This window comes from Nakamurella leprariae, from assembly GCF_016918035.1.
Taxonomy (GTDB): Bacteria; Actinomycetota; Actinomycetes; order Mycobacteriales; family Nakamurellaceae; genus Nakamurella; species Nakamurella leprariae.
The window spans coordinates 1-57,488 of the sequence record NZ_JAERWK010000006.1; the positions used below are offsets into that span (position 1 = coordinate 1).

At 71.8% G+C, this 57,488-nt stretch carries 51 protein-coding genes (1 of these 51 running past the window's edge); 21 read left to right on the forward strand and 30 right to left on the reverse strand.

Going from position 1 to position 57,488, the window contains the following annotated elements:
• Positions 1 to 103: 103 nt before the first annotated feature.
• The 22 genes from JL106_RS04105 to JL106_RS04210 all read right to left on the reverse strand — a co-directional run bounded on the left by JL106_RS04105 (position 104) and on the right by JL106_RS04210 (position 23,917).
• Entirely contained in the window at positions 104 to 316 is a 213-nt protein-coding gene (locus JL106_RS04105; protein WP_205259430.1) for a hypothetical protein, read from the reverse strand.
• Between the two features lie 532 nt (positions 317 to 848).
• Positions 849 to 1,064 (reverse strand): hypothetical protein, encoded by a 216-nt coding sequence (locus tag JL106_RS04110; RefSeq protein ID WP_205259431.1) that lies wholly within the window; start codon positions 1,062 to 1,064, stop codon positions 849 to 851.
• A 450-nt stretch (positions 1,065 to 1,514) separates the two neighbouring features.
• Positions 1,515 to 2,495: a hypothetical protein gene (locus JL106_RS04115; protein WP_205259432.1), complete on the reverse strand. Its 981-nt coding sequence runs from the start codon at positions 2,493 to 2,495 to the stop codon at positions 1,515 to 1,517.
• Positions 2,496 to 3,045: 550 nt separating this feature from the next.
• Positions 3,046 to 3,870: an HpcH/HpaI aldolase/citrate lyase family protein gene (locus JL106_RS04120; RefSeq protein ID WP_205259433.1), complete on the reverse strand. Its 825-nt coding sequence runs from the start codon at positions 3,868 to 3,870 to the stop codon at positions 3,046 to 3,048.
• 7 nt (positions 3,871 to 3,877) lie between these two features.
• Positions 3,878 to 5,344 carry a dihydroorotase gene (locus JL106_RS04125; protein WP_205259434.1) on the reverse strand — a complete coding sequence of 489 codons (1,467 nt, stop codon included), beginning with the start codon at positions 5,342 to 5,344 and terminating at the stop codon, positions 3,878 to 3,880.
• Entirely contained in the window at positions 5,331 to 6,815 is a 1,485-nt protein-coding gene (locus JL106_RS21920) for an MmgE/PrpD family protein (protein ID WP_205259435.1), read from the reverse strand. Before JL106_RS21920 ends, JL106_RS04125 begins: the two co-directional genes overlap by 14 nt.
• Positions 6,808 to 7,659: a cyclase family protein gene (locus tag JL106_RS04135; protein ID WP_205259436.1), complete on the reverse strand. Its 852-nt coding sequence runs from the start codon at positions 7,657 to 7,659 to the stop codon at positions 6,808 to 6,810. The genes JL106_RS21920 and JL106_RS04135 overlap by 8 nt, the downstream gene beginning before the upstream one ends.
• A gap of 34 nt (positions 7,660 to 7,693) precedes the next feature.
• On the reverse strand, positions 7,694 to 8,890 hold the full coding sequence (locus JL106_RS04140; RefSeq protein ID WP_407940095.1) for a CaiB/BaiF CoA transferase family protein: 1,197 nt from the start codon (positions 8,888 to 8,890) through the stop codon (positions 7,694 to 7,696).
• A 146-nt stretch (positions 8,891 to 9,036) separates the two neighbouring features.
• On the reverse strand, positions 9,037 to 9,387 hold the full coding sequence (locus JL106_RS04145) for a hypothetical protein (protein WP_205259438.1): 351 nt from the start codon (positions 9,385 to 9,387) through the stop codon (positions 9,037 to 9,039).
• An 84-nt stretch (positions 9,388 to 9,471) separates the two neighbouring features.
• A complete protein-coding gene (locus JL106_RS04150; RefSeq protein ID WP_205259439.1) occupies positions 9,472 to 11,454 on the reverse strand; it encodes an oxidoreductase in 1,983 nt (660 codons plus the stop codon).
• A 5-nt stretch (positions 11,455 to 11,459) separates the two neighbouring features.
• On the reverse strand, positions 11,460 to 11,849 hold the full coding sequence (locus JL106_RS04155; protein WP_205259440.1) for a nuclear transport factor 2 family protein: 390 nt from the start codon (positions 11,847 to 11,849) through the stop codon (positions 11,460 to 11,462).
• Complete coding sequence (locus JL106_RS04160) at positions 11,846 to 12,355, reverse strand: (2Fe-2S)-binding protein (RefSeq protein WP_205259441.1); 510 nt, start codon at positions 12,353 to 12,355, stop codon at positions 11,846 to 11,848. Before JL106_RS04160 ends, JL106_RS04155 begins: the two co-directional genes overlap by 4 nt.
• Positions 12,340 to 13,215: an FAD binding domain-containing protein gene (locus JL106_RS04165; protein WP_205259442.1), complete on the reverse strand. Its 876-nt coding sequence runs from the start codon at positions 13,213 to 13,215 to the stop codon at positions 12,340 to 12,342. The genes JL106_RS04160 and JL106_RS04165 overlap by 16 nt, the downstream gene beginning before the upstream one ends.
• Positions 13,212 to 15,617 carry a xanthine dehydrogenase family protein molybdopterin-binding subunit gene (locus JL106_RS04170; protein WP_205259443.1) on the reverse strand — a complete coding sequence of 802 codons (2,406 nt, stop codon included), beginning with the start codon at positions 15,615 to 15,617 and terminating at the stop codon, positions 13,212 to 13,214. The genes JL106_RS04165 and JL106_RS04170 overlap by 4 nt, the downstream gene beginning before the upstream one ends.
• Positions 15,617 to 16,207, reverse strand: coding sequence for an ureidoglycolate lyase (locus JL106_RS20675; protein ID WP_205259444.1), 591 nt, complete (start codon positions 16,205 to 16,207; stop codon positions 15,617 to 15,619). Before JL106_RS20675 ends, JL106_RS04170 begins: the two co-directional genes overlap by 1 nt.
• 34 nt (positions 16,208 to 16,241) lie before the next feature.
• A complete protein-coding gene (locus JL106_RS21925; RefSeq protein WP_205259445.1) occupies positions 16,242 to 17,660 on the reverse strand; it encodes an MmgE/PrpD family protein in 1,419 nt (472 codons plus the stop codon).
• Positions 17,657 to 18,481 carry an ABC transporter ATP-binding protein gene (locus JL106_RS04185; protein ID WP_205259446.1) on the reverse strand — a complete coding sequence of 275 codons (825 nt, stop codon included), beginning with the start codon at positions 18,479 to 18,481 and terminating at the stop codon, positions 17,657 to 17,659. The genes JL106_RS21925 and JL106_RS04185 overlap by 4 nt, the downstream gene beginning before the upstream one ends.
• 62 nt (positions 18,482 to 18,543) lie before the next feature.
• Positions 18,544 to 19,314, reverse strand: coding sequence for a hypothetical protein (locus JL106_RS04190; RefSeq protein ID WP_205259447.1), 771 nt, complete (start codon positions 19,312 to 19,314; stop codon positions 18,544 to 18,546).
• Positions 19,314 to 20,786 carry an FAD-dependent oxidoreductase gene (locus JL106_RS04195; RefSeq protein WP_205259448.1) on the reverse strand — a complete coding sequence of 491 codons (1,473 nt, stop codon included), beginning with the start codon at positions 20,784 to 20,786 and terminating at the stop codon, positions 19,314 to 19,316. Before JL106_RS04195 ends, JL106_RS04190 begins: the two co-directional genes overlap by 1 nt.
• 61 nt (positions 20,787 to 20,847) lie before the next feature.
• Positions 20,848 to 21,924 carry an ABC transporter substrate-binding protein gene (locus JL106_RS04200; protein ID WP_205259449.1) on the reverse strand — a complete coding sequence of 359 codons (1,077 nt, stop codon included), beginning with the start codon at positions 21,922 to 21,924 and terminating at the stop codon, positions 20,848 to 20,850.
• A 109-nt stretch (positions 21,925 to 22,033) separates the two neighbouring features.
• A complete protein-coding gene (locus JL106_RS04205; RefSeq protein WP_205259450.1) occupies positions 22,034 to 22,879 on the reverse strand; it encodes an ABC transporter permease in 846 nt (281 codons plus the stop codon).
• Between the two features lie 228 nt (positions 22,880 to 23,107).
• Positions 23,108 to 23,917 carry an IclR family transcriptional regulator gene (locus JL106_RS04210; RefSeq protein ID WP_205259451.1) on the reverse strand — a complete coding sequence of 270 codons (810 nt, stop codon included), beginning with the start codon at positions 23,915 to 23,917 and terminating at the stop codon, positions 23,108 to 23,110.
• A gap of 93 nt (positions 23,918 to 24,010) precedes the next feature.
• Between JL106_RS04210 and JL106_RS04215 the strand changes: the two genes are divergently transcribed.
• Entirely contained in the window at positions 24,011 to 24,727 is a 717-nt protein-coding gene (locus JL106_RS04215; RefSeq protein WP_205259452.1) for an SDR family NAD(P)-dependent oxidoreductase, read from the forward strand.
• Positions 24,728 to 24,800: 73 nt separating this feature from the next.
• Here JL106_RS04215 and groL read toward each other — a convergent pair whose 3' ends face one another.
• A complete protein-coding gene (gene groL, locus JL106_RS04220; protein WP_205259453.1) occupies positions 24,801 to 26,423 on the reverse strand; it encodes a chaperonin GroEL in 1,623 nt (540 codons plus the stop codon).
• A gap of 239 nt (positions 26,424 to 26,662) precedes the next feature.
• Positions 26,663 to 28,357 (reverse strand): MFS transporter, encoded by a 1,695-nt coding sequence (locus tag JL106_RS04225; RefSeq protein ID WP_205259454.1) that lies wholly within the window; start codon positions 28,355 to 28,357, stop codon positions 26,663 to 26,665.
• Positions 28,358 to 28,573: 216 nt separating this feature from the next.
• On the opposite strand from JL106_RS04225, the gene JL106_RS04230 reads away from it, so the two are divergent.
• The 6 genes from JL106_RS04230 to JL106_RS04255 all read left to right on the forward strand — a co-directional run bounded on the left by JL106_RS04230 (position 28,574) and on the right by JL106_RS04255 (position 35,131).
• Positions 28,574 to 29,944, forward strand: coding sequence for a M20/M25/M40 family metallo-hydrolase (locus tag JL106_RS04230; RefSeq protein ID WP_205259455.1), 1,371 nt, complete (start codon positions 28,574 to 28,576; stop codon positions 29,942 to 29,944).
• A gap of 355 nt (positions 29,945 to 30,299) precedes the next feature.
• On the forward strand, positions 30,300 to 30,884 hold the full coding sequence (locus JL106_RS04235) for an NADPH-dependent FMN reductase (protein WP_205259456.1): 585 nt from the start codon (positions 30,300 to 30,302) through the stop codon (positions 30,882 to 30,884).
• Between the two features lie 311 nt (positions 30,885 to 31,195).
• A complete protein-coding gene (locus JL106_RS04240) occupies positions 31,196 to 32,623 on the forward strand; it encodes a hemolysin family protein (RefSeq protein WP_205259457.1) in 1,428 nt (475 codons plus the stop codon).
• Complete coding sequence (locus tag JL106_RS04245; RefSeq protein WP_205259458.1) at positions 32,620 to 33,669, forward strand: hemolysin family protein; 1,050 nt, start codon at positions 32,620 to 32,622, stop codon at positions 33,667 to 33,669. Before JL106_RS04240 ends, JL106_RS04245 begins: the two co-directional genes overlap by 4 nt.
• Before the next feature lie 33 nt (positions 33,670 to 33,702).
• Positions 33,703 to 34,626 (forward strand): SMP-30/gluconolactonase/LRE family protein, encoded by a 924-nt coding sequence (locus JL106_RS04250; protein WP_205259459.1) that lies wholly within the window; start codon positions 33,703 to 33,705, stop codon positions 34,624 to 34,626.
• A gap of 43 nt (positions 34,627 to 34,669) precedes the next feature.
• Positions 34,670 to 35,131 carry a phage tail protein gene (locus JL106_RS04255; RefSeq protein WP_205259460.1) on the forward strand — a complete coding sequence of 154 codons (462 nt, stop codon included), beginning with the start codon at positions 34,670 to 34,672 and terminating at the stop codon, positions 35,129 to 35,131.
• A gap of 15 nt (positions 35,132 to 35,146) precedes the next feature.
• Here the strand turns inward: JL106_RS04255 and moeA are convergent, their stop codons facing one another.
• Positions 35,147 to 36,400 (reverse strand): molybdopterin molybdotransferase MoeA, encoded by a 1,254-nt coding sequence (moeA, locus tag JL106_RS04260; RefSeq protein WP_205259461.1) that lies wholly within the window; start codon positions 36,398 to 36,400, stop codon positions 35,147 to 35,149.
• A 5-nt stretch (positions 36,401 to 36,405) separates the two neighbouring features.
• Complete coding sequence (locus JL106_RS04265) at positions 36,406 to 37,794, reverse strand: 8-oxoguanine deaminase (RefSeq protein WP_205259462.1); 1,389 nt, start codon at positions 37,792 to 37,794, stop codon at positions 36,406 to 36,408.
• A gap of 115 nt (positions 37,795 to 37,909) precedes the next feature.
• On the opposite strand from JL106_RS04265, the gene JL106_RS04270 reads away from it, so the two are divergent.
• From JL106_RS04270 to JL106_RS04280, 3 genes are read left to right on the forward strand one after another with little or no spacing between them, the layout of a single operon-like run.
• Entirely contained in the window at positions 37,910 to 38,158 is a 249-nt protein-coding gene (locus JL106_RS04270; protein ID WP_205259463.1) for a DUF6457 domain-containing protein, read from the forward strand.
• A complete protein-coding gene (locus JL106_RS04275; RefSeq protein ID WP_205259464.1) occupies positions 38,155 to 38,424 on the forward strand; it encodes a GlsB/YeaQ/YmgE family stress response membrane protein in 270 nt (89 codons plus the stop codon). Before JL106_RS04270 ends, JL106_RS04275 begins: the two co-directional genes overlap by 4 nt.
• Positions 38,425 to 38,476: 52 nt before the next feature.
• Positions 38,477 to 39,013, forward strand: coding sequence for a YbhB/YbcL family Raf kinase inhibitor-like protein (locus JL106_RS04280; protein ID WP_205259465.1), 537 nt, complete (start codon positions 38,477 to 38,479; stop codon positions 39,011 to 39,013).
• Here JL106_RS04280 and JL106_RS04285 read toward each other — a convergent pair.
• Positions 38,985 to 39,500: a substrate-binding domain-containing protein gene (locus tag JL106_RS04285; RefSeq protein ID WP_205259466.1), complete on the reverse strand. Its 516-nt coding sequence runs from the start codon at positions 39,498 to 39,500 to the stop codon at positions 38,985 to 38,987. The genes JL106_RS04280 and JL106_RS04285 overlap by 29 nt on opposite strands.
• 181 nt (positions 39,501 to 39,681) lie before the next feature.
• Here JL106_RS04285 and JL106_RS04290 point away from each other — a divergent pair, with 181 nt between their 5' ends.
• The 3 genes from JL106_RS04290 to pssA all read left to right on the forward strand — a co-directional run bounded on the left by JL106_RS04290 (position 39,682) and on the right by pssA (position 42,481).
• Positions 39,682 to 40,725, forward strand: coding sequence for an NADH:flavin oxidoreductase/NADH oxidase (locus JL106_RS04290; RefSeq protein WP_236006758.1), 1,044 nt, complete (start codon positions 39,682 to 39,684; stop codon positions 40,723 to 40,725).
• Positions 40,726 to 40,796: 71 nt separating this feature from the next.
• Positions 40,797 to 41,573 carry a phosphatidylserine decarboxylase gene (locus JL106_RS04295; RefSeq protein ID WP_328841291.1) on the forward strand — a complete coding sequence of 259 codons (777 nt, stop codon included), beginning with the start codon at positions 40,797 to 40,799 and terminating at the stop codon, positions 41,571 to 41,573.
• A gap of 8 nt (positions 41,574 to 41,581) precedes the next feature.
• The gene (gene pssA / locus JL106_RS04300) at positions 41,582 to 42,481 is read left to right on the forward strand and encodes a CDP-diacylglycerol--serine O-phosphatidyltransferase (RefSeq protein ID WP_205259468.1); all 900 of its coding nucleotides are present in this window, start codon (positions 41,582 to 41,584) and stop codon (positions 42,479 to 42,481) included.
• A 24-nt stretch (positions 42,482 to 42,505) separates the two neighbouring features.
• Here pssA and JL106_RS04305 read toward each other — a convergent pair whose 3' ends face one another.
• On the reverse strand, positions 42,506 to 42,838 hold the full coding sequence (locus tag JL106_RS04305; RefSeq protein WP_205259469.1) for a DUF3263 domain-containing protein: 333 nt from the start codon (positions 42,836 to 42,838) through the stop codon (positions 42,506 to 42,508).
• Positions 42,839 to 42,999: 161 nt separating this feature from the next.
• Between JL106_RS04305 and JL106_RS04310 the strand changes: the two genes are divergently transcribed.
• Positions 43,000 to 43,404: a VOC family protein gene (locus JL106_RS04310; RefSeq protein WP_205259470.1), complete on the forward strand. Its 405-nt coding sequence runs from the start codon at positions 43,000 to 43,002 to the stop codon at positions 43,402 to 43,404.
• Between the two features lie 27 nt (positions 43,405 to 43,431).
• On the opposite strand, the gene JL106_RS04315 is transcribed toward JL106_RS04310, so the two are convergent.
• Positions 43,432 to 44,739 carry an NtaA/DmoA family FMN-dependent monooxygenase gene (locus JL106_RS04315; protein WP_205259471.1) on the reverse strand — a complete coding sequence of 436 codons (1,308 nt, stop codon included), beginning with the start codon at positions 44,737 to 44,739 and terminating at the stop codon, positions 43,432 to 43,434.
• A gap of 101 nt (positions 44,740 to 44,840) precedes the next feature.
• Positions 44,841 to 46,157 (reverse strand): NtaA/DmoA family FMN-dependent monooxygenase, encoded by a 1,317-nt coding sequence (locus JL106_RS04320; protein ID WP_205259472.1) that lies wholly within the window; start codon positions 46,155 to 46,157, stop codon positions 44,841 to 44,843.
• Positions 46,158 to 46,648: 491 nt separating this feature from the next.
• On the opposite strand from JL106_RS04320, the gene JL106_RS04325 reads away from it, so the two are divergent.
• The 7 genes from JL106_RS04325 to JL106_RS04355 all read left to right on the forward strand — a co-directional run.
• A complete protein-coding gene (locus JL106_RS04325; protein WP_205259473.1) occupies positions 46,649 to 47,980 on the forward strand; it encodes an MFS transporter in 1,332 nt (443 codons plus the stop codon).
• 55 nt (positions 47,981 to 48,035) lie between these two features.
• Positions 48,036 to 50,171: a TerD family protein gene (locus tag JL106_RS04330; protein ID WP_205259474.1), complete on the forward strand. Its 2,136-nt coding sequence runs from the start codon at positions 48,036 to 48,038 to the stop codon at positions 50,169 to 50,171.
• 48 nt (positions 50,172 to 50,219) lie between these two features.
• Entirely contained in the window at positions 50,220 to 50,927 is a 708-nt protein-coding gene (locus JL106_RS04335; RefSeq protein WP_205259475.1) for a gamma-glutamyl-gamma-aminobutyrate hydrolase family protein, read from the forward strand.
• A gap of 155 nt (positions 50,928 to 51,082) precedes the next feature.
• Positions 51,083 to 52,600 (forward strand): HNH endonuclease, encoded by a 1,518-nt coding sequence (locus tag JL106_RS04340; RefSeq protein ID WP_205259476.1) that lies wholly within the window; start codon positions 51,083 to 51,085, stop codon positions 52,598 to 52,600.
• Between the two features lie 51 nt (positions 52,601 to 52,651).
• On the forward strand, positions 52,652 to 53,461 hold the full coding sequence (locus JL106_RS04345) for an FAD binding domain-containing protein (RefSeq protein WP_205259477.1): 810 nt from the start codon (positions 52,652 to 52,654) through the stop codon (positions 53,459 to 53,461).
• On the forward strand, positions 53,458 to 56,217 hold the full coding sequence (locus JL106_RS04350; RefSeq protein ID WP_205259478.1) for a molybdopterin-dependent oxidoreductase: 2,760 nt from the start codon (positions 53,458 to 53,460) through the stop codon (positions 56,215 to 56,217). Before JL106_RS04345 ends, JL106_RS04350 begins: the two co-directional genes overlap by 4 nt.
• A gap of 53 nt (positions 56,218 to 56,270) precedes the next feature.
• Positions 56,271 to 57,488 carry the 5' portion of a DUF4032 domain-containing protein gene (locus JL106_RS04355; protein WP_205259574.1) on the forward strand. 78 nt of this gene lie beyond the right edge of the window, so only the first 1,218 of its 1,296 coding nucleotides appear in the window; its start codon is at positions 56,271 to 56,273; its stop codon lies beyond the right edge, outside the window.

A 57,488-nucleotide genomic window follows, 5' to 3' on the forward strand; every position in this document is an offset into this window, starting at 1 on the left:
ACGCGCTGGTTGTTGGCGCGGTTGGCGACTGGTGCGATATGACCCCGACGACGGAGGGGTGGCCACGCGCTCGGCGTGGCCACCCCTTCGGGAACAGGTGAGATCAGACGACCTTGGCCTGCCACATCGAGATGTCCAGGACCTCGTGGTCGTTGCGACGCTGCGGGGTGGTGCCCAGCTCGAGGCGCATCGCGGACGGGGCGAACGCAGCCAGCTCGGCGGCCTGCTGCCGGCGGGCCAGCTTGGTGGCGCGACGGTCGACGCGGGCCGCGTGCGCCTGGGCCAGACGGGCGGTGTGGCTCTCGGTGCTGCGCATGGTGTTCCTCCGGTGAGTTGAGCGGCGGAGGCTGCGCCTTTGCGGTCCCGCGTCTGCGAGCAACTGGCTCGTCGCTCTCTGCCAACAATGATGCGCCGAGAACGATCAGGTTGCGAACGGGAACGGCATGATCCAGGCCACTGTGACTCACGCAATGCGTGGTGTTGCCGCCACCACAATGACCAGGTTAGAGGCCTGCGGCGAACGCCCGGTCGGTCGAGATGCTGCTCTCCGAAATGGATCTCGACTCCCCTGGTTTCCGGTGCCGGATCACTGGCTTCGATGCTCCATTCCGGCCGGGCGCGAGCGGTGCGCCATTCGGTGAATGGCGCGCGCTCCTGGCGTCCAATTGTCCAGCCGATCAGAACGCAACGGTGGGCCAGGTCACCGGCATTGCGATGCAGACCACACGCCGATGAGGGTCTGCCCCGCGTCCTCACGACCCGAAGACGACACCGGGCCGGCCCGCTGGTGCGGACCGGCCCGGTGCACGGACGGCGCTGCTGTTCGGCCGCCCGTTGGTTGCTCAGGATCAGGCAGCGCGGGAGGCCTGGCGAGCCAGGATGTCGAGGATGACCTCGTCCTGGTGACGCTCGGCGATGGTCATGATCTCCAACCGCTGCGCCGGGGTGTCGAAGCTGGCCAGCTCGGCGACCAGCTTGCGGTGGGCGACCCGGGCGGCCTTGCGGTCGGCGCGGACCGCGAACAGGCGGCCCAGCTTGGTCTGGGTGACGGTGCTCTGCTGCATGGTGGTACCTCCGATGAGTTCGTCGACGGATGCGCGCCGTTGCACTCACGTTCTTGCTTCGGTCAGCGACCGGATCGTCGCTTCCCGCTACCTATGATGCCTGACCGGACGATCGGTTGCGATCGATCCCGAGTGTTTCTGTTCGGATGTGACCTAATCGATTCAGCGGCGCTGAGCTGGGGTGGCCGCGGTCACAGCTGCTGCCTCGCGTCCCTGGCACGGGCGCGGCGCGAGACCCCTGTCAGGAGATGTTCGACTGCCGTTGGGGTTGCACCGGCTTCCCCAGCCGCGTGAAGTTCTGCGCCAGGCTGGAGAGTTCCGACCCTGTGCGGCGACCTCCTCCCCGGGTTGACCGGGGTCGGACCCACCAGCGCGGGGGCCGAGCCGTTCCGGCGGGGTCGGACGTCGGTGTCCCGCGAGCGGCCCGGCGATGACGGGGCGAACGCTCGGTCAGCGGCGGGCCAGGCTCTCGATCCGGAGCGGCGGCGTCACGTGCACGGTGCCGGTCACTGCGCCCGCCGCCAGCATCCGCCGGCCCCGCTCCCAGGCCTCCTCGACCCGGGCCAGGACGAGGTCGGGGTGGCTCAGTTCCTTCCAGACGAAGCGGACCACGGTGAACCCGGCGCTGCGGAGCGCGTCCTCACGTTCCTTCTCCCGGACCAGTACGGTGCTGTCCCATCGGTCGCCGACCCGGTACTTGCTGTGCCCGTCGAACTCGACCAGGGTCGCGACATCGACGTAGGCAAGATCGACGCGGCCGAGGAACACGCCTGCAGCGCTCCGGATCTCGGTCTGCAACTCGGGCACGGGCCAGCCCGGTGGGGAGAGCATCAGGCGGAGCCGGGACTCCCCCGGGCTCTCGCTGCGGCCGTCCACGGCGGCCAGTGCGCGCCGCGCGGACGGCGTGCCAGGACGGACCCGTCCACGGTGGAGGACGGCCAGCACCTCGGCGGGCGTCGTCAATCGGTCGCGCAGGGCGTGATCGGCCGCCATCACGACGGCCTCGCGGCGGGTGCTCCGAGCCAGGTCGACCAGCGTGCGGGCGACTGAGGTGATCCGGAGTCCATCGGTCCCGATGACGTCGCCGTCATCGAGCTGCGCGGCGTGGCGGACGAACGCCGATGTCCGCCGACCGCCCCAGTGCGGCGGAACCGTGAGGTGGACCGCCCCCAGCTCCGAACGACCCAGCGGCAGTCCGTGCAGAGCCGCGGCGGACGCGTGGGACACCACGCCGGTCGGTGCCTTGAGCGCACGTGCCACCACCCGGTCGCGGTAGTCGGCGATCGGGTCCGTCTCGGCCACCGTCCGGAAGACGCCGCCGGCGAGCCGGACCAGCTCACCGGACCGCACGCGGCGGCTGAGCTCGGCCGGAGTGTGGCCGGCGTCGAGCAGCGCGCGGCGGGTGAGCAGCGGACGGGCGGCGGTGGTCATGAGCGCGACCCTGCTCGTGCTCCCGTCGTCGGACCAGGGGTCAGCGGACGCTGTGGACAACTCGACCGGTGTGGACGGCTGTCAGCGCAGCTCCTCGGCGAGCGCCACGATGATGTCGTCCGGGCCGCGCAGACAGCAGAGCCGGTTGAACGGGCCAGGATGACCTGGCCAGCCGGGCGGTGTTCCGCTTCGCGGGTGGCGACCGGACGCCGCTCACCCTCGCCCGAGGCCAGGACATCGTCGAAGCGATCGAGCGGGTCTACTGCTCCTGACACCGTCGTCGAGGGACGCCGAACGCGCCCGCACCCGGGCCCTGCACGACGACGTCCGACCCCGGCCGACAACGCCCGACCCCGAACATCCAGGGCCGAACCCACCACCCAAGGGTCGGACCCACCACCTCAGGGCCGGAGTCGCCGGGTCAGGCGCAAGCCCCGCTCCCCCCGCCACACCGAACTCCGATCCCGCATGACCAGGTCCGACCCCGAACAACCAGGGCCGAACCCACCACCGCAGGGTCGGACCCGACCGACCCGCCCTGGGCCGGAGCTCACCGCGCCCGGGACAGCACGTCCTGCGCGCTCCGCACCACGGCGGCGTCGATGAAGGCGCCCCCGGCGGTCACGGCCACGCCGCCCGACGCCGCTTCCCAGGCCTGCAGCACGGCGGTGGCGTCGGCCACCTCGGCGTCGGACGGGGTGAACGTCTCGTTGATCACCGGCAGCTGCCGCGGGGTGAGGGCGGTGCGGGCCCGGAAGCCCTGCCGGGCCAGGGCCCGGGTGCTGGCCACCAGGAGGTCCGGGTCACCGAGGTCGGTGAGCACCGGGCCGATCGGTCGGGTCAGCCCGACCACCGCGGACGCCAGCACGATCTGGCCGCGGGCCCAGGCCATCTCGGTGCGCTCGCGGTCCGGGATGAGACCCAGCTCGGCGGCCAGGTCGGCTTCACCGACGCCGAGACGGATCACCCGTGGCGCGCTCGCCACCTGCGTGGCCAGGGCCAGTCCACGGGCCGATTCGATGATCGCGATGACCCGGGCGCCCGACCCGGCCGCGCCCAGCCACCGGTCGACCTGGGCCAGCAGTTCGGGCTCGGCCTTGGGCACCACCACCCCGGTCAGCGCCGGCATCACCACCGCCGGGAGGTCATCGGTGACACTGTCGGCGTTGATCCGCACCCACCGCTCGACATCATCACTGTCGGAGACAGTGTCGAGCGAGGCCCTGACCGCGTCGCGGGCGAGCGGTTTGCCCGCCCGCGACACGGCGTCCTCCAAGTCCAGGATCAGCGCATCCGCCCCCGACCGCGCAGCCTTGGCCAGCTTGTCCGGCTGGTCGCCCGGGACGTACAGGTAGCTGCGCGGGATCCTGCTCATCGGCCGCTCAGCGCCCGGTCGGCCGCGACAGGTACTTGCCGGTCGGCTCGCCGGTGACCTTGCCGGAGTCCAGCACCCGGGTGCCGCGCAGGAAGGTGTCGGTCACCTTGGCCGACAGCTCGATGCCCTCGAACGGCGTGTACTCCTGCGTCGACTCGGAGTCGGCCGCGTGGATGGTCCAGGTCGCGTCCGGGTCGACCAGGGCGATGTCTGCGTCGTATCCGACGTCCAGCAGGCCCTTGGTGCGCAGGCCGAACCGCTGCGCCGGCGCCCAGGCCAGCATCCGCGCCACCGCACCGACGTCGAGCCCGCGGCGGCTGCCCTCGCTGACGAGCGCGGGCAGCAGGTACTCGGCTCCGCCGAAGCCGGACTTGGCCACGAACACGTTGTCCCGCGGCTCGCCGAACTTCTGCTCGTCGCGGCAGCAGGCGTGGTCACTGACCACCCAGTCGACCTCGCCGGCCATCACGTGCTCCCACAGTGCCTCGACGTCGTCCCGGGGACGGATCGGCGGGTTGACCTTGCCGCCGATGCCCGAGGCGGTGTCGATGTCGGTCACCAGGTGCCCGATGGTCACTTCGCGCCGGAAGTCGACGTGCGGGAACGCCGTCTTCATCCGCAGCGCGGCGTCCATGGCCTTGGCCGACGACAGGTGCAGCAGGTTGATGGTGGGCAGCTCGGTCTCGTGGGCCAGGTACGAGGCGATCGAGACGGCCAGGCCCTCCGAGTGCGGCGGCCGGGAGGCGCTGTAGGCGGCCAGCCCGGACAGCTCGCCGGCCTCCTCCACCATCTTGGTGTAGGCGGTCATGATCTCGGCGGTCTCGCAGTGCAGCGACAGCGAGATCTCGTCGGCCAGCTCGGGGAACTGCTGGCGGGCGTCCTGGATGCCGCGCATGACGAACTCGAAGTGCGCCAGGTCGTACCGCTCGTCGGCCGGGATCATCAGGAACGAGTTCTGGTCGGCCGAGCGGCCGTGCAGGCCGTGCGAGCCGTAGAACATGAAGATCTTGAAGCTGGTGACGCCGTGCTCGCTGATCAGCGACGGGATCTCGCGGATGTGCTCCTTGGACATCGGCGCCAGGTGGAACGCGTAGTCCACGTAGGCCTTGTCGGCCGAGGCGGCCAGCACCTCGGGGAACACCTCGGCGTACGGGCCGCCCTTGTTCAGGTAGTACTGACCGGTCCGCATGTAGGTGATCGCCGTGGTGACGCCGCCCTGGGCGCAGGCCCGGCTCTCGGTGCTGGTGTCGACGTCCAGCGGGTTGTAGATGCCCCAGTGCTGGTGGGCGTCGACCACTCCCGGGAACGCCAGCTTGCCGCCGCCGTCGACGACCTGCGTGCCCTCCTCGACCGGCAGATCGGCACCGATGGCCGAGATCCGGCCGTCCGTCACGGCGATGTCGGCGGTCTCGGCCTCGGTCCGGTCGTGACGGACGATCCGGACGTTCTTGATGATGAGATCAGCGTGCGGCATGGAGCTCTCCCTCGTGGATGGGTGCCGGGGCCGGTCCGGTCCCGATGGCGGCCAGCGGCCGCAGGATCGCCCGGACATCCGGGAGCTGATCCATTCGCAGTGCAGCGGACCGGATCTCACCGGCCACCTCGGGCGCCAACATCGCGCCCACGTTCATGTCGAACTTGATGCCCAGCTCCTCGTCATTGAGCGGGCGTTCCGGACCGCCGCGGTTGGCCAGCACCTCGGCGTGCCACTCGCGGCCGGCGGTGTCGACCGCGTCGACCACGGCCGGGAACTGGAACGGATAGATGGCGTCGCACTGCTCGCTCGGCTCGATGTCCACCTTGGCCATGAGCTCACGCCGCCAGGGATCCTGGGCCAGCTCGTCGGTGAAGTCGCCGAGGCCGAGCCCCAGTCCCCCACCGCCGCCGATCAGACCGGCGATCACCGCGAACGGGCCGCTGAACTGGGCCTGGTAGCCGGTCACCGGCGCCCGCTTGATCTCGATCGGCTGACCGATGGTGCGGATCACCGAACTCGGCACCCGGACGGTGATGTGGTCGAGATCCTCTGCCCGCAGGCCCTGCTCGCGCAGGTCCATTCCGGCGTCGATGGCGGCGTGCAGGAAGTGGTTGGCCGGGTACGGCTTGAAGAAGATGCCCGGCACGGCCCAGGTCTCGCCGAGGCCCTCCAGCAACGGCGCCAGGTCGGCCTCCTCGCGCAGGAACGCCCGCAGGAACCCGAATCGGCCCTCGATGGCCGTGGGCGGCCCGGTGAAGCCCCGGCGCACCAGCTGTGCCGCGGTGACGGCCGAGTGCGCGGCCCATCCGCAGTGCAGTCGCTTCACGGTGCCTCCGGTGCGGTTGGCCTCGATGATGCCGGCGGCCATCGACGCGGCCACGCCGATCGCGTGCTGCACGCCGTCGGCGCCGAGCCCGAGCAACAGCGCGGCGGACGCCGCCGCCCCGACCGCCCCGCAGATCGAGGTGGCGTGCTGGCCGTGCTCGAAGAACACCGAATTGGCCAGATCGGTGTTGTAGCCGGCCATCCCGAGCCGGACCGCGACCTCCAGGCCGACGGCGATGGCAGCCACCGTGTCGGCCCCGGATGCACCGGCGGCCTCGGCCGCGGCCAGGGCGGCCGGGACCACCGAGGCGCTGGGGTGCAGCACGGAGGGCAGGTGGGTGTCGTCGAAGTCCAGCGAATGGGCCAGCACGCCGTTCAAGAACGCGGCCTGCGCGGCCGGGACCCGCTCGGCCAGGCCGATCGCGGTGGCCTCGGGCCGGCCACCGGCGTCAGACACGAACTCCGCGGCCGCCACGCTGGTCGGCAGCTCGAGCGCCCCGACACACAGGCCGAGCACGTCGACCACCCGGCGCCGCACGCTCGCGGCCACGTCCTCCGGGATGCCGCCCGCCAGCGCGTCCGCCGCGAAGACCCCGAAGCGCACGGCCACGGCATCCGGGGCCGAGCCGTCCACATCAGCCACGGCCGACCACCGCCAGCGGCCGGACCGGAGAGCCGGTGGCCCCGAAGATCGGCAGCGGCGAGAGCACGAACAGGAACTCGCGGACGTCGGCCGCGGCGAGACCCTCGAGGTCCATCGCCTCGATGATGTAGACGCCGCGCTCCACCAGCAGCACCCGGTGCGCCGGCAACGTGGCATGCCCCTGACCGGGGCGCAGGCACTCGAAGGCGATGGTGTCGGCACCGGCGGCGTGCACGCCACGGTCGGCGAGCCAGTGCGCTCCGGCCTCGGACACGCCGGGCACACCCGTCTGCGCTCCGACGTACGGTGCGCCGCTGTCGAAGTGGACGCCCCAGCCGCTGCGGACGAGTATCACGTCACCGGACCGGATCGGCGCGGGCAACCGGCGTTCGGCCTCGTCCAGGTGCTCCGGCGTGAACTCGAACCCGCCCTCGGCCGGCCCGTCCAGGCCCAGCACGGCGGGCAGATCCAGCAGCACCCCGCGCCGCACCATCGGCTGGATGGTGTGCACGCCCAACTCGGTGTACCGGCCGCCGACGCCGGCCTGGATCGCGTCGCTGCCGTCGAGCAGATGACAGTCCTGGGAGACGTGGGCGAACGCGTCGATGTGGGTCCCCACGTGAGTACCCATGGAGATGATGTCGTTGGCGGCCGAACCGCCGTCGTGGCGGACCATGTCGCCGTGTCGCCGGGGCAGCGCATGCCAGAAGGCCGGATGGTTCGGTGACTGCGGCATCCCGATCCGCAGCTGCCGGCCGAGGTCGTGGATGGTCACGTCCTCGGCGGCGAACCGCAGCAGATCCGCGGTGGTCGGCGGAGCGCCGACCTGGTCGGTGACGGGCATCGATCCTCTTCCTCGTTCAGGCGGCTCAGGCGGCTCAAGCGACGATGCGCCGGGCTCGCAGCTCGGCGACCGTTTCGGCCGAGCACCGCAGTTCGTCGATCAGGATCCGGTCGGTGTCCGCACCCAGCGGGCGCCCCGGGAACCGGATCGAGCCGGGATGGTGCTGGGCACGCCACAGCACGTTGTGCTGCAGCAGCTCGCCGAAGTCCTCGTCGGGCACCGGCACCAGCATCTCGGTCGACCGGACGTGCTCGTCCTCGACGAGGTCCTGGGCCGTGTAGATCGGGGCGACCGCAGCGCCGACCCGTTCGAACTCGGCCAGCACCTCGGCCCGGTCCCGCTCCGCGATCCAGGACCCGACCATGTCGTCCAGCAGGTCGGCGTGCGCCGCGCGCTCCCGGCCGCTGCGGAACCACGGCTCGGTGATGACCTCCGGATGGCCGACCAACTCCAGCACACGCTCGGCGATGGACTGGGCGCTGGTCGAGACCGCCACCCAGTGACCGTCCTTGGTCCGGTAGGTGTTGCGCGGCGCATTGTTGGTCGACCGGTTGCCGTGCCGCATGCCGATCTCGCCGGTCTGCGCGTACGCCATCGGGCCGGGACCCACCGCGGTGGCGATCGGCTCGAGCAGGTTCACGTCGATGATGTCGCCCCGACCGGTGGTCGTCCGGGCCAGCAGCGCGGCGAGCGTGGCGGTGGCCGCGGTCATCCCGGCGATGCTGTCGGCCAGGCCGAACGCGGGCAGCGTCGGCGGCCCGTCCGCCTCCCCGGTCAGGTGCGCGAAGCCGCTCATCGCCTCGGCCAGCGTGCCGAAACCGGCCCGGGCCGCGTACGGACCCCGCTGCCCGAACCCGGTGACGCGCACCAGGATCAGCCGTGGGTTGACCTCGTGCAGTCGTTCGGGCGCCAGACCCCAGCGCTCGAACGTGCCGGGGCGGAAGTTCTCCACGACGACGTCCGCGGTGGCGGCCAGGCGCAGGAACAGCTCTGCACCCTCGGGCTTGCCGAGATCCAGCGCCAGCGTCCGCTTGTTGCGCGAGACCTCCTTCCACCACAGCGCGATGCCGTCCGCGACCGGGCCGTGGCCGCGCATGCCGTCACCCTTGACCGGGTGCTCGATCTTGATGACGTCGGCGCCCTGGTCACCGAGGATCTGACAGGCCAGGGGGCCGGCGAGGATCGTCGATGCGTCGAGGACCCGCAGGCCCGTCAACGGTCCGTCCTGCACTGACTCCACCCCGTTCCGCTCAGCAATTCATCGTTCCGCTCAGAGATTACCCGTCCCGGTCACCGGAATCCATGCCCCGACGGGCATCGAGACCGGTGCCGGTGCGCACGGTTCCGCGCCATCCGATCCGACCGATCGACCGGTCGTCAGATTTCTTCGGCGTAATTGATGTTGACGTCGGTGCGCCAGCCGGTGGCTGGGTCCTGACCCCACTTCTCCCGCCACCGAGCGGCGTGGTCGAGGATCAACTGGTCGCCGAAGTGCAGCTTGCCGCCGGCATCGAACGCATCCAGGTCGTTCACGAACATCAGGTCGAAATGCTTGAACCACTCGCCGCCGCCACGGCCCTGGCGCTTGATGACGAAGTTCGAGTACTGCTCGATGTTCGGATTCTGGTGGAACACCGGGTAGTCGACCTCGCGGGTGTACTCGACGTACTCCTCCAGCGGGACGCCGGGCTTGATGTTGTAGGTCAGCAGGACCAACTTGCGACTCATCGTTCAGCCTCTCTGCAGTGACTCCGGACACGGGTCATCGCGCCGGGACGGATCTCGGGCGCTCATCGGCCCGCAGTGCTCGACCTACAGGGCGCGACCGACGCGGTGTCCCTCGTAGACCGCTTCCAACAGGGATCTGGGGGCGAGCGCGTCACCGATCAGGTGCACCGGGACGCCCGCGTCCTGCAGCTCGACCGCGAGACGGTCGGCGGCGTCCGGCACGTCGACGACGACGACCACGTCCGGCACCGGCAGCCGCACGGTCCCAGAGACCAGCGACCGGGTCACCACCGCTGCGGTGTCGTCGAGATCGACCCGGGAGCTGGTCCACAGGTCGACGCCGAGCTCCCGCAGCCGCTGCACCGCGGTCATCCGGCTGTACTCCGAGACACCTGGGAACGCGGTCGGCGTCGCGGTCACGACGGTGACCGTCGCGCCCGCACGGGCCATGGTCTCGGCCACCGACGCGCCCGCCCAGCTGCCCTCGTCGTCCAGGACCAGGGCCGTCAAGCCCCTCCATTCCGGCTCACCCAACGCCTGGGCCACCGACAGGGTCCGGCGGGCCCCGGGAACGGCCCGGGCCGGCCGGGCCGCGCCGGCCGCGATCACCACCACATCGGCCCCGTGCTCCCGGACCGACGACACGTCGGCGGCCCGGTCGGTGTCGACCACGGCGTTCGCCGCCGCGAGCCGCCGCTCGGCCGACTCGCGGAGGAGATCCAGGTCACCGCGCCCACTGCCGCGCCGACCGGTGCGCAGCTGACCACCGAGCTCGTCGGCCGCCTCCCACAGCTCCACCCGATGACCGCGTTCCGCGCTGATCGCCGCAGCCTCCAGGCCGGCCGGGCCACCGCCCACGACCAGGACCGAGCGCGGCTCGGCCACGGCCTCCACCGCCTCCGGCCACTCCTGCTCCCGGCCGACGCGGGGATTCATCATGCAGGTGATCGGGCGGTGGCCGGCGATCTCGCCGATGCAGAAGTTGCACGACACGCACGGCCGGACGGTGTTCTCCGCACCGGCCTGCACCTTGCGCACCAGGTGCGGATCGGCGATGTGCGCGCGGGTCATGGCCAGGGCCGCGAAGGTGCCCTCGGCCAGCACCTTGTCGGCGGTCGCGATGTCGGTGAACCGACAGGCGGCCAGTACCGGGACCGCACCTGCGACCGCCGCGGCGACCGCCTGCTCCTGGGGCAGGTACGGCGCGGGTCCCTCGCTCATGTCCGCCACGTGGTGCCCGACCGACGGCACCGTGTACGAGCTCACCGACACGTTCAGGAAGGCGATCGGGCGGGTGCTGGTCACCGCGGCGGCGATCCGGCAGCCCGAGGCCAGGTCCTGGCCGCCGGGCAGCAGCTCGTCGGCGCTCATCCGGACCCCGACCGGTACGGCGGCGCCGACGGCGTCCAGCACCGCGTCGAGGACCTCGAGCGGGTAGCGCAGCCGACCGTCCTCGTCACCGCCGTAGGCATCGGTGCGGGCGTTCGACGCCGGCGAGATGAACTGGTGCAGCAGGTGCCCGTGCCCGAAGTGGATCTCCAGCCCCTGGAAGCCAGCCCGGACCGCCACTCGCGCGGCGGCGACGTAGGCGTCCCGGACCGCGGTCATGTCGGCGCGGGTCATCGCATGCGGAGTCTGCCCACCCGCGGTGAACCGCCGCGGGCTCGGTCCCCAGGACGCGGTGCGCAGGAACGGGTTCTCGCTGTGCCGGCCGGCGTGGGTGAGCTGGCTGAACACCGCAGCGCCCTCGTCCCGCACCGCGGTGACGATGCGTTCCAGCATGGGCAGGCCACGCTCGTCGCCGGACAGGCCGCCGGCCCGCCCCAGACTGGTTTCGTGCACCCGCAGCGGTTCGGTCATGATCAGCCCTGCACCGCCGCGCGCCCGTTCCCGGTGGTAGGCGACGTGCCGGTCGGTGGGCAGGAAGTCGCGGCCGAAGTTGGTGGTGTGGGCCGAGACGAAGATCCGGTTGCGGAGCGGGACACCGCCGATCGTGACCGGAGCCAGGGCGTGCGGGTAGCGCGCGGCGCCGGAGGCCGGGTCGGCTCCGCGTGCGGTGGTGGCCACCCGGGTCACGCTCCCGCTCCGGGCCGGACGACGCCGAGTTCGGCCAGGTCGTTCCAGACCTGCTGCCCGGTGATCGCGCCGTCCCGCAGAGAGAACCGATCGACGAACCGGACGCCGTCGAACGCGGTGCCCTCCAGGGTCTCGCCCACGAGCGTGCCCGTGCAGACCACCACGGCGGTGCCGTGCTGCGCCGGGACTTCGTCCCAGGTCAGGTACTGCTTGCGCACGCTGCGGTACCGCCCGGCGCCGTAGGCCGCCACCTCGTCCAGAGCGGTGAACCGGCGGCCGCCGGGGAAGATCATCTCCGCGTCCGGGGCCAGCAACGCCTGAGCGCCGGTGCGGTCGCCCGACTCCATGCGCTGCAGGAACTCCCGCACCACGGCGACGCCCGTCACGCCGGCTCCTGGTGCTCGGTCACGCCGGCCGAGCCGGCACCGGCGCGCGCTTCGTCCACGCACCGCCGCACCGCCCTGAGGATCGGCATGTACCCGGTGCACCGGCACAGGTTGCCGTTCAGCGCGAGCGTGATGTCCGCGTCGGTGATCTCGCCCTCGCGGCGCAGCAGCTCCTCGGTCACCAGGATCATCCCCGGTAGGCAGTAGCCGCACTGGAAGGCGAACTCCTCCCAGAAGATCCGCTGCACGGCGTCCAGTTCGCCGTCGGGTCCGGCGACGCCCTCGAGCGTGGTGATCTCGGACCCGGCGGCCGAACCGGTCAGCACCGAGCACGACTTGGCCGTCTGCCCATCGATCTCGACCGTGCAGGCCCCGCAGTCGCCGGTCAGGCACCCGACGTTGGTGCCGGTGAGCCCGAGGTCCTCGCGCAGGGTGCGAACCAGCAGCCGGCAGGGGTCGGCGTCGACGTGGCGCCGGCGTCCGTTCACCGTCAGTTCGACGTCCATGGTTCCTCCCCGGAGTTCGGGTCCTTGGCCAGCGCCTGCTGGACGGCACGCGCGGCGATCACCGGGCTGATCCGGGCGCGGTACGCGCCGTCGGCCAGCACGTCGGTCCACGGCGTGGGGTCGGCAGCAGCGATCTGCTCGGCCAGCAGCGTCCGCAGTTCCCGCTCCGGCAGGTCGGCCGGCACCCCGGCCAGGGACAGCCGCAGCGGGCGTTCGAAGGCCCCGCCGACCGAGAGGACGACGTTCCCGACCGGGCTGGCCAGGCACGTCGCGGTGACGATGGGCCAGCTGCTCTCGGCCAGCTTGAACTTGACGTAGCCGAACCGGTGCCGGGGCCGCGTCGGCGCCGTGATGCCGGTGAGGATCTCGGCCGGTGCGCGGGCGGTCCGGAACGCTCCGGTGACCCAGTCCTGCGCGGCGATCAGCCGATGACCGCCGGCCCCGTCCACCCGGATGGTGGCGTCGAGACCGACCAGCAGGCCGGGCACGTCGGACGACGGGTTGGCCCAGGCGGCCGATCCGCCGACGGTGCCCCGGTTGCGGATCTGCGGGCCGCCGGTGATGCCGCGGGCCACGGTCTGCAGCACGGCCAGCGCCGCCCCGCCGCCGGGCAGAGTCGTGTCCAGTACCTGCCGGTAGGTGGTGGCCGCACCGATGGTCAGGGTGTCCGCCTCGACCCGCACGCCGCTCAGCCGGGCGTTGCGCAGGTCCAGCACCAGATCGGGACGGCGCGTGCGGTGCGACATCTCGGGCACCAGCATGGTGCCGCCGGAGAGCACCGCCGGATCCTGGGCCTGGGTCAGCAGCGCGGTGGCCTCGGCGATCCCGGTCGGTGCGGCGTAGGTGGGAGTGCCGGTCACGACGACACCACCGCGGCCTCGTCGAGCACCCGCAGCACCTCGGGCGGGGTCAGCGGGATCCGGCGCACAGTGACGCCGAACGGCGACAACGCGTCCTCGACCGCGTTGGCCACCGCAGCCTGCGCCCCGCCGATGCCGGCCTCGCCGGCACCCTTGTTGCCGTGCACGGTGAACGGGCTGGGTGTCACCTGGTGCACCATCCGCAACTCGGGCAGGTCGCCGGCCCGCATGAGCAGGTACGACTTGAACCGGTCGGACAACAGCGCGCCGTCGTCGTCGAACACCAGCTGCTCGGACAGGGCGGTGCCCAGCCCCATCACGATCGCCCCGGTGGCCTGGCCCTCGACCAGCGACGGGTTGATCATGGTGCCGCAGTCGTGGGTCATCACGTAGTCGACCAGGGTGACCTTGCCGGTGTCCGGGTCGACCTCGACCACGGCGCCGTGCAGGCAGCTGGAGTACGTCGGGTACGGCTGGATCCGGCCGTGCTCGTCCGGGGTGTGGTCGATGTTGCCGGGCATGAACGCCCGGGTGGACTCCAGCACCGGCTCGATGTCCTTGGCGATGGCGAACGCACGGGTGAGCAGCGTGATGGCCACCTCGGCCACCGGCACCGTCGTGGCCGGATCGGTCCGCGACGTCACGATCCCCTCGTCCACGTCGAGGTCGTCGGGGTCCACCGACAGCATCCGGGCCGCAACCGCGACGATCTTGGCCCGCACGTCCCGCGCCGCCAACGCCGCGGAGCCGCCGCCGACCACCATGCTTCGGCCACTGAAGTTGCCGAACCCGTTGGGGCACTGGTCGGTGTCGCCCTGGATGACCCGGATGGTGCCGATCGGCACCCCGAGCTCCTGGGCCACGATCTGCGCGATGCCGGTGTCGTTGCCGCCGCCGGGGGTGGTCACGCCGGTGAGCACGGTGACCGACCCGGTGACGCTCATCCGCACCGTGGTGGTGTCGAATCCCGAGACGAACGTGCCCGGACCGTCGGAGGACTCGGGGGTCAGCTCGAAGGCCAGCCCGATGCCCAGGTGACGGCCCTGGTCGCGGGCCTGCCGCTGCCGCTCCCGCAGGGCGTCGTAGTCCAGCGCCGCCAGCGTCTTGTCCAGCAGTCCCGGGAAGTCACCGCTGTCGATGTTCAGCCCGGTCGAGGTCCGGTACGGCATCTCGTCCGGGCCGACGAAGTTCCGCCGCCGGATCTCCGCCGGGTCCATCCCCAGCCGGCGGGCCAGGACGTCGACGATCCGCTCCATCACGAAGTGGGCGGCGTCCTTGCCGAATCCGCGGGCCGCGTTCAGCGACGGCTTGTTGGTGGCCACCACCTGCAGCTGGATGTCACACGCCTGCACCGCGTAGCCCGACGGCAGCGTGGTGGCCGACATGTTCGGCATCGCCCAGCCCGGCTGGGCCGAGAGAGCGCCGGTGTCGGCCACGATCGCGTTGCGCAGCCCGAGGATGCGTCCGTCCCGGGTGGCGCCGACGGTGATCCGGTGGACCTGCTCGCGGGCGCCGGCCATGAAGCACTCACGGCGATCCTCCACCCACTTCACCGGCCGGCCGAGCTGCTGCGAGAGCAGCGCAATGAGCGTCTCCTCCGGGTGCCCCTGCATCTTGAGGCCGAAACTGCCGCCCACCGTGGTGGTCACGATCCGGATGCGGGTCTCGTCCAGCCCCAGGCTGGCCGACAGCATCCAGCGCATCTGGTGCGGGTTCTGGCAGGCCGCGTGCACGGTGAGGGTCTCGTCGGCCGGGTCCCAGGAGGCCAGGTAGCCCCGCGGCTCCATGGGCGCCGTGGTGGTGCGGGCGATGTGCAGCTCCTCGGTCACCACGACGTCCGCGGCGGCCAGCGCCGCGTCGACGTCGCCGATGCCGTACTTCTTGGCGAAGACCACGTTGTCGGGCCACTCGTCGTAGACCCGCGGGGCGTCGGGCCGCAACGCCTCGACGGCGTCCAGCACGTGCGGCAGCGGGGTGGAGCGGATCCGCACCGCGGCCGCCGCGGCCTCGGCCTCGGCCCGGGTGGTGGCCACCACCGCGGCCACCGGCTGCCCCACGAACACCGTGGTGTCCACGGCCAGGCACCGGATGTCGACCCGCCGGCCGCCGCGCGCTGCCGGGTCGATGAAGTACGGGATGGGCCCGCTGAGCTCCGCCGCCTGCCGCCCGTCCAGCACCAGCTGCACCCCGGGCATGGCCCGGGCCGCGGTGGCGTCGATCCCGTCGATGCGGGCGTGCGCCTGGTCGCTGCGCACCACGACGGCGTGCAAGGTGCCGGTCGGCCGGTGGTCGTCCAGGTACCGGACCCGCCCGGTCAGCAGCTCGTCGCCGCCGACCTTGCGGGACCGGCGGCCGATGATGCCGTCCGGACCCGCTGGGCGGACAGTGGTGGGGGCGGACATCAGGGCAGCACGACCTGCAGGCGCCGGCCGGTCCGGTGCACCGGGCTGCGCTTGTCGACGTCCAGCGAGTGCACCTCGCCGTGTTCGTCCAGCGCGGTCTGCAGGCCCTTGGTCACGCCCGGCGAGCTGGACAGCACGAACATCTGGCCCTCGCGGGTCGGGAACGGCGGCTCGTGCCAGGTCCCCCGGTGGATGTTCAGCACCGCGTCGCCCGGCACCAGGAACGCACGGACCTGACGGAAGTCGGGGAACCCGTCGACCAGCTCCACGTCCGGCGCGGCCACCACGGAGACGAACGGGTCGCCGCCCAGCGGGATGAAGGTCTGGGTCATCCCGTGATGCCGCTCCAGGTAGCGGATCTCGCCGCCGCGCAGCCCGACCTTGAACATGATGAACTCGGGCGTCTCGTCGCACTGCAGCACGACCGGACCGTGGATGGAGTTGCGGCCCGAGTAGTAGTCGATGGGCAGCTGCTCGGTGTCGCCCAGCGAGAGCACCTCACCGAACGGCGCGAACGCCGCGGCGGTGACCGGCTCCGGCACGATGGTGAAGACGTCCTCGGCGGCGCCGACGGTGTCGGGCTGGCTCACGGCAGGATCCTCTCGGAGTTCGTGGATGTCGGAATCAGTCGCGCAGCAGCGCGGTCAGGTCGCGGACTCGGCCGGTCGACCCGTCGATGGCGGTCCGCAGCCGCTCGGCGCGGTCCCGACCCAGCCGGGGATCGGCGTAGGTGTGGAACTTGGCCAGCCGCTGCTCGGTGGTCATCGGGGCCCGCTTGTCGCCGAACGGGGTGTCGATGCGGGTGCGGTGCACGGCGCCCGAGGCGGTCACCACCTCGACCTCGGTGGCGGTGTACTCCGGGTAGAGCGCCTCGAGCTCCGGATCGACGACCAGGGTCACCGACCCGGCCAGCCGGTGCACCTGCGGGTCGGCCCGGCGCTGCTCGCCGTACTGGAGCGCGACGAGGTCACGGTCGACCAGCGCGGCCGCCGCGGTGTACTGCACGCTCAGCGTGCACGGCACCGTCGAGGGCACCTCCGCGGACGCCGTCGATCCCACCGTCGGCATCGCCGACACCGGCCGGTCGACCAGTGTCGCCGCGACTCCGTAGGTGTGGATGCGGATCCCGGTCACGTCCTGGGGCGCCAGGTCGTGCTGCTCCGCGAGCTCCAGGCAGGCCTGAGCGGCGCCGTGGGTGTGCCGGCAGCCGGCCCACCGCTTCTGGTGCACCTCCAGGATGGTCCACTCGGCGCCCAGGCCCGCGGTCAGCTGGGCATCATCGGCCCGGCCGCCCATCAGGGCGATGAGACCACGTGGATGTTCGAGGATCTCGTCCCAGCCGGTCAGTCCGGCGGCCGCGTGCTCGGCCGCCTCGACCGCGGCCCGGGCCAGCTGCCCGGCGAAGGCCGGCTTGACCGTGTGGCCGCTGAAGATGGCCTCGATGGCGATGGCCGGCACGAAGAAGCCGGCTCCGCCGAGTGCCCAGCCGATCCCGTCGGCGTCCAGGCCCAGCAGCTTCGCCGCCGCCGCCGCCGCGCCGAAGCCCGCCGCGGTCGGGAACCAGCCCGCCCGGGTCGCCTCCGGATGCAGACAGCGCCCGATCCGGTTCGCCACCTCGTACCCGGCGACCATCGCGGTGAGCAACTCCTCGACCGAGCGGTCCTGCGCCTCGGCCACGGCCAGCAGGGCCGGCAGCACGTGGGACGGGTGGAAGCCGCCGAACCGGTACCCGTCCTGGTGCTCCAGCACGTCGGCCGCGGCGCCGGTGGCGAACGCGGCGTCGGCCGGACTGGTCCGCAGGTCGCTGCCCACCACCGTGGCCACCGGGTGGCCGCCACGGGAGCGCACCAGCTCGACGATGGTCCGCACCTCGGAGACGTCGGCACCGCCCAGGGCAGCCGCGAAGAAGTCGAGCAGCATCACCCGGGCCTTGTGTTGCACGGTCTCCGGCAGGTCGGCCGCGTCCAGTCCGGCCACGAACGCGGCGAGTTCACGGGTCGCCCCGACCGCCGTCGTCGGCGCGGACCCGGCCGCGACCGTCACGCCGAGACCTCTCCCAGCTGCCCGCGCAGCCGGACGACCAGCTCGTTGAACCGATCCTGCTTGGCGGTGTCCAGGGTGCGCGGCCGGGCGATGTCGACGTCGACGATGTCCTGCACCCGTCCCGGCCGCGGCGACAGCAGCACGATGCGGTCGGCCAGGAACACCGCCTCGCTGATGGAGTGGGTGACCAGCACGACGGTCTTGCCGGTCTCCATCCACAGCTTCTGCAGCATCTCGTTCATGTTGTCGCGGGTCATCGCGTCCAGTGCCCCGAACGGCTCGTCCATCAGCAGGATGGACGGCTCATGGGCCAGCGCCCGCGCGATGGCCACGCGTTGCTGCATGCCACCGGACAGGGCCCGCGGGCGGTGGTCCAGGAAGTCACTGAGCCCGACCTGGGCGGCCAGCTGCTCGGCCCGCTCCCGCCGCTCGGCCTTCTTCACGCCGCGGGTCTCCAACGGCAGCGCGATGTTCCGCCACACCGACCGCCACGGCATCAGCGTCGCCTGCTGGAAGACGAACCCGAGATCCCCCAACGCATCCCGGGACGGCTGCTCGGTCCGCTCGTTGAACAGCGGCCTGCCGTTGATGGTGATGACACCCTCGGTCGGCGTGATCAGCCCGGCCAGCATCCGCAGCAGCGTGGTCTTGCCGCACCCGGAGGGGCCGAGCAGGACGACGAACTCGCCCGGCTTGATCTTGAGGTCGGTGGGCTTGAGCGCCAGCACGTTCCCGGCGTCGGTGACGTAGGTCTTGCCCACGCCCTCGAGGTCGATGCCGGCGCCGCTCGGGGTGCCGGTCCTGCGGTTCGGCTCGGTCATGGTTACACTCCGGTCGACAGGCAGCTCGGTCAGCTCGGACGCGATCCGATCGGCGGGCGCGCTCATGCGTACGCCCGCGCCGAGAGCGACTGCCAGGAGCCGGCGTCGTCGGGGGTCCGGTACGTGGTGGTGGTCGGGGCGTCCGAGCGGATGAAGGACATGGTGCCGCCCCGGCTGTAGAGGGGTCCGTGGAAGACGTCCGGGCTGCGGAAGAAGTAGCTGCCCGGCTGCATCACCCCGAGTCGGCCCATCAGCACGTCGCCGTAGATCTTGAACGACTCCTCGTACTGCGGGTGGGACTCCTCGTTCGGGCTCTTCCAGCCCGGCACCATCGCCGCCAGGTAGATGAACGCCCGATCGTCGGCGCGCAGCACCTTGGACAGCGCGCCGGGCTCCAGCGGGCTGCCGCTGCTCCAGCCGGCCGGCACCCACTGCAGGTCACGCTCAGGGTTGGTGTGGGTGATCGGTGCGGCGGATCGGGCGGCCGCGGTGAGCTCGGGCGTACCCCAGAACCCGCAGTACACCGTGAGACGGCGAACCGACGGCACGATCTCGAACGCAGCCCCGGCCGGCAGGTGCACGTAGTCACCGGTCGCCAGCGGGTTCCCGTTCAGGGTGCCGTCACCGGCCAGCACGAACAGGTCGACGTCGTCGGCCAGCGCACCGTCGACCCGGTCGGCCAGCCGGTGGATGGCGGTCTCGGCACCGTCGGACGGATCCCGGCTGAGCAGCTGCCGGCGGCCACCGGCCACCGCACCGAACTGACCGGCCGGGACGAGCTCGAACGGGACGTCCTGGGACTGGATGAAGTCGACGTCCGGGCGGTTCCACATCAGCGCCTCCCGGCGACGGTCGGGCCGGCGGTGCCGGCCGGTGCGATGGTCTGGTCGTGCTGGCCGGCCACCGTGCGGGCGACCAGGCGCCCGAAGGTCAGGGCCGGAGTGACGCTCATGCCGCTGACGAACGAGCGGCCGGACAGCGCGCTGCCGCCGAGCACCTCTCCCGCGGCGAAGAGGTTGGCGACCGGGCCGGCGACATCGAGCACCCGCAGCGTGCCGTCCACCTGGACACCGGTCGGGGTCTTGAGCACGGTGCCGTGGTTGCGGACAGCCAGGAAGGGAGGCTCCTGCAACGGCAACGGGAAGTGCCTGCGACCGAACACATCCGGAACCTCACCGGCTGCGGCCCGGTTGTACTGCTCGACGGTGGCCCGCAGCGTCACCGGGTCCATCCCGGTCCGCTCGGCCAACTCGTCCAGGCTGCCGGCCCGGACGAAGGAGGGGTGCGCGTCGTAGGCCTGCGCCAGCGCCTCCGCACTCCACGTCGGGAACAGCGGCGGCGCCTCGCGGGCGACCCGGGCGTCGGACACGATCCAGAACTCCTGGCCGGGCTGCACCAACAGTGCGTGCTCGCGGTCGTCGACGCTGTCGCCGTCCTCGGCGACGTACCGCTCGCCGCGGGCGTTGACGTGGATCTCCCACGGCCGCCGGGTCTGCGGGGTCAGGCTCGGGTAGTCGTCGAGCGGCACGCTGACGTGGTCACTGCCGTCCTCGAGCACCCCGCCGTAGGTCGGCAGGAACTTGTCCGCGCCGCGGATCCGGGCGCCCAGTCCCATGGCCAGCTCGATGCCCGACCCGGTGGAGTCCGGGGAACCGGGTCCGACCAGTCGCTTGCCCGGCACCAGCCGGCGGAACAGGTCGGGGTTGCCCGCGAAGCCGCCGGAGGCCAGCAGCACCGCCCCGACGGCCACGGTGCTGGTGGCGCCCGAGCCGTCGTGCAGCTCGACGGCTTCGATCGACCCGGCATCGGAGCGGAGCAGACCGGTGAGCCGGGTGTGCATGCGGACCGACAGCGACCGTCGCTGGGCCGCCTCGGTCTGCGGCAGCAGCACCTCGAGCACTGACCGGCCTCCCTGGCGGCCCCAGTAGGTCCGCGCCACCCGGTAGGCCTCGTGGAAGTGCAGGATCGCGGGCGACGCGGGATCCATGTCGAACCCCGCAGCCATCAGCCCGTCGATGGTCTCGGCGGCGTGCTCGACGGCCAGGCGCACCAGCACCGGGTCGGCAGTGTCCCGGCAGATCCGCATGACGTCGTCGAAGTGCGACTGGGGATCGTCGACGATGCCGTGCTGCCGCTGCAGATCCGTTCCGGCGGCGGACATCTGGGCCCACGAGCGCCACAGCGTGCCGCCCAGCCGGTCGGACTGCTCCACCAGCAGCACCCGCAGCCCCAACCGGGTGGCCTCCGCCGCGGCCGGCAGGCCGGCGGTGCCGCCGCCCACCACGAGCAGATCGAACTGTTCCATCGGTTCCCGTGTCCTCGCGTCGGTGCCGGATCCGTGCTTGCGTAGTCGCTCTCGCGACCGGTCAGACCTGGTCGATGTACTCGGTGGTGACGAAGGCGTCGACGCCCAGATCGGTGTTCTGCATGATCCCGGCGGTCCGCATGAGCTCGATCGCCGACTCCCAGGTGGACAGGTCGATGGTCAGGAAATCGTCGCCGCCACCGGACGGGGTGGCCAGCTTGACCTCTCCCTCGACCTTGGCCTTGGCCAGGTCCGGGTCCGAGACCTCGATCGGGTTGAAGGCCTCCACGGCCGACAGCACGCGGTCGATGTTGGCCGGGTCGGCCATGAACTGGTAGCCCTTGCGGCAGGCGCGCAGGAAGCCGACCACGGCCTCCGGCTGGGCCTCGGCGTCGGCCTTCTTCACGAAGTAGGAATCGCCCGGCATCTTGGCGAACTCGTCGGTGTTCAGGTAGTTGAGCTCGACGCCCATCTGCCCGAACGCCACCTCGGAGCCGAGGAACGTGATGAAGCCGTCGACCTCGCCGCGGCGCAGGAACTCCAGCGACCCCACGTCGGCCCCGGTGACGACCTTGTTGACGCCGTTCGGGTCGAGGCCCTCGGCCACCGACATCGCGTTCAGCAGCAGCTCGGTCGTACCGCCCTGGCTGATGACGCCGATGGTCTTGCCCTGGAAGTCGGCCGGGGTGAGCAGCGGGTTGGCCGGGTCGGAGGCCACGCTGTACTGACTGACCTGGTCCTTCTGGCCGACGGTGATGAGCGGCGTGCCCTGGTCACCGATGAGCGGGCAGGTGATGACCGCGGCCGCCTTGCCGAACATGGCCTGACCGGCGGCCACCTGGGACACCGAACTGGAGGTGCCGGTGCCGGCGATGGCCTCGACCTGCAGCCCCTCCTCGGCGAAGTAGCCCTCCTGGATGGCGATGTAGACGTCGGCGTGGGACACGATGTGCTGGAAGGGCGTCACGTACGCGATCGACACCAGGTTCGCGGCCGACGACTGCGTCCCGCCACCACCGCCCTGGCCCGGGCTCGACGACGACGACGTCGGCGCGCAGCCCATCAGGATGGGTGCGCCGGCGGCGGTCGTCACCGCGAACAGGCCGGCGTTGGTCAGGAAGCGGCGGCGATTGATCATGGAAGGCTTGCTCCGAACTGTGACGAGAAGCGTTGATCAGGGAAGGATGTGACTGCGCCGCGCGGCCGGGGCCGTAGGCGCTCGGACGGCGGGAGACCGTCGACCGCACTCACAACGACGTGGTGCGTCCAGAGGATTCGTGCCACGGAATGGCGAACCGGCGGATGCCGGCCACGATGGCGTACAGCGCGAAGCCGAGCAGGGTCATCACGATGACCGTGGCGAACAGCAGGTCGGTGCGCAGCGAGGACAGCATGACCACGGCCAGCGCGCCGAGACCGTCGTTGCCACCGAGGTACTCACCGACGACGGCGCCGGTGATGGCGAAGACGATGCCGAGCTCGACGCCGGTCAGCACGTAGGGCATGGACGACGGAACGTCGAGCGAGATGACCCGCTTCCACCACGGCGCCTGGATGACGCGCATCAGGTCGCGGTGACCGGGGTCGATGGACCGGATGCCCAGGATGGTGTTCTGCATCATCACGAAGAACGCGATGATCGCGGCCATGAAGATCTTCGAGGTCGCACCGAACCCGAACCACAGCAGGAACAACGGGACGATGGCGACCTTGGGCACCACCTGCGTGGCGACCAGGAACGGCGACAGGATCCGCTCGAGCACCCGGGCGCGGCCCAGGATGATGCCCAGCGCGATCCCGACCACGGCGGCCAGACCGAACCCGACGATGGTCTCGTAGAGCGTGAAGTAGAGCGCGGTGTACAGGTAGTCCTGCCCCAGCAGGTCCCACAGCGCCCGGGCCACCTGCTCCGGCGGCGGCAGCAGCAGCGGCGACACGTCGAACAGGACGGTGTAGAGCTTCCAGACGCCGAAGAAGGCGAGCAGCAGCAGCGGGGTGGTGACCCACAGCAGGGCCGGGCTGTCCTTGAGCCTGCGCCGCCGCGGCCGGACGGCAGCGGCCGCCACAGCGGGGCTGCTGGTGAGTGTCGCCATTGATCCCTCTTTCCCGAGCGTTGCGCCTAGCGGAACGGCGTACCGGCCGTGGATCCGAGGCTAAGCGCGCCCTCGTCGGAGGGTCAAGCATTCTTTTCATGCCCGGGCGCGATCAGGCGTGCTGCACAGGTCTTTCGAGCGCACGCCCGACCGCTGAGTAGACAGCTCTGAGCTGCACGGATGCGCTCGATCCGCTCCGCGGAACGGCGTTCTGCCGAACAGCGGGTATTAACGAGCTTGTAACGAACGGTGCCCGAGCGAGCGGGACACCTCGGCGGCCGCGTCCCGGACCAGCTCGCCGTAGTCGTGCGCCTCCTCCAGGCCGATCCGGGTCACCGGACCGCACACCGAGAGCGAGCCGTAGACCCGCCCAGCGGCGTCCATGACGGCCGCGGCCACCGATCCGGCGCCGGCCTGCCGCTCGCCCAGGCTGATGGCGTAGCCGCGCTCCCGGACGGCGTCCAGCTCGCGCCGCAGCGCATCCTTGGTGCGGATGGTCGACCCGGTCATCGGATCCAGGTGCACGGTGCGCAGGTACCGGTCGGTCTCCTCCGGCGGCATCGCCGCCAGGATGGCCTTGGACGAGCTGCCCGCGTAGAGCGGGTAGAGGATGCCCAACTGCACGGACATCCGGATCTCCTGCGGCGAGAGCACCTGCGAGACGTACATGCGCTCGTCGCCGAACCGAACGGAAAGCGTTGCCGTCTCCCGGGTCTCGGTGACCAATCGGTCCAGGTGCGGCGCGGCGATCCGCGGCACGTCCATCTTGGCCATCGCGGTCAGCCCGACGCTGACGGCCACCGGGCCGAGGCGGTACCGGCGGGTACGCTCGTCGACGGCGAAGAACCCGGACGCCACCAGCGTGCGGACCGCGCGGTGCACGACCGCCTTGCTCAGTGAGAGTTGCCGGGCCAGTTCCGAAATGCCGATGTCCGGCTCCTCGGTCGTGGCCACTGCCATGATGATCTGCACGGCGCGTTCGATTCCGCTGCTGGAGCCGGATTCTTCCTGGCCCACGGCCGCGGCTTCGTTCGACACGTCGCGAGTGTATAGTCTCGCGCCATCCCCGATCGCGTCGAATTGTTCCGCGATCCGCGCGGACTTCCCTGCGGCGCCGCATGTTTCGCACCGATGTCTTTCCTGGTCGCCGCAGGTCCTGGAGCCATCACCGAACGGGAGAAGTCGATGGAGAATGTCGTCGTCGTGGTCGGCGGTGCCGGCGGTATCGGCGCGGCGTGCGCTCAGGAGTTCCGCGATCAGGGCCGCACCGTCGTGCTGGTCGACCGGGCGCTCGGGCACGACGCCAGCGATCCGGACTCGGTGCGCCGTGCCCTGCAGGACGTCCCCTCGGTGACCGCCCTGGTGCACGCGGCCGGCTCGGTGGGTTCCGGCGGGATCGACGGGCTCGACCTGGTGCAGTGGCGGCGGGTGCTCGACGACAACCTGACCTCGGCCGCCGTGGTCAGCCAGCAGGTCCTGCCGCGGATGCCCCGCGGCGGGTCGGTGGTGCTGTTCAGCTCGGTCAACGGCCGGCACGGCGGCAACCGGCTGTCCGGGCCCGCCTACGCCGCGGCCAAGGCGGCGATCATCGGCCTGACTCGGCACCTGGCCAAGGACCAGGGGCCGCGCGGCGTCCGGGTCAACGCCCTGGCCCCCGGCCCGGTCAGCACGCCCATGCTGCACCGGCTGTCCGAGACGGAGATCGACCGGCTGCGCGCAGCCATGCCGCTCGGTGAACTGACCACGCCCGAGGAGGTGGCCGGGACGGTGGCCTTCCTGTGCTCCCCGGCGGCCGCGTCGATCACCGGCACGGTGATCGACATGAACGGCGGCAGCTGGATGGGCTGAGACGCCGAAGGGCGGCCCTGCCGCAGCAGGACCGCCCTTCGGGTCGATCAGGGGTGGTGCGAGAGGACCGGACTCAGAAGTCCATGTCCCCGCCGCCCGGCATGGCCGGGGCAGCCGGGGCCTTCTCCGGCTTGTCCGCGACCACGGCCTCGGTGGTCAGGAACAGCGCGGCGATGGACGCGGCGTTCTGCAGCGCTGAGCGGGTGACCTTGGCCGGGTCGATGATGCCGGCCTTGATCAGGTCCTTGTACTCGCCGGTGGCGGCGTCCAGACCCTCGCCCGCGGGCAGGTTGCGGACCTTCTCCGCCACGACGCCGCCCTCGAGACCGGCGTTCACGGCGATCTGCTTCAGCGGGGCCTCGACGGCGACCTTGACGATGTTCGCGCCGGTGGCCTCGTCACCGGTCAGCTCGAGCGAGTCGAAGGCCTTGACGGCGGCCTGGAGCAGGCCGACGCCACCGCCGGCGACGATGCCCTCCTCGACCGCAGCCTTGGCGTTGCGGACGGCATCCTCGATGCGGTGCTTGCGCTCCTTGAGCTCGACCTCGGTGGCGGCACCGGCCTTGATGACGGCCACGCCGCCGGCCAGCTTGGCCAGCCGCTCCTGCAGCTTCTCGCGGTCGTAGTCCGAGTCCGACTTCTCGATCTCGGCGCGGATCTGGGCGACCCGACCGGCGATCTGCTCGGCGTCACCGGCACCGTCGACGATGGTGGTCTCGTCCTTGGTCACGACGACCTTGCGGGCGGTGCCCAGCAGCGAGATGTCGGCGGAGTCCAGCTTGAGCCCGACGTCCTCGGTGATGACCTGGCCACCGGTCAGGATCGCGATGTCCTGCAGCATGGCCTTGCGGCGGTCGCCGAAGCCCGGGGCCTTGACGGCGACGGACTTGAAGGTGCCGCGGATCTTGTTGACCACCAGGGTCGCCAGGGCCTCGCCCTCGACGTCCTCCGAGATGATCAGCAGGGACTTGCCGGACTGGATGACCTTCTCCAGCAGCGGCAGGATGTCCTTGACCGCGGAGATCTTCGAGCCGTACAGCAGGATGTACGGGTCGTCCAGGACGGCTTCCTGGCGCTCCGGGTCGGTCGCGAAGTACAGCGAGATGTAGCCCTTGTCGAAGCGCATGCCCTCGGTGAGCTCCAGCTCGAGCCCGAAGGTGTTGCTCTCCTCGACGGTGATGACGCCTTCCTTGCCGACCTTGTCCATCGCCTCGGCGATCAGCTCGCCGATGGCCGGGTCAGCAGCCGAGATCGAGGCGGTGGCAGCGATCTGCTCCTTGGTCTCGACCTCCTTGGCGTTGGAGAGGAGCTGGCCGCTGATTGCTTCAACAGCCTTCTCGATGCCGCGCTTGAGACCGAGCGGGTTCGCGCCCGCGGCCACGTTGCGCAGGCCCTCGCGGACCAGCGCCTGGGCCAGGACGGTCGCGGTGGTGGTGCCGTCACCCGCGACGTCGTCGGTCTTCTTGGCAACTTCCTTGACGAGCTCGGCGCCGATCTTCTCGTACGGATCCTCGAGCTCGATCTCCTTGGCGATCGACACACCATCGTTGGTGATGGTGGGAGCGCCCCACTTCTTCTCCAGCACGACGTTGCGACCGCGCGGGCCGAGCGTCACCTTGACCGCGTCGGCCAGGGTGTTCATCCCGCGCTCGAGACCGCGACGCGCTTCCTCGTCGAAAGCGATCAGCTTGGCCATGAGGTGTGCATCCTCCAGATTCACCTGGTGCCGGCCGATCGGGCCGGCGACAGGGCAGCTTCGGTGGTGGTGCGTGACCGGCGCCGGCGCCCGCGACGGACGAACCCGCTCCGACAGGCGACCCAGGTGGCCGTCGGCGCGGAGCTCTCACCGCTCCGGTCTGGCACTCAGGATACCCGAGTGCCAGATCGAGTCTGGCACTCGGACCACTCGAGTGCAACCACGCGACGGACCGCGGCTCAGCCGGTGTGCGTCGGGTCGCCCTGCCGCACGACCGTGTCCGGATCGACGCCGCGCTCGCCGGCCTGGGCCGGCCGGACCAGCGCCGGACCGGAGCCGGCCCGCACCGCCGACGTCGGGTCGTCGTCCCGCGAGCCGTGGGCGACCGCACCCGGCTCGACCACCAGCGCCCCCGGCCCCGAGACCAGCTGCCCGCCGGTCTCCACCCGGAACCGCCAGGTGACGACCGCGCCGAGCAGCGAGGTGCCGACCAGGATGAGGAGCAGCACGGTCTGGCCCAGGTCGGCCAGGAGCACCGGGAACAGGAACGCGGTGAGCACCGCACCGACCTTGGCTGCGGAGGCGGCGAAGCCGGCCCCGGTACCGCGCAGGTGGGTCGGGAAGACCTCGCCGGCCAGCAGGTAGGTCATGGCGTTCGGGCCGAGGTTGGTCATCAGGTTGAAGATCATGAAGCCGGCGAAGATCAGCAGGGTCTGCATCCCGCCGGTGAACGCCGCGGAGGCCGCGGCGATGGCCAGGCCGGCCGCGCACCCGATGAAGCCGACCACCTGCAGCTTGATCCGGCCCACCCGGTCCACCAGCAGGATGGCCAGGAGGATGCCGACGACCAGCAGGATGTCGATCATGGCCGCGCCCTTGGTGCCGAGTGCGTCGCTCTGCACGATCTGCGCCACGTGCTGCGGCGCCGGGTTCGCGGGGGACGAGCCATCGACTGTGTCCACTGATCCCAGCGTGGAGGCGATGATGACCGGAGTGAAGATGCCGATGCCGTAGGTGCCCAGGTCCTGCAGGAACCACGGCACCGAGGCCAACACCGTGGAGCGCCGCCACGGCGGCCGCAGGATCTGGCGCATCCGGCCCTTGCCGTGCTCGGGCACGTTCAGCTCGGCGTGCAGCGTCACCACCGACGGGTACGGCGGCTGCCGCTTCAGCAGTCGCTGCATCTCCCGCTGGGCGTCCTCGACCCGGCCGGCGATGACGAGCCAGTGCGGGCTCTGCGTCACGAAGAGCCGGGCGACCGTGACGATGACCGCCGGCACGATGATGATGCCGAACATCCAGCGCCACGCTCCGAGGGTGGTGGCGTTGCCGAGCACGACCAGACCGATGAGCGTGCCGGCCATGGCTCCCAGCGACTGGAACGCGAATGCGCTGAGCACGAGTCGCCCACGGCTCTGGCTGGAGATGGTCTCGGAGATCATCAGGTGCGCGGTCGGGTAGTCGCAGCCCAGGGCCAGGCCGAGCCCGAACAGGCAGGCGATGAGCACCGGCAGCTCGGGACTGACGAGCACGCCGACCAGGAACGCGGTGAACAGCACCATCTCGATGAGGAACAGCGACCGGCGGCCGAACCGGTCGGACAGGCCCCCCAGGGCCGACGCCCCGATGAGGATGCCGAACAGCGACGCCGCGGAGACCAGGCCCATCTCGAAGGTGGACAGGTCCCACTCACCGTGGATGAGCGGGAGCGCGATGCCGGTCAGGAACACCACGGCGCCTTCGAAGAACTTGCCGGCCGAGGCCAGCAGCCAGATCCGGCGCTGCATCCGGGTCATCGGGGGCCGGCTCGGCGTCCCGTCCGGCCAGCGCGGTGTCTCGTCCAGGTAGTCCTGGACCAGCAGCCGGCGCGGTCGCCGTGATGCCGCCCCGTCCGTGTGGTCGTCCTGCGGTGCCGGTCCCCCTGCGTGACGCACTGCTGTCCCCTTCCCCCGGAACACTGTTCGCCCGGTACTCCCCCGAGGCCGGATCCTGACGAGCGTTCATGGACGGCAGGGGTCGATCAAGCGGCCGTCAGGTGTCGGCGGATCCGAACCACCCGATCGGGGCGGGCGCGCCCGTCCGGGTGCGGCGGCGGGGTCCCGGCCTGGCTCCAGCGGGGCAGTGTCGGCGCTGCTGGCTACAGTCCGACGATGACCACCACTCCCGGTCCCGTACCCGCTGCCGAGGTCGTCGCTGCCGTGGACGGGCTGCTGCCCGAGTTGATCGGCGAGCTGGAGGCGCTGGTCCGGCTGCCGTCGGTGGCGTTCCCGGGTTTCCCGGCCGAGCCGGTGCTGCGCACCGCGGAGGCGGTCGCCGACCTGCTCCGCCGCTCCGGGGCGACGGACGCCGAGCTCCTCGAGGTGCCGGGCGGCTACCCGGCCGTGTACGCCACGGTGCCCGGTCCGGCGGACGCCCCGACCGTGTTGCTCTACGCGCACTACGACGTGCAGCCGGCGCCGCTGGAGCAGGGCTGGCAGACCGACCCGTTCGAGCCGGTGCTCAAGGCCGACGGCCGGCTGTACGGCCGGGGCGCGGCCGACGACAAGTCCGGCGTCGTCATCCACGCCGGCACCGTCCGCGCCCTCACGTCGCTGCCCGCCGGCTCGCCGGTGAACCTGGTCCTGCTCATCGAGGGTGAGGAGGAGACCATCAGTCACCTCGAGGACTTCGTCGAGGCGAATCCGGCCCTGGTCGACTGCGATGCCTTCGTCATCGCCGACATGGGCAACCAACGGGTGGGCCGGCCGACGCTGACCACCGCGCTGCGGGGCGACGTCTCGTGCGTCGTCACGGTGCGGACGCTGGACCACCCGGTGCACTCCGGTCTGTTCGGCGGTGCCGCCCCGGACGCGCTGGTGGCGCTGATCAGGATGTTGGCCACCCTGCACGACGATGCCGGCGACACCGTCGTGCCGGGCGTCGAGTCCTACGACTGGCCGGGCGCGGACTGCGACGAGGACGTCTACCGGGAGGGTGTCGCGCTGCTCGACGGCGTCGAGCTGATCGGATCCGGGTCGCTGGCCTCCCGGCTGTGGTCCAGACCCAGCGTCACGGTGATCGGGCTGGATGCGCCCCGGGTGGCCGACGCCTCGAACGTGCTCATCCCCCAGGCGTCGGCCAAGGTGTCGATGCGCATCGTGCCGGGTTGTGACGCAGACGCCCAGCTCGAGGCGCTCATCGGGCATCTGCGGTCCGTCGTGCCCTGGGGCGCCCAGGTGCAGATCGAGCCGGTGAAGGTCGGCTGGCCGTTCGCGGTCGACACCTCCGGCAGTGCGGTCACCGCGGCCGAACGGGCGCTGGCCGAGGTCTACGGCGAGACGGTCGACCGGATCGGCTCCGGCGGATCCATCCCGCTGATCAACTCGTTGCAGCAGGCCACCCCTCGGGCCGAGGTCATCCTGTGGGGTGCCGAGGACACCGCCCAGGCCCGGATCCACGGCTCGGACGAGAGCGTGGACCCGGCCGAGATCGGCCGCACGGTCGCGGCCCAGGTGCTGATGCTGCGCCGCTGGAGCCGCTGAGGAGTCGCGCGAGCGAGGAACGAGGGAACGCGGGCTCCGACCAGACCGGCTGAGGAGTCGCGCGAGCGAGGAACGAGGGAGCGCGGGCTCCGACCAGACCGGCTGAGGAGTCGCGCGAGCGAGGAACGAGCGAGCGCGGGCTCCGACCAGACCGGCTGAGGAGTCGCGCGAGCGAGGAACGAGCGAGCGCGGGCTCCGACCAGACCGCCCGTGAGCGTGGTCACTCCGGCGGGCCGGCGGAAATTTCGTTGACGCGTCCCCCGTAGCATCACCTGGGGTCTGCCGCCACTGTCCGTCGGCTTCCGGACCCCTGCCTCTCGTCGGAGGCATCGTTCGTTCGGAAGGACACCCGTCAGTGACTCGCATCCTGACCATCGTCGGCAGCCTCCGTGCCGGCTCCACCAACCTGCAGCTGGCCCACACCGCGCAGGAGCTCGGCGCCCAGCAGGACCTGACCATCGAGCTGTACCAGGGCATCGCGGAGCTGCCCTTCTACAACGAGGACGTCGACACCCCGGAGACCGTGCCGGCCGAGGCCGAGGCGTTCCGCGAGGCCATCACGGTCGCCGACGCCGTGCTGGTGTTCACGCCCGAGTACAACGGCACCATGCCGGCCGTACTGAAGAACGCGGTCGACTGGGCGTCCCGCCCGTTCGGCGCGAGCGCCCTGCTCGGCAAGCCCCTGGTCGTGGCCGGCAGCGCGTTCGGCCAGTACGGCGGCGTGTGGGCCCAGGACGAGGCCCGCAAGGCCTTCGGCATCGCCGGCGCCTCGGTGCTGGCGGATCCGAGCGTGGCGATCCCCGGGTCGCTGCAGCGGTTCGCCGAGAACCACCCGCGCAACGACGACGAGGTCACCGAGCAGCTGCGCAGCCTGCTGGTCGCCCTGAAGATCGCCGTGGAGAACAAGGAGCAGGTCCAGGAGGCCACCGCGGCGGTCTGACTCGCGTCGGAGGAGTCGCGCGAGCGAGGCACGAGCGAGCGCGGGCTCCGACCCATGTGGGCGGGAGTCGCGCGAGCGAGGCACGAGCGAGCGCGGGCTCCGACCCATGTCTGTGATCTGCGCACACCACGCATGACCGGCGACCGGTTGGGAACTCAACATCCCGACCGGTCGTTGCGCACCCAGGCCCGGACATCCCCGTGATGGACGGGCCCTGCCCGTCTCTCCCGTCCCCCGAAGCCGGAAGGACCGATGAACCCCGACTCTCCCGAGCCCCTGTTCCCGCTGGACCGGAACGGGGGCTCGAACCGGTGATCTGGCCGTTGTCGCTGCTGATCGGGCTGTTGGTGGTGCTGGCGATCACCGCCGCCACGGCCTGGTTCGTGGCGCAGGAATTCGCCTACATGTCCGTCGACCGCTCACGCCTCAAAGCGCGGGCCGCGTCCGGGGACGCCGGGGCCGAGCGTGCGCTGGCCATCACCCGGCGCACGTCGTTCATGCTGTCCGGCGCCCAGCTCGGCATCACGGTCACCGGCCTGCTGGTCGGGTACGTGGCCGAGCCGCTCATCGGCGAGGCGATCGGGGAGCTGCTCGGCGGCGTCTCGGTGCCGACCGGCGTGGGCATCGCCATCGGCACGATCGTTGCGCTGACAGTGTCGACCTTCATCCAGATGTTGATCGGCGAGCTGGTCCCCAAGAACCTCTCGATCGCCAGGGCCGAGCCGATCGCCATCGGCCTGTCCCGCTCCACCCGCATCTACCTGGCCGTCTTCGGCTGGTTGATCACCGTCTTCGACAAGTCCTCGAACCTGCTGCTGCGGGCGTTGCGGATCGACCCGGTGCACGACGTCGAGCACTCCGCCACCGTCCGCGACCTGGAGCACATCGTCGCCGACTCGCGGGAGAGCGGGGACCTGCCGGACGAGGTGTCGGTGCTGCTCGACCGGATCCTCGACTTCCCCGAGCAGGACGTGGAGCACGCCATGATCCCGCGGGCCCGGGTCGGGGCGATCCGTCCGGACGTGCCGATCAGCGAGATCCGGCTGCGCATGCAGCAGGGCCACTCGCGCTACCCGGTGCTCGACGACGGCGCCGACGGGGTGGAGCAGGTGCTGGGCGTGGTGCACCTGCAGGACGTGCTGGCGCTGGACCGGCTCGACGGCCGGACGGCCGCGGACGTGATGCGGCCGCCGCTGCTGCTGCCGACCTCGATGCGGCTGCCGGACGCGCTCGGCCGGCTGGTCGGGACCCGCAACCAGCTGGCCTGCGTACTCGACGAGTACGGCGGCTTCGCTGGGGTGCTGAGCGCCGAGGACCTGGCCGAAGAACTCATCGGCGAGATCGGCGACGAACACGACCCGGTGGTGCCGACGTTCACCGCGGACCCGCAGGCAGGGTCCTGGGTGGTGGCCGGCGACCTGCCCGTCGACGAGGTGGCCCGGCTCATCGAGCGGCCGCTGCCCGAGGGCGACTACGAGACCATCGCCGGGCTCGCCATCACCGAGCGGGGCACCTTCCCCGCGGTCGGTGACCGGATGACCGTGGTGCTGCCGCCCGATCCCGCCGAGTACGCGCACACCGACGACCCGCCGCCGGGCCGTCTCGACCTGGAGGTCCTGGAGATCGACAACCACGTGCCCTCACAGGTGCGGATCACCGTCCACGGTCCCGCCGACGCGCGGGACGCCTCCACCGACCCGGCCGACGAGCCGGCCGCGCCGACGGCAGGCACGCCATGAGCAACCCGTGGGTGATCGTCTCCGTCACCGCCCTGATCATCGTGTTGAGTGCGTTCTTCGTCGCGGTCGAGTTCGCGCTGCTGGCCGCCAAGCGGCACCGGCTCGAGGACGCCGCCATCACCAGCCGCTCCGCGCGGGCGGCGCTGCGCAGTTCGGCCGAGCTGACCGTGGTGCTGGCCGGGTCACAGCTCGGCATCACCGCCTGCACGCTGGCGCTCGGTGCCATCACCAAGCCCGCGGTGCACCACGCGCTCACGCCGCTGTTCACCGGCTTGGGCATCGCACTGTGGGTGGCCGACGCCATCGCGTTCGTCCTCGCCCTGGTGGTGGTGACCTTCCTGCACCTGGTCGTCGGTGAGATGGCGCCCAAGTCCTGGGCCATCGCCCACCCGGAGCGCTCGTCGATCCTGCTGGCCGTCCCGATGCGGGCGTTCATGTTCGTGTTCCGCCCGCTGCTGATCACGCTGAACCGGATGGCCAACTGGTGCGTGCGCAAGCTGGGGGTGGAGCCGGTCGACGAGGCCGCCACCGGTCAGGACCCGCGCACGCTGCGGCAGCTCGTCGAGCACTCGGCGAACGTCGGGGCGCTGGACGCCTCCTACTCCCGGCAGCTGGCCGGGGCCCTCGACCTGGAGACCCTCACCGTGGGTGACCTGCTCCGCCCCGGTGCGCGCCCGACCTCGGTGCCGGCCGGCGCGACCGTCGAGGAGGTCCGAGCGGCCGCTCGCGCGTCCGGGCACCTGCGGATCCTGGTCCGGGACGGCGCCCGGGTCCTCGGGGTGGTGCACGTCCGCGACGTGCTGACCGCGCCGGGTGACGACCCGGTCGACGGCGAGCTGCGGCCCGCCTTCGAGTTGGCCGCCGGGACCTCGATCGCCCGTGGGCTGGAGTCGATGCGCGAGTCGCGCAACCACCTGGCCGTGGTCGTCGACGGCGAGTCGGCACAGTTCAGAGGCGTGGTCACGCTGTCCGACCTGCTGCGCACGCTGTTCCCGGACGCGGCTCCGCGGGACGCTCGCGATGCGAAGGCGGTCCCGGCGCGGTAGTCCTGTGCCATGGACGCAGGCACGGATCCAGGGGTGGACGGCACGCGGCTGACCGAGGTGTCCGTGCTGGCGACCGGGATCGGCATGGGCGAGTCGATACGGTGGCACGCCGGCCGGATCTGGTGCGCCGACTGGCTGGCCGGCACCGTCCTCACGGTGTCGGCCGGCGGCGGCCCGGTGGAGACGGTCGTGCAGGTGTCGTCGTCGGGTCCGCTGTGCTTCGACTTCCTGCCCGACGGCCGGCTGATCGCGGTCTGCAACGACGACGGCACGCTGGTCGCCGGTCCCCCGGAGGGGCCGCTGACTCCGATCGCGGATCTCGTTCCGAGCTCGCCCTACCCGTGGAACGAGGTCGTGGTCGGGCCGACCGGACTGGTCTTCGTGAACGGCATCGGCTTCGACTACGGCGAGTCGGTGCCGGACGCGCCGCTGGGCTCGATCGTCGTGGTCGGGCCGGACGGCAGCGTCCGGCCGGTGGCCGACACCCTGCACTTCCCCAACGGCATGGCCCTCGCCCCGGACGGGCGCACGCTGCTCGTCGCCGAGTCGCACGGCCATCGGATCACCGCGTTCGACGTGGCCGAGGACGGCACGCTCGACGGCCGCCGGGTCTGGGCAGACACCCCCGACCATTTCCCGGACGGCATCAGCCTCGACGCCAGCGGCGCCTGCTGGTTCGCCGACGTGCCCGGGCAGTGCTGCGTGCGGGTCGGAGGAGCCGACCGAGCGAGGGACGAGCGAGGGCGGGCTCCGACCATGGGACCTGCCGAGGGCGGTGCCGTGCTCACCACCGTCCACCTGGACCGCGGTGCGTTCTCCTGCGTGCTGGACGACGATCCGGCCGACCCACGCCTGTACGTGGCCGCGAACGCCTGGGACGGCGAGGGTGCAGCCGACGGTCGGCTCCTGACCGTCCCGGCGCCGTCGCCCGGGCCCCGGCGCCGCCGAGACCGATGATCGGTACGGTCCGCAACGACTGGAGCGATCAGGAGGTCGTCGCATGACGTACACCGTGGACTTCGTGGACGTCTCGACCGTCGGGCTGGAGTCGTCGCCCGTCGCCGAGCCGCTCGCCGGCCTGCGCGCGAACGAGGCACGCTACTTCAAGAACAAGTACGACTGGACCTTCACCACGACGCCCGCCGCCGACGCCGCGGACACCATCGCCTGGGTGCACGGGATCCTGTGGGACGAACGGGATCTGGCGATCGCGTCTCCGCCGCTGGAGGCGTGCGAGTTCGACGTGGACGGTACCCGGTTCGCGTACGTGTTCTACGCCAGCGGTCTGTCGATCAACGTCATGTACGCCCTGGCCGACGGCGGCAAGCGTGCGGTCGGCTTCAAGCTGGCCGACGGGATGGAGGTGCCGCAGGAGCTGTCGTCGTTCAAGTTCGCCCGGCAGCGCTCCAAGCTGGCCGGGACCATCCGCGGCTCGTACTTCGTCATCAAGCACGAGCACTGAGCCCGGGGCGGCTACTCAGTCCAGCAGCCACACCTCGACCGGCGCGCCGGCCTCCAGGCTGGTGGCGTCCTCGGGCACCACGATCATCGCGTCCGAGCCGGCCAGCCAGGCCAGCAGGTGCGATCCCGGCCCACCCCACGGCGCGACCGTGCCGGTGGCCGCGTCGACCAGCGCGCGGCGGAACTGCCGCTTGCCGGGTGGTGAGTCCAGCGGCGCGGAGAGCGGGAGCCACAGCAGCGGCCGGGTGGTGCCGGCGTGGCCCATGGCGGCCAGCAGGGCCGGGCGCAGGAAGACCTCGAACGAGACGTACGAGGACACCGGGTTGCCGGGCAGCGTGACCACCGGGATGTCGCCGACTGCGGTGGCCAGGACGCCGGCGCCCTGCGGCATGCCCGGCTGCATCGCGACCTTCGCGAACTCGACCCCCTGGCCGGTGAGCGCGTCCTTGACCACCTCGTAGGCGCCCGCCGACACCCCGCCGGAGGTGACGATCAGGTCGACCTGTTCGGGCGTGCCGACGGCGGCGGCCCGATCCAGCTCCGCCCGGAACGCGGTCACGTCGTCGGCGACGAGGTGGGCCAGCACCGGCTCGGCGCCGATGGCCGACAGTGCGGCGGCCAGCATCACCGAGTTCGACTCGTAGATCTGCCCCGGGCCCAGTGGCTGTCCCGGCACCACCAGCTCGGTGCCGGTGGACAGCACCAGCACCCGAGCCGGCCGGACCACCGGCAGCTCGGCGACGCCGAGCGCCGCGGCCACACCCAGCTGCGGCGGACCCAGTTCGGTCCCGGCCGGGAGCACCACGGTGCCCACGGCCACGTCCTCGCCGCGGGTTCGCACGTGCCGCCCGGGAACCGGCAGGTCGTGGATGGTCACCGTGGCCCCGGCGGCTCCGGGATCCCCGACGCCGCCGTCGGTGTGCTCGACCGGGACGATGCCGTCGGCGCCGTCCGGGATCGGGGCACCGGTCATGATCCGGGCCGCGGTGCCCGGGACCAGCGGCGCGGTGTCGGTGCGCCCGGCCGGGATGTCCTGGGACACGGGCAGGCTGACGGGCAGGGCGATCGGGTCCCCCGCGCGGTCCTCCAGCTCGGACACCCGGACCGCGTACCCGTCCATCGCGGAGTTCGGGAACGGCGGCAGGTCCAGCCCGGCGACCAGGTCCTCGGCCAGCACCCGGCCGCGGGCCTCGGCCAGCGGCAGCAGCTGGGCCGGCAGCCGGTGCAGCAGCCCGGTGACCACCCCGGCGTGTTCTTCCACGGTTCGCATTCCGGTCATCCTGCCAAGAGCCGCCGGCTGGCCGCGGTGACCTCCCGCGCGAGGGCCTCCTCGTCCACCCCGACCACCGCGTCGCGCTCGACCACCGGACGGCCGTGCACCAGCACCGCCTCCAGCGGAGGCTGACTGCCCAGCACCAGCGCCGCGACCGGGTCGGCCACGTCGGCGTGCGGCAGGGTGTCCAGCCGCCACACCGCGACGTCGCCCAACTTGCCGACCTCCAGCGAGCCGATCTCGTCCTGCCGGCCCAGCACGGTCGCGCCACCCATGGTGGCCATCTGCAGGCCGTCCCGGACGGTCAGCGCCTCCGGGCCGCCGCTGGCCCGGGCGAACAGCACGGCGTGGTGGATCTCCTCCCACAGCGAGTCGCTCTCGTTCGACGCAGCCCCGTCCACGCCGAGGCCGACCGCGACGCCGGCGTCACGCAGGTCCCGGGTGCGGGCGATGCCGGCGCCGAGCCGGGCGTTCGACGTCGGGCAGTGCGCCACCGACGTGCCGGTCGCGGCCAGGGCGGCGATGGCCGGGTCACTCAGATGCACGGCGTGGGCCAGCCAGACGTCCGGGCCGAGCCAGTCCAGGGAGGCCATGTGATCGACCGGGGACATGCCGAAGTGCTGCTGGCAGTACTCCTCCTCGTCGACCGTCTCGCACAGGTGGGTGTGCAGCCGCACCCCGTGCTCGCGGGCCAGCACCGCGGACTGCCGCAGCAGGTCGCCGGTCACCGAGAACGGCGAGCACGGCGCCAGCCCGATCCGCAGCATCGAGCCCGGGGACGGATCGTGGTGGGTCTCGATGGCCCGCTGACTGGCGGCCAGGATCGCGTCGATCTCCTCGACCACGTGGTCCGGCGGCAGCCCGCCACGGCTGCGGCCCAGGTCCATGGAGCCGCGGGTCGGGTGGAACCGGATCCCGATCCGGCGGGCCGCCTCGATCTCCGCGGCCAGCAGATCGCCGCCGGCGTGCGGGAAGACGTAGTGGTGGTCGGTGGTGGTGGTGCACCCGGTGCGGACCAGCCAGGCCAGCCCGCCGGTCGCCGCGGTCCGGACCGCGTCCTCGTCCAGCCGACCCCACACGGGGTAGAGGGTGGTGAGCCAGCCGAACAGCGTCGAGTCCACGGCCTGGCCGCGGGTGATCCACTGGTAGAGGTGGTGGTGGGTGTTGACCAGCCCCGGCGTGATCAGGCAGCCGCGGGCGTCGATGACCCGGTCGGCCGCCGCCAGGACCTCGGCCGGCGCAGGACCCGGGCCCACGGCGGTGATCCACTCCCCGGTCAGGACGACGTGTCCGGTGGCGTGCTCGGTGCCGGCGGCGTCCACGGTGGCGACGTGGCCACCGTCGATCACGATCACCGGTGCGGCCGGGGGTGCTGGATCCGGGACGGTCATGCGGTTCCTCCTCGTGGCGCGGCCCCGGCAGTCTGCCGGGTGCGCGTGTCGGGCTCGTTGCGTGCTGATCGGCCCCGCGGGGGCGCGGTCGGGACTCGGCGCTACGGTCGGACCCATGACCGCTGCCCAGGACTGGCTCGCCGAGGCCGCCCGCGCGCTGGACGTGCCGGACGACGCGGTGCCCGACGACGTGCGGACGGCGCTGCTGGACCTGACCCGGCAGGTGGCGCACGGCGTGGAACGCAAGGCCGGTCCGCTGACCTGCTACCTGATCGGCGTGGCCGTCGGGCGTGGGGCCGACCCTCGGGCCGCCGCGGCGCTGCTGGCCGGGCTGGCCCCGGACCCGGAGGAGGACGCGCGATGAGCTGGATCGGCTGGATCGTGTTCGGCGCACTCGCCGGGTGGGTGGCCTCCCTGGTCGTCCGGGACGGCCGCCCCCGCGGCTGCATCACCAACATGCTCACCGGCATCCTGGGCGCGGTGCTGGCCGGGTTCATCTACCAGGCAGCCACCGGCGAGCCCTGGGACTTCGGCTGGGACTGGGCCAGTTTCGGCGTCGCCGTGCTCGGCGCGCTGGTCCTGTTGCTGATCATCAGCCTGGTCACCCGCCGCCCGAACTCCCGTCGCTGACCCTCCCGACCGCGTCCCGATCGCATCCCCCATCCGGAAGGAACCGCTGCCGATGTCGCTCGACCGCCCCCGCGCCGAGGATCCGTACGCCAAGCTGCCGGCCGTACCGTCGTTCACGGTGACGAGCGCGGACGTCACCGACGGCCGGCCGCTGGAGGAGGTGTTCACCGCGGGCGGCGGCAACCGCTCGCCACAGCTGAGCTGGACCGGCTTCCCGGAGGGCACGCAGAGCTTCGTGGTCACGTGTTACGACCCCGACGCCCCCACGCCGAGCGGGTTCTGGCACTGGGTGCTGGCCAACCTGCCGGCGTCGGTGACCGAGCTGCCGCACGGCGCAGGCAGTCCCGAGTCGACCGCGCTGCCCGAGGGCGCCGTGCAGCTGCGCAACGACGGCGGCGAGACCGGCTACATGGGGGCCGCTCCGCCGGCCGGCGACCACGCGCACCGCTACTACTTCGTGGTGCACGCGGTGGACACACCGGCCCTCGAGGTCGGCCCGGACACCTCACCGGCGGTGGCGAGTTTCCAGTTGGCGTTCCACACCCTGGCCCGGGCGATCATCACCCCGACGTACCGGAACGAGGGCTGACCCCGGCCACCAGTTCCACGAACACCGCGGCCAGCTCCGGCTGGCTGCTGCCGGGCAGCACGGCGATCGCCTCGTCGTGCACCCCGGTGGCGACCACCTCGGCCGCCGGGTCGTCGCTGAGCACACCGCCGTCCACGGCCGTGGTCATGGTGGCCGTGTCCGCGATGAGCACGTCGGCGGGGGCGCCGGCCACCAGCTCGGCGACCAGATCGGACGGTCGCGCGAAGGTGAACGAGATCCCGGCCCCCGGATGCTCCTGCTCGAACCGGGTGCCCAGCTCGATGAGCGCCGGCTTGGTGGACTCGGGGGCGAACACCACGACGAGGCCGGCGTCGGCGGCGTTGCGCGAGGTGCCGACGGCGCCGCCCGGCACCTCGGTCGACCCGGACGTCGCCGGCGCGGCGCCGTCGGGCGGGCCGCTGGTGCACCCGGTCAGCAGCAACACCGCCACGACCACGGCGCCTGTGGGACGCGACCACCGCTGCACGCACTCATCTCCCCGGTCCGCGCGATCGGGACCGATGATCTTGACGGCGGCGTCTCGTCCGCGTCAGGTCCCGGTGCACCCGTCGGGCATGCGCGTGGCGTCCCTCACGACCAGGGGATGCCCCGGAAGCAGCGCGGTCCCCGTCCGGTTGGACCGGACCGTGACTCATCTCTTCTCCCCCATGACGCTGCGGAACACCGAGATCCGGAACCGGGTCTGGGTGGCGCCGATGTGCCAGTACTCGGCCGTCGACGGCCGACTCACCGACTGGCACCTGGTGCACCTGGGCGGGCTGGCCCGGGGCGGCGCCGGCCTGGTCATCACCGAGGCCACCGCGGTCACCCCCGAGGGCCGGATCAGCCCGTGGGACGCCGGCATCTGGACCGACGAGCACGCGCAGGACTGGCGTCGCATCACCGACTTCCTGCACGGCCAGGGCGCGTTGGCCGGGATCCAGCTGGCACACGCCGGCCGCAAGGCCTCGACCGCGCAGCCGTGGCGCGGCGGCGGGCTGCTCGGGCCCGACGAGGGAGGCTGGGTGCCGGTGGGCCCGTCACCGGTGGCGTTCGAGGGGCTGGCCGTGCCGAAGGAGCTGTCGGTCGCCGAGATCGCGGAGCTCACCCGCGCCTTCGCCGGGGCCGCCCGGCGAGCGGTCGGCGTCGGCTTCGACGTGCTGGAGCTGCACGCCGCGCACGGGTACCTGCTGCATCAGTTCCTCTCGCCGGTGTCGAACACCCGCTCCGACGGCTACGGCGGCGACCTGAGCGGGCGCAGCCGCTTGCTGGTCGAGGTGGTCGACGCGGTGCGCGCCGAGGTCGGCGAGGACGTGCCGCTGCTGGTCCGGGTGAGCGCGACCGACTGGGTGCCCGAGGGCCTGCAGGTCGACGAGGTCGTCGAGGTGGCGAAGATGCTGGCCGGTCACGGCGTCGACCTCATCGACGTCTCCAGCGGCGGCAACGCCGCGCACCAGCGGATCACGGTCGGCCCGGGATACCAGGTGCCGTTCGCGCGGGCGATCAAGGAGGGCTCCGGCCTGCCCGTCGCCGCGGTCGGGATGATCACCGAACCGCACCAGGCCGAGCAGATCCTGGTCGACGGGGCGGCGGACGCCGTGCTGCTGGCCCGGGTGCTGTTGCGGGAGCCGTCGTGGCCGCAGCGGGCGGCGCACGCGCTGGGTGGCCAGGTGCACTGGGCGCCGCAGTACGAGCGAGCCGCCCCGCGCTGACGCGTCGCGGGGAGCCACTCGGCTACCGTGGGTCGCGACTCACGGACCCGGAAGGATGGTCGAGCCAAGCGGTGGCCAACGGCACCAGCGCGCACCTGGCCGGTTTGATCCGGCAGACGATGCCCCCGTTGCACCCCGGCGGTCGTCCGATCGTGCTGGGTGCCGCCGCGGTGACCGCGGCCGCCCGGTTCGGCCTCCGCGCCATCGGGCTCCGCCGCACCGGCGGCATCGTCGGCCGGATCGGCACCGTGGCCACGTTGGCCTCCGCCGCGTTCTTCCGGGCTCCGCACCGGGTGCCGCCGCCGGGCAACGGCCTGGTGGTGGCGCCCGCGGACGGCCTGGTCATGCTCATCGAGGAGGCCGCCCCGCCGCCCGAGCTCGGGCTGGACCCGACGCCGCGGCCGCGGGTGTCCATCTTCCTGTCGGTGTTCGACGTGCACGTGCAACGCAGCCCGTTGGCCGGGACGGTCACCGCGGTCGCCTACCGGCCGGGCAAGTTCCTGTCGGCCGACCTGGACAAGGCCTCCTCCGACAACGAGCGGAACTCGCTGGCCATCCGGGCCACCACCGGCGAGGAGCTGGTGGTCACCCAGATCGCCGGCCTGGTCGCCCGGCGCATCGTCTGCGACGTCGAGCGCGGCGCCGCGCTGCAGACCGGGCAGACCTACGGTTTGATCCGGTTCGGTTCCCGGGTGGACACCTACCTGCCGCCCGGGACGCCCGTCCTGGTCCGGGTCGGGCAGCGCTCGATCGGCGGCGAGACGGTGCTGGCCGACCTGGGCGCCGGTGCCCCGGCGCCGGACGGGCTGGCCGAGGCCAGCTCCGGCGCCGCCGGCTCCTCGGTCTGAGGGGCCCGATGGCCGCCGTTCCCGGAGTGCGGTTCCTGCCCAACGCCATCACCGTGCTGGCGTTGTGCTCCGGCCTGACCTCGGTGGCCTTCGCCCTGCGTGGTGAGTGGCTGCCCGCGGTGGGTGCGCTGGGTCTGGCCGGCATCTTCGACTCGCTGGACGGCCCGGCCGCCCGACTGCTCCGCTCGACCAGCCGGATCGGCGCCGAACTGGACTCGCTGTCGGACTGTGTCTCGTTCGGCATGGCCCCGGCGCTGATCATCTACATCTGGCTGCTCGAGGAGACCGCGATCGGCTGGGCCGCCTGCCTGGTCTTCGCGGTGTGCGCCGCGTTGCGGTTGGCCCGGTTCAACTCGCTGCTGGACGACACCCCGAGACCCTGGGCCAAGGGCTTCTTCACCGGCGTCCCGACCCCGGCCGGCGGCCTGCTGGCCGTGGTCCCGCTGCTGCTGACCCTGCGGCTGGGCGACGGGCCGTGGAACAACGTCTGGGCGGTCGGGACCTGGATCATCCTGCTGGGCCTGCTGATGGTGTCCCGGGTGCCGTCCATCGCGCTGAAGTCGGTGCGGATGCCGCAGGCGCTCATCCTGCCGATGCTGGTGCTGATGGTGGTCGCGGTCGCGGCCCTGGTCTACGAGCCCGAGCTGGTGTTCTGCATCGGGCTCGGCGTCTACCTGCTGCACCTGCCGTACGCGGCGTGGAAGTTCCAGCACATCAAGCACCACCCCGAGCTGTGGGCCGACCGGGCGGGCATCCGCCGGCCGCGGGGCCGGCGGGTGCGACTGGCCGTGCGGATGCCGCGGCGCAAGCGGGTCGCGGGCCGGGGTCCGGACGGCACCCCGTTGCCGCCGCAGAGACGCCGCGGGGCGGCGACGATGTCCCGGCTCAGCCGGCGCCGGCTGCGCTGATCAGGGCGCTGGATCGAGCGCTGATCAGGGTTCGATGCCGAGCCGGCGGGCCGAACGGGCCTTCTGCCGGCTGGTGCGCAGCCGACGCAGCCGGCGGACCAGCAGCGGGTCGGCGGCCAGCGCCGCGGGGTCGTCGATCACCGCGTTGAGCACCTGGTAGTACCGGGTCGGCGACAGGTCGAACATCTCCTTGATCGCCTGCTCCTTGGCTCCGGCGTACTGCCACCACTGCCGCTCGAACGCCAGGATGTCGCGATCGCGGCGGCTCAGACCCTCGACGGTGTCGTCAACGGGGCCCGCGGCGGCGGCCGGATCTGCGCCGGCAGGGTCGGGTACGCGGTCGGTCGCTGCGTCCATCGGGTCCTCCGCGTTCGTGGCCGGCTGCGGAATGACACGGGTGTCATTCGGGCTCCATGACACCACGGGACGCCGGGGCGATCCAGCTCCGTCGGCGGCGAGGCGGCCGCTCACCCGGCGGGCGCCGATGAGTCCCCCGAACGGGACCGGTCGGACCTGGCATGACCACTCACGACGAGCGTCACCCGGCCGCGGTGCGCGGCCTGATCACCCGCTTGCACAGCGTGTCCGTCGCGGTGACGGACCAGGACGCGGCCAAGCGCCTGTACGTCGACGAGCTCGGCTTCCAGTTGCGCCAGGACGAGGTGCTGTGGCCGGGCGCGCGCATGGTCGAGGTGGCCGCGCCCGGGTCCACGTCGAGCCTGCTGCTGCTGTCCGCGGACGGACAGATCCCGATCGGGCCGCGGTTCTTCACGACCGACATCGAGGCGGCGCACCGGGCGCTGCGGGAGGCCGGGTGCGACGTGGGCGAGCTGCTCCGGATGGAGATCGCCCCGCCGATGTTCGCCTTCGCGGACCGGGACGGCAACGTGATGATCCTGCTGGAGGAGGAGTCGTCGGAATGAGGCATTCGACGGTCCGCGGCTGACCCCTCAGCCGAAGGACCGCATGTTGTCCCGGAAGTGCTGGTGCGCGTAGCCGGTGCGGATCAGGCCGCGGCGCCGCAGCTCGGGGCACAGCCCCTCGGTGATCTCGTGGATGTACTGCCGGCTGGTCGGCTGGGCCAGGAACATGAAGCCGTCGCCGCCGACGTACTCCATCGCCTTGTCCATCTCGTCGGCGATGTGCGACGGCGTGCCGACCAGCTCCATGCTGGCCACCCGCATCGAGCTGGCCGCGTCCTTGATGGTGCGACCGCCGAACGCCTGCTTCCAGGTGTCGAACGTTCCCTGGTGGCCGTTGGTGGTCACCTCGTCGGGGATGGGCAGGTCGGGATCGAGCACCGAGAAGTCGATCTCCATGATCGCGCCGAAGTGCACCATCTGCGTCTCGAACAGGTGCTGCCGGTCCGCGAGCATCTCGTCCCGCTTGCCCAGCGCCTCGTCCATGGTGCGGCCGATGATCGGCTGTACCACGAAGAACACCTTGACGTCGTCCGGGTCCCGGCCGAAGAACTCGGCACGGGCCCGGATGTCGTCGCGGTACTCCTTCATGCCGTCCAGCCCGTTGGGGATGCACAGCAGCATGTCCGCGTTCTTGGCGGCGAAGTCGCGGCCGCGGGGCGAGGCACCGGCCTGGCAGATCATCGGGCGACCCTGCGGACTGCGCGGGGTGTTGAGCGGGCCGCGGACCTTGAAGTGCTTGCCGACGTGGTGGATCGGGCGCACCTTGGTGTGGTCGGCGTAGTAGCCGCGCTCGGCGTCGGCGACGATGGCGTCGGGCTCCCACGAGTCCCACAGCCGGGTCACGACGTCGACGAACTCCTCGGCGATCTCGTAGCGCAGGTCGTGTTCCGGCAGGGTGTCCATGCCGAAGTTCTGCGCCGCCCGGTCCTCGCTGGAGGTGACGATGTTCCAGCCGACCCGCCCGCGGGTGACGTGGTCCAGGGTGGAGAAGGTGCGGGCCAGGGTGTACGGCGCGGACAGCGTGGTCGACGCGGTGGCGACGATCCCGATGTGCTCGGTGGCGTACGCCAGCATCGAGACCACCGGCACCGGATCGAGTTTCGGCGCGTACAGCGCGTGCTTGAGCTCGAGTTCGGCGGTTCCGGCGTAGATGTCGGACACCATCAGGGAGTCCTCGAGCATCATGAAGTCGAACCCGGCCCGCTCCATGTCCCGGACCATGTCGACGTAGTACCGGGCGTCGGTCCAGCTGATGGCGTCCTCGGACCAGCCACTGCGCCAGTCCGGGGCGGTCAGGTTGCCGAACCAGCCGAGTCGGAACGGATCTGCGGCCACGGGTCCTCCAGGCGTGCACGGGTGGGCATCACGGTCGCCCGTCCCGCCCGGCGGTTCGAGCGGGACGGGCATCCGTGACGGGCTGAGTGGGTGGGACCGGCTCAGAAGGCGAGCAGGTTCTCCCGGAAGGTGACGTCGTCGAACCCGTCACGGATCAGGCCGCGCTTGCGCAGCGCCGGGCTCAGCCCGTCGGTGTACTCGGCGATGAAGCGCCGGTTGAGGTTGGTCGGCTGCCAGATCAGGAAGCCGTCACCGCCGACCTCGTCCATCAGCTCGCCCATCTTGGCCGCGACGGTGTCGGGCGAGCCGACCAGGCCGAGATCGTTGATCTGGCGCTGCGTCTTGATCGCCTCGCGCAGCGTCTTGCCCTCGCTGCCCTCGAGCAGCTTGCGCATCGAGGACTGCTCGCCGTTGCCGATGAGATCGGGCACCGGGCCGTCGAGATCGAACTGGCCCCAGTCGACGACGCCGCCGCTGGCGTACGTCATGCCCCACAGCGCGTGCTCGATCGCCTCGTCGGTCTCGGAGGCCGCCTGCCGCTCCCGGTCCCGCTGCCGGGCGTGCTCGTCGGACTCGCCGAGCTGCGGGGTCACCAGGAACATCACCTTGAGGTCGCCCGGCTTGCGACCGTGCGCGATCAGCCGGGCGTGCATGTCCTCGCGGAACGCCTTCATCTGCTCGGCGTTGTGGCCCAGCGCGAGCATGGTGTCCGCGTACTGGGCGGCCAGTTCGCGGCCGGGGATGGAATTGCCGGCCTGCCCGACCACCGGGCGGCCCTGCGGGCCGGGCTGGGTGCTCATGGGCCCGCGCACCTTGAAGTACTTGCCCTCGTGGTCGATCCGGTGGACCTTGGTGTGGTCGACCAGCATCGGGGTCTCCTGGTCGCCGACGTAGGCGTCCGGCTCCCACGAGTCCCAGAGCTTGGTGACGACCTCCATCCACTCCTCGGCCATCCGGTACCGCTCGTCGTGCTCGAGGTGCTCGTCGTAGCCGAAGTTCTGGGCCACGCGGTGGGTGACCGAGGTGACGACGTTGATCCCGGCCCGTCCCTCGGTGAGGTGGTCCAGCGTCAGCATGAGCCGGGCGGCGGTGAACGGCGCGTACTGGATCGTCGACATGGTGTTGATGACACCGATGTGCTTGGAGTGCTGGGTCATCAGCGGGACCAGGGGCAGCGGGTCGTTCTTCGGCGCGAACGCACCCCGCGACAGCGAGAACTCCGACGACCCCTTGTAGGTGTCCTCCACCACGGCGGTGTCCTCGATGAACACGAAGTCGTATCCACCGCGCTCCAGGGACGACGTGAGATCGCGGTACCAGTCGGGCTTCGACCAGTCGTGCACGGCGGAGCCGTCGAACTGGCCACGCCACGGCTGGATACCGAAGCCCTGACCGAGGAACCAGCCGAGATGGAACATGCGCACACCTTTCCGTGGCCGAGAGCGGCCGGTCAGCAAGTCGGTCGGCCCCGCACCGGGCACGAGCGCAGCGAACCGCTGCTGCGTGACCTGGGTGCAACCGCCGGATGCCAGGCCGGTTTCGCCGCTCGGTCGCGCCGGTCGGCCGCGCTGAGCTGCGACGTCGGCGGCCTGGACGGCGGTTCGCGCCGGTTCCGGGCGCCCTGGCGGTGTCGATGAGCCTGTCGCTGCTGGGCACTGGGATCCGGCTGGTCGCGGTGGTCTGGCAGGTGGTCGCCGCCTGGCCGACTGCGTCCCGCAGCGGCGGATGCTGCTGACGGCCGAGGTGGTGCGGACCGTGGTCCTGCTGCCGGCCGACCCGGGAAAACCCGTGGTGCCCGATGCCTGTCTCCCGACAGGATGGTCGGTATCACCGGGCGCATCGGGCGACTCCGGGCACCGATGCTCCGGCGACACCCGCCGGAGCACGGACGAAGGAAGGATCGTCGATGATGGCGCGGCTGCCGAGCGTGCTGCGGCCGTTGCAGGAGGGCGGGTACCGCTGGCTCGCGGTGTCGCTGTGCCTGTCGCTCATGGGTGGCGGCGTCTGGCTGATCGCCGTGGTCTGGCAGGTCGTCGCGATGGACGGCGGCCCGACCGCGCTGGCCGTCGTCACCACCGGGACCGCGATCGGCATGATCGCCACCACCCTGCTCGGCGGCGCCCTGGCCGATCGCATTCCGCAGCGCCGGATCATCGTGGTCATCGAGATCGTCCGCGCCGCCGCGGTCGGGCTGGGCGCGGTGCTGGCGCTCACCGACTCCCTGCCCTGGTGGGTGCTGGCCACCGTCGCCGTCATCAGCGGCTGCATGGACGGGTTGTACTACCCGGCCTACTCCGCGTTGCTGCCCGCCCTGCTGCCCGCGCACCGACTGCTGGCCGCGAACGGGCTGGAGGGCATGCTGCGGCCCGCCCTGGCCCAGGCGGCCGGCCCGGCCCTGGCCAGCGCGCTGGTCGCGGCCTCGTCCCCGGGCCTGGCCATGCTCGCCAGCGCGGTGGCGTCGGCGCTGGCCGCGTGGGCGGTGCTGCGGGTGCCGGCCACGCCGGTGCGCCGGGACCTGTCCGCGGACGGGGACACGCGTCCGGCCCGGGCGATGGCCAGGGACGTGGCCGTCGGCTTCCGGTACATGCTGCGCACGCCCTGGCTGCTGGGGACGCTGCTGTTCGCCTGCCTGATGGTGCTGGCCATGATGGGTCCGTTCGAGGTGCTGACCCCGTTCGCCATCCGCGACCAGGTGGGCGGTGGACCGGCCGAGCACGCGCTGCTGCTCGCGGCCTTCGGGGTCGCCGGTGCGGTGGCGTCGTTGATCACCGGATCGGTGCGGATGCCGCGGCGCTACCTCTCGGTGATGAATCTCAGCTGGGGCATCGGCTCGATCCCGCTCATCGTCTTCGGCATCGCCACCGACCTCTGGCCGATGGTGGTCGCGGCGGCGATCCTCGGGGCGATGTTCAGTGTCGGCTCGGTCATCTGGGGCACGTTGCTGCAGCGCCGGGTCCCGCCCGAACTGCTGGGTCGGGTGTCCAGCCTGGACTTCTTCGTGTCCCTGGCCTTCATGCCGCTGTCGATGGCGCTGGCGGGCACGGTCGGCGAGGCGATCGGCGTGTCCACCGTCTTCTTCATCGCGGGCATCGCGCCGCTGGTCATCTGCGTCGCCGCGATGGTGATCTTCCGGATGCCGGCGGACGAGATCGCGCACCCGTTGGATGTGAAGGAGGCGGCCGACGGCTCGGTCACCGACCGGTCGCCAGCAGTGGTGACGCAGCGTTCGGAATCGTTCTGACGATCCGTCGGGACGAGCGACAGCCAGGCCGCTCGTCCCGACGTATGTTCCGGCGATGGCGAACCAATGGCTGATGAAGGGCCAGAACGTTCCGCTGGAGTCCGAGGTCACCGACCTGACCGGTCGGGTGCACTGGACGACCGGTGGACCCAGCGCGACCGTCGACGTGATCGCGCTCCTCGTGGGTGACGATCGCCGGGTCCGCTCGGACGCCGACATGGTGTTCTACAACCAGACGTCGACGCCGGACGGCTCGGTCACCCACGCCCAGCAGCTGATCAGCGACGACAGCGGTTCCGACGCGGTCGCGCTGGACCTCGCGGTCGTGCCCGACGACGTCCAGGCGATCGTCATCGCGGCCAGTTCGGACGCCGAACTGGCGGAACTCTCGACCTTGGAATGGCACGTCGAGCAGGGATCCGGCGAGGCGATCGCGGGCTACCGGGTCGACCAACTGACGACCGAGCGTGTTCTTGTGCTCGGTGAGGTGTACCGGCGCAACGGAGGCTGGCGCCTCCGCGCGGTCGGCCAGGGCTGGGAGGGCGGGCTGGCCGGCCTGGCCACGGATTTCGGCGTCCAGCTCGACGATCAGAACGCGGAGGACGGCGGGGCGGCCGGCCAGGTCGAGGCGGACGACGGCGTCCTGGTGGACGGGTCGAGCGATGCGGATGCCGACGTGGTGGCCGAGGATCCGGCGGAACCGCGGGCGGTGGCTCCGGCCGACGCCGACGCGCCGTCCGGAATCGCCGCCGTCATGCCGGACGTCCCGAGCAGTCGCGAGGACCGTGGCGGTTCGTCAGAGCGACGCTCCAGAGCTCGCAGTTCCGTCCGACCCAAGCGGGTCGCCACCCGTCGCGTCACCGTGCCTCGGCCGGCGTTGGCGGGCGGCGATCAGTGGCAGTCCTCGCGCCTGTTCTCGGTGTACGGCGTCGGCAGCACCGACGAGCAGGAGAAGCGGGCGACCTCGGCGTTGCTCTGGGCGCTCTCGGCCGTCCGTCCGCTGGGCCGGGCCCTGACCGCCCGGGCCGGAGCCCCGGCCGGAGCGATCGAGACCTTCACCGAAGTGCAGTTCAGTCTCGGTGATCACAAGGTCATTCCCGATGGCATCATCCGTGCCGCCCGCGCCGGCAGAGTGTGGACGGCCTGCGTCGAAGTGAAGACGGGTGACGCCCAACTGCAACGGCCGCAGGTCGAGTCGTACCTGCGACTGGCCAGACGACAGAAGTTCGACACCGTCCTGACCATCTCGAACCAGGTCAGCACCGATCACGACCGACATCCGGTCGAGGTCGCCGAGAACCTGCTGAAGAACGTCCGGCTCATCCACATCTCGTGGTCCGAGGTGATGCACGAGATCCGCATGCTGGTCGAGCACCACGCGTTCACCGACCAGCTCGAGGTGTGGATCCTCAGCGAGTTGCTGCGGTACCTGGAACACCCGAAGTCCGGAGCGATGTCGTTCCATGACATGGGCCCCGACTGGGTCAAGGCCCGTGACGCGGCGAAGGCGTCGACCCTGCGGCCGGGCGACGCTGCGGCGGTGTCGGTCGTCGACGGTTGGAACCGGCTGAGCCGGCAGCTGCGGCTCAGCCTGACCGCCCGGCTCGGCGTTCCGGTGCGGCAGGTACTCCCCCGGCGCATCGCATCCGACGGGGCGCGCCGTGACCGGGAGTACATCGAGCGCCTGGCCGGCGCCGGCGAACTGTCCGCCACGTTCTCCGTGCCCGACGCGGTCGGTCCGATCACGGTGACCGCAGACCTGCGGACGAGTGAGATCCGGTTGGTCGTCAGCCTCGATGCCCCGAAGGAGGGGGCGCTGACCCGGCGAGTGTCGTGGTTGACGCGCCAGCTCAAAGAGTCTCCTGGCGACCTCCTCGTCGAGGCACAGTTCTCACCGCATTCCGAGACCACCTGCGAGCGACTCGCCGACGTCCGCGAGAAGCCGGGTGTGCTGATCCCCGGGAAGGACTGGGAACCCGACGCCTTCACCCTGCGGTGGACCCAGCCGATGGGCACGAAACGCTCCGGCGTCAAGGGGGGCTTCGTCTGGAGTGTCACGCACGCCCTGGACGAGTTCTACTCGCAGACGGTGGAACACCTGCGGCCGTGGACTCCACCACCGCCGCAGCTCCCGGAGGGCTCCGCCTCGGCGGATCTCATCGAGGACGCCGGGGACGACGCGACGGGCTGACTGCCCGCATCCGCGATCGCAGCGATGGCACTGGCAGGATCGGCGGGCATGACGCGTCCGGTCATCGGCATCAGCACCTACCGGACCCACGCGACCTGGAGTCGGTGGCAGGGGGTCGAGGCGGCGGTGCTGCCAGCCGCGTACGTCGACGCGGTGACCGCCGGTGGCGGCACTGCCGTCCTCATCCCGCCGCTGCACCCGGCCGACTCGGCCGGCGCGCTGCTGTCCCGGTTGGACGGGCTGGTGCTCGCCGGCGGCTCCGACGTGAACCCGAGCCGGTACGGACGCATCGCCCACCCGGCCACCCATGGCTGGCACGATGACCGGGACGTCTCCGAACTCGCCCTGCTCGACGCGGCCGCCGACCTCGATCGACCGGTGCTGGCCATCTGTCGGGGCATGCAACTGCTGGCCGTGCACGCCGGCGGTCATCTGCACCAGCACGTCCCTGATGTGGTCGGGCACCCGGGCCACCGGCCCGAGAACTCGAGCTATGGGCCAGTGACCATCCGGATCGAGCCGGAGTCCCGGCTGGCCGGGATCCTGTCGCCCCCACCCGTCACCGTCCCGTGCCATCACCACCAGGCGGTGGCCGACCACCCACGCCACCGGGCCACCGCCTGGGCCGCGGACGGGCTGCCCGAGGCTCTCGAGCTGCCCGGCGATCGGTTCGTCGTCGGCGTCCAGTGGCACCCCGAGGTGAGCGACGACCGGCGGCTGTTCGCGGCCCTCGTCGCCGCAGCGAGGTCCGCCTGAAGGGCGGCCATGACCGCGGATGGGCCGGATGCGCAGCCGCACATCGTCTGTTCGGCGGTGATCGACCTATTCGTCAGTGCGACGGCTGCAGCTCCACCCGTTCGATCATGTGGACAACCTCGATCACCGCTGCTCATCGCCGTATGATCGAACACATGTCGACCACCATGGTGCTCGCGCCGGCCGCCCCGGCCGGGGTTGCCGCGTGGGTCGACGCGCTCGCCAGCACAGGACCGGACGGACTCGATGGGCACGCACTCGTCGAACTCATCTCCGCCGCGGAGACGCTCAAGGCCGCGGCCGCGTCACTGCAGGCCCGCGCCACCACCGCGTTGTTGGACCAGCAACTCACCACCTCCGACCAGTCTGCTTCGGCCAACGAGCCGGGCGACGCGGCCAAACGCCGCCGGGTGGCGGTGCGACGATCCGTCGGAGCGCAGGTCGCGCTCGCCCGGCGGGTCTCACCCGCCCAGGGCGGTCGGCATCTCGGGTTGGCGTTGTCCCTGCGCGACGAACTGCCCCGTCTCGCGTCCGCGCTGCGCCGCGGCGAGGTCAGCGAGTGGAAGGCCACCCTCGTCGCCCGGGAGACCGCCTGCCTGACCCGCACCGACCAGCGACAGGCGGACGAGCAGTTGGCCGACTCGTACGTGGGTCTCGGCGACCGCGCCGTGGCCGCCGAAGCGACCCGGATCGCCTACCGACTCGACCCCAAACAGGCGGTCGCGCGGAACGCCAAAGCCCACCACGACCGGCGGGTCAACCTCCGCACGGCGCCGGACTGCATGACCTACCTGACCGCGCTGCTGCCGGTCGTGCAGGGCGTCTCCGTGATCGCGGCGCTGCGGCGGCACGCCGACACCGTGTTCGCCGCCGGCGACGAGCGTGGCCGCGGGCAGGTCATGGCCGACGAACTCGTCGCCCGCATCACCGCCGGCGCCGCCCCCGCCGCCGCCATCGTCGAGACCACCGACGACGACGGCTCCGCCGACGCTGACGTCAGCGAATTGCCCACCGTGCCGGCCGGGCTCGACCTGACCATCAACCTGATCATGACCGACCGCACCCTGCTCGACGGCGACACCGAACCCGCCGTGATCGTCGGCCACGGACCCATCCCCGCCAGCCTCGCCCGACACCTGATCCGCCAAGCCCCCGAATCCAGCCGAGTGTTCATCCGGCGGCTGTTCACCGACCCGATCGGCAACCTGACCCACGCGGATCCACGCAGACGCCGGTTCGCGTTCTTGGACCGGCAGTTCCTCATCGCGAGAGACCAGACCTGCCGAACACCCTGGTGCGATGCGCCCATCCGCCACGCCGACCACATCCAACCCCACACCGACCAAGGCCCCACCCTGCTCGACAACGGCCAAGGATTGTGCGCCCGCTGCAACCTCACCAAAGACCACGACAACTGGCACACCACCGGCACCGGCCCGACCACCGTCATCACCACCCCCACCGGCCACCAGTACGCCAGTGCCCCACCGGCGCCGCCACGGTCGGCGCCATGGGGCATCCCGACCACCTCATGTGACAGCCGTGTTTCGAGTGCGTTCCTGTCGGTTGATCTCGGGTCGATCGCGCCGGTGGCTGCCCGCCGACGGGGTAGTTTCTCGAGCGGCGCCACCCCGGTCGCCGTGCCGGACACCCGCCAGGAGATCGACCCGTGAGCCAGCCGACCGCCCGCCGCGCCGACTGATCGCCCGCGCCCAGAGATCACCGTGGACATCAACACCGTCACCGGTTATCGGCGACCCACCCGACGATCCGAACTCCTGCCCCTGGCTCCCGGTGAGGCCGTGCTGGCCGGCGGCAGCTGGTTGTTCTCCGAGCCGCAGCCGGGCGTGCAAGGGCTGGTCGACCTCGACGGCCTGGGCTGGCCGTCGATCACCGACGGCCCCGACGGGCTGACCATCGCGGCCACCTGCACCATCGAGACGCTTGCCGCCTGGCCGCGGAGCCCGCAGCGGCCGGCCGTCGCCCTGTTCCGTCGCTGCGCCCATTCGCTGCTGGGGTCGTTCAAGGTGCACCGCGTCGCCACCGTCGGCGGCAATCTCTGCATGTCGCTGCCGGCCGGCCCGATGATCTCGCTGACCACGGCCCTCGACGGCACCGTGCAGCTGTGGTCGGGCGACGAGCCCGACCGCCTCGTGCCGGTCACCGAGTTCGTCCTCGCACCGCTGACCAACGCACTCCGCCCGGGTGAGGTGGTGCGCTCGATCCACCTGCCCGACCTGGCGCTGCGGGCGCGCGTGGCCTTCCGGCAGCTGTCCCTGTCCCCCGTCGGCCGGTCCGCCGCCCTGCTCATCGGCCGGGTCGACCCCGATGGCTCGACCGTCCTCACCGTCACGGCCGCCACCCCGGCGCCGGTGCAGCTGCGCTTCCCCGCCCTGCCCACCGCCGCCGAACTGGACGACGCGGTCGCCACGATCGATCCCTGGTACGACGACCCGCACGGCACCCCCGACTGGCGCCGCGCCATCAGCCGTCGGCTCGCCGCCGAGATCCGGGACGAGCTGGAGCAGGCATGAGGATCAACGACCACCCGCTGCCCGCCGACACCGTCGCCCCCCGCCCCGGCCAGTGCCTGCGCACCTATCTGCGGCAGACCGGTCACCTGGACGTCAAGAAGGGGTGCGACGCCGGTGACTGCGGCGCCTGCACCGTCCTGGTCGACGGCCGGCCGGTGCACTCCTGCATCTACCCGGCCGTCCGCGCCACCGACCACGACGTCACCACGGTCCGCGGGCTCGGCGGCCCCGACGACCTACACCCGGTGCAGCAGCGGTTCGTCGCCGCGGCGGGGTTCCAGTGCGGGTTCTGCACCGCCGGCATGGTGGTCACTGCCGCCGCGCTGCCCACCCCGGGCGACGACGGCCCCGAGGGCGAGGTGGAGCGGCTGTTCAAGGGGAACCTGTGCCGCTGCACCGGGTACCGGTCCATCCGAGACGCCCTGGCCGGCATCCCCAACGTCGAACCCCCCTGCGGCAAGAGCGGTGTCGGCGTCAGCACGGCCGCTCCCGCCGGTCCGCGCATCGTCACCGGGACCGAGCCGTACACCATGGACGTCGCCCCCGGCGACCTCCCGGCCGGGCTGCTGCACGCCGTTGTCCTGGGCAGCCCGCACCCGTCCGCGCGCATCATCCGGATCGACACCACCGCCGCCGCCGCGGTTCCGGGCGTGCACGCGGTCCTGACGCACGACGACGTCCCGGCCACCCTGTTCAGCACCGGGCGTCATCAGATCCGCCTGGACGACCCCGACGACACGCTGATCATGGACCCGGTGCTGCGCTTCCGCGGCCAGCGGGTCGCCGTGGTCGTCGCCGAGACGGTGGCCGTGGCCGAGCACGCCCGCGCCCTCATCGACGTCGAGTACGAGCTGCTGCCCGCGGTCTTCACCGTCGCGCAGGCCATGGCCCCCGGCGCGCACGCCGTGCACGGCGACAAGGACGCCACCGCCTCACGGATCACCGACCCGGCCACCAACCTGGTCGCCGAGCAGCACGGCGAGGTCGGCGACGTCGCCGCCGGGCTCGCCGCCGCCGAGGCCGCCGGCGGCGCCACCGTCGCCGGCACCTGGCGGACCGGTCGCATCGCGCACGGCCAGCTCGAGACCCACGGCAGCATCGGCTGGCTCGACGAGACCGGCCGACTGGTGCTGCGGACCAGCACCCAGGTGCCGTTCCTGGTCCGCGACGAGCTGGCCCGCATCTTCGGTCTGGACCGGGACGGGGTCCGCGTGTTCGCCACCCGGGTCGGTGGCGGCTTCGGCGGCAAGCAGGAGCTGCTCACCGAGGACCTCGTCGCCCTGGCCGTGCTGACCACCGGGCGCCCGGTGCAGTACGAGATGTCCCGCACCGACGAGTTCACCATCGTCCCGTCCCGGCACCCGTTCACCGTCACGGTGCACGCCGGGGCCACCGGCGACGGGGTGCTCACCGCACTGGCCGTCGACGTGCTCACCGACGCCGGGGCCTACGGCAACCACAGCCCGGGCGTCATGTTCCACAGCGTCCACGAGTCCATCGGCCTGTACCGGTGCCCGAACAAGCGGGTCGATGCCCGCTCGTACTACACGAACACGTTGCCCTCCGGTGCCTTCCGCGGCTACGGCCTCGGGCAGGTGATCTTCGCGATCGAGAGCGCGCTGGACGACCTGGCCCGCCGGCTGGGTCTCGACCCGTACGACCTGCGCCGCCGCAACGTGGTGGTGCCGGGTGACCGGATCATCGCCGACTCCGACCACCCGGACGACCTCGAGTTCGCCAGCTACGGCCTCGACCAGTGCCTGGACCTGGTGCAGCAGGCCATGTCCAGGCCCGGCGGCGTGCCGGCCCCCGACGGGGACGACTGGTCGGTGGGCGACGGCATGGCCACCGCCATGATCGCCACCATGCCGCCGCGCGGTCACCACGCCGACGCCACCCTGACGCTGACCCCGGACGGCCGGTACCGGATCGCCATCGGCACCGCGGAGTTCGGCAACGGCACCACCACGGTGCACCAGCAGATCGTCGCGTCCACCCTGGGCACCACCGCCGACCGGATCGACATCGTGCAGTCGGACTCCGACGTGGTCGGGCACGACACCGGGGCGTTCGGCTCGGCCGGGACGGTGGTGGCCGGGCGCGCGCTGGCCGCAGCGGCCGAGGCACTCAAGGTGCAGGTGCTGTCCTTCGCGGCGTCGCTGCGCGCCGGACCGGGCAGCCCGGGCGACGACGGCGAACTCGGCCCGGACGGTGTCCGGTTCGGGGAGCGACTGGTCCGGCTGACCGACATCGCCGCGGCTGGGCCGGACGGGCGGCTCACCGCCACCGGCCGGCACGACGGCACGCCCCGGTCGCTGGCCTTCAACGTCCAGGCGTTCCGGGTGGCCGTGCACCGTGGCACCGGTGAGGTCCGGATCCTGCGGTCCGTGCACGCCGCCGACGCGGGCGTGGTCGTCAATCCCGAGCAGTGCCGCGCCCAGGTGGAGGGCGGCGTCGCCCAGGCCATCGGCAGCAGCCTGTACGAGGAGATCCACGTCGACGACGTCGGCACCGTGCTGACCAGCACCTTCCGCAATTACCACATGCCGCAGATCGCGGACGTACCCGTCACCGAGGTGCTGTTCGCCGACACCATCGACCCGCTCGGCCCGTTCGGGGCCAAGTCGATGAGCGAGGCGCCGTACAACCCGGTCGCCCCGGCGCTGGCCAACGCCATCCGGGACGCGGCCGGGATCCGGCTACCGGAACTTCCGCTGTCCCGCGACCGGGTGTGGCGGGCGATCGACTCGGGGTGAGCAGCCGGTGATCAGCCCCGTCCTGGCCGCTGTGCCACGCTGGTCGGGTGCGCATGCAATTCGCCACCGGGCCGGATCCCACCGACCTGCTGACGCTGCCGTGGTCGACGCCGCTCGCCGAGTGGCCGCGGGAGAAGCTGGTCAGTCTGCCGCGCGGCATCTCCCGGCACGTGGTGCGGTTCGTGCGGATCAGCGGCATCGTCTACGCGATCAAGGAGATCGACCCGGTCCTGGCCGACCGGGAGTACGCCCTGCTGCGGGACCTGGCCCGGCTGAGCCTGCCCGTCGTGCAGGCCATCGGGGTGGTCGGCAACCGCACCACCGTCGACGGCGACCGACTGGACAGTGCCCTGGTCACCAAGCACCTGCGGTTCTCGCTTCCCTACCGCGCGCTGTTCTCCCGGCGGATGGACGGCGACCTGGAGCCCAAGTTGCTGGACGCGCTGGCCGAACTGCTGGTCCGGCTGCATCTGGCCGGGTTCGCCTGGAAGGACTGCTCGCTGTCCAACACGCTGTTCCGCCGGGACGCCGGCGCGCTGGCCGCGTACCTGGTCGACGCCGAGACCGGGGAGCTGCGGTCGTCGCTGTCCGAGGGACAACGCCGCAACGACCTGGACATCGCCGAGACCAACCTGGCCGGTGAGCTGCTGGACCTGCAGATGTCCGGACTGCTGCCGGAGTCGGTGGATCCGATCGACACCGCCACCTCGGTGCTCCGCCGGTACGACCGGCTCTGGGCCGAGCTCACCGCGCCGCAGACCATCGGGGCCGGCGAGTGGTGGCGGATCGACCAGCGGCTGCGCCGACTCAACGACCTCGGCTACGACGTCGCCCAGATCACCGTCAACGAGCAGCAGGGCGAGCCGCAGATGCTGGTGCAGACGCAGGTGGTCGAGGCGGGGCACCACCGGCGCCGGCTGTACGACCTCACCGGCCTGCAGGTCCAGGAGAACCAGGCCCGGCGCATCCTGAACGACCTGGACACCTACCGGTCCCAGGCTGTGCTGCCCGAGACCGACGTCGAGGAGGAGACGGTCGCCCGGCACTGGTTGTCCGACTGCTTCGAGCCGACCATCGAGCAGATCCCGCCCGCGCTGGTGGCCAAGCTGGAACCGGCCGAGGTGTTCCACGAGGTGCTCGAACACCGGTGGTTCCTGTCCGAGGCGGCCGGGCGCGAGGTCAGCCTGGCCGAGGCGGCCACGTCCTACATGCAGAACGTGCTGCGGCACCGACCGGACGAGAAGGCGTTCCTCGAGCCCAGCCTGATGGGT

Bases quoted from the DNA above. Each gene is read 5' to 3' on its own strand.
- JL106_RS04105 (WP_205259430.1), bottom strand. From the start codon at position 316: ATGCGCAGCACCGAGAGCCACACCGCCCGTCTGGCCCAGGCGCACGCG.
- JL106_RS04110 (WP_205259431.1), bottom strand. From the start codon at position 1,064: ATGCAGCAGAGCACCGTCACCCAGACCAAGCTGGGCCGCCTGTTCGCG.
- JL106_RS04115 (WP_205259432.1), bottom strand. From the start codon at position 2,495: ATGACCACCGCCGCCCGTCCGCTGCTCACCCGCCGCGCGCTGCTCGAC.
- JL106_RS04120 (WP_205259433.1), bottom strand. From the start codon at position 3,870: ATGAGCAGGATCCCGCGCAGCTACCTGTACGTCCCGGGCGACCAGCCG.
- JL106_RS04125 (WP_205259434.1), bottom strand. From the start codon at position 5,344: ATGCCGCACGCTGATCTCATCATCAAGAACGTCCGGATCGTCCGTCAC.
- JL106_RS04135 (WP_205259436.1), bottom strand. From the start codon at position 7,659: ATGCCCGTCACCGACCAGGTCGGCGCTCCGCCGACCACCGCGGATCTG.
- JL106_RS04145 (WP_205259438.1), bottom strand. From the start codon at position 9,387: ATGAGTCGCAAGTTGGTCCTGCTGACCTACAACATCAAGCCCGGCGTC.
- JL106_RS04160 (WP_205259441.1), bottom strand. From the start codon at position 12,355: ATGGACGTCGAACTGACGGTGAACGGACGCCGGCGCCACGTCGACGCC.
- JL106_RS04170 (WP_205259443.1), bottom strand. From the start codon at position 15,617: ATGTCCGCCCCCACCACTGTCCGCCCAGCGGGTCCGGACGGCATCATC.
- JL106_RS04185 (WP_205259446.1), bottom strand. From the start codon at position 18,481: ATGACCGAGCCGAACCGCAGGACCGGCACCCCGAGCGGCGCCGGCATC.
- JL106_RS04190 (WP_205259447.1), bottom strand. From the start codon at position 19,314: ATGTGGAACCGCCCGGACGTCGACTTCATCCAGTCCCAGGACGTCCCG.
- JL106_RS04195 (WP_205259448.1), bottom strand. From the start codon at position 20,786: ATGGAACAGTTCGATCTGCTCGTGGTGGGCGGCGGCACCGCCGGCCTG.
- JL106_RS04200 (WP_205259449.1), bottom strand. From the start codon at position 21,924: ATGATCAATCGCCGCCGCTTCCTGACCAACGCCGGCCTGTTCGCGGTG.
- JL106_RS04205 (WP_205259450.1), bottom strand. From the start codon at position 22,879: ATGGCGACACTCACCAGCAGCCCCGCTGTGGCGGCCGCTGCCGTCCGG.
- JL106_RS04215 (WP_205259452.1), top strand. From the start codon at position 24,011: ATGTCTTTCCTGGTCGCCGCAGGTCCTGGAGCCATCACCGAACGGGAG.
- groL (WP_205259453.1), bottom strand. From the start codon at position 26,423: ATGGCCAAGCTGATCGCTTTCGACGAGGAAGCGCGTCGCGGTCTCGAG.
- JL106_RS04230 (WP_205259455.1), top strand. From the start codon at position 28,574: ATGACCACCACTCCCGGTCCCGTACCCGCTGCCGAGGTCGTCGCTGCC.
- JL106_RS04245 (WP_205259458.1), top strand. From the start codon at position 32,620: ATGAGCAACCCGTGGGTGATCGTCTCCGTCACCGCCCTGATCATCGTG.
- JL106_RS04255 (WP_205259460.1), top strand. From the start codon at position 34,670: ATGACGTACACCGTGGACTTCGTGGACGTCTCGACCGTCGGGCTGGAG.
- moeA (WP_205259461.1), bottom strand. From the start codon at position 36,400: ATGCGAACCGTGGAAGAACACGCCGGGGTGGTCACCGGGCTGCTGCAC.
- JL106_RS04265 (WP_205259462.1), bottom strand. From the start codon at position 37,794: ATGACCGTCCCGGATCCAGCACCCCCGGCCGCACCGGTGATCGTGATC.
- JL106_RS04270 (WP_205259463.1), top strand. From the start codon at position 37,910: ATGACCGCTGCCCAGGACTGGCTCGCCGAGGCCGCCCGCGCGCTGGAC.
- JL106_RS04275 (WP_205259464.1), top strand. From the start codon at position 38,155: ATGAGCTGGATCGGCTGGATCGTGTTCGGCGCACTCGCCGGGTGGGTG.
- JL106_RS04280 (WP_205259465.1), top strand. From the start codon at position 38,477: ATGTCGCTCGACCGCCCCCGCGCCGAGGATCCGTACGCCAAGCTGCCG.
- JL106_RS04290 (WP_236006758.1), top strand. From the start codon at position 39,682: ATGACGCTGCGGAACACCGAGATCCGGAACCGGGTCTGGGTGGCGCCG.
- pssA (WP_205259468.1), top strand. From the start codon at position 41,582: ATGGCCGCCGTTCCCGGAGTGCGGTTCCTGCCCAACGCCATCACCGTG.
- JL106_RS04305 (WP_205259469.1), bottom strand. From the start codon at position 42,838: ATGGACGCAGCGACCGACCGCGTACCCGACCCTGCCGGCGCAGATCCG.
- JL106_RS04310 (WP_205259470.1), top strand. From the start codon at position 43,000: ATGACCACTCACGACGAGCGTCACCCGGCCGCGGTGCGCGGCCTGATC.
- JL106_RS04320 (WP_205259472.1), bottom strand. From the start codon at position 46,157: ATGTTCCATCTCGGCTGGTTCCTCGGTCAGGGCTTCGGTATCCAGCCG.
- JL106_RS04325 (WP_205259473.1), top strand. From the start codon at position 46,649: ATGGCGCGGCTGCCGAGCGTGCTGCGGCCGTTGCAGGAGGGCGGGTAC.
- JL106_RS04330 (WP_205259474.1), top strand. From the start codon at position 48,036: ATGGCGAACCAATGGCTGATGAAGGGCCAGAACGTTCCGCTGGAGTCC.
- JL106_RS04335 (WP_205259475.1), top strand. From the start codon at position 50,220: ATGACGCGTCCGGTCATCGGCATCAGCACCTACCGGACCCACGCGACC.
- JL106_RS04340 (WP_205259476.1), top strand. From the start codon at position 51,083: ATGTCGACCACCATGGTGCTCGCGCCGGCCGCCCCGGCCGGGGTTGCC.
- JL106_RS04350 (WP_205259478.1), top strand. From the start codon at position 53,458: ATGAGGATCAACGACCACCCGCTGCCCGCCGACACCGTCGCCCCCCGC.